This window comes from Leucothrix arctica (assembly GCF_003172895.1).
GTDB lineage: Bacteria > Pseudomonadota > Gammaproteobacteria > Thiotrichales > Thiotrichaceae > Leucothrix > Leucothrix arctica.
This window is the reverse complement of the sequence record NZ_QGKL01000042.1, coordinates 1-57,671: the sequence shown is the minus strand read 5'-3', so window position 1 is coordinate 57,671 and position 57,671 is coordinate 1. Positions and strand designations below refer to the sequence as shown.

The window sequence follows — 57,671 nt, the reverse complement described above, 5'->3', positions numbered from 1 at the left end:
AACAGCAAGCTCAAAGGTCAAACTAAATACCCAGCAGATTATGAACTAAACCCACATCTGAGCTTAGCCTATACGTCTATTCCAGTAGATATTAGGAGAGCTTTGGCAAAGACAATAGATAAATTTAACGAACCGATACTGTTTGATCGTGTGGGTGCATTAGAAACACCAGACACCGTCAATAGCTACGAAGACATTAAAAATAGCAAAAATATTGCTACTTTTAGTTTTGATTAATATGCCAAGAATAACAACGTGTAAGCTTCATTGCGAAGTTAGCTATTGAGAAATACCACTGACCACCCTAGTTGACGCTATTTCTAGTCTTACACTTCAGTTTTTTTAGCAATACGCTTACGCTTTACGAAAGCAATAAGGATAAGCATGAAAGGTGAGAAATAATAGTAAGCAACTTCAGTATCCAACCCATCGGATAGATAAATCAAACCAAGGCTGATGCCGTAAACAAAGAGACTTATGACAGAAAACCACGCTCAACTTGCTTTACCAACTAGCCAAACTCCAACAAAGTAAGGTAATAAGTAAAAGCACAAAATTCCAAAAAGAACGCTGTCAGGCGGAGCACCATGCGCATACGCAGGTTGACTAACTAATATTAAAAGTACGAAGCGCGTAAGATTGGACACAGGGGGAATTCCTTTTACACAATAATAGAGCCACAATGTCGTCAAACAACTATGACTACAAGGGTTAACGCATGGCTTACCAAAAAACAATCACCTACAACACAAGTGGCCGCGGCACGTACGATATCACTGATGATATCAATCAGCTAATCGCCAAAAGCGGCGTGGATATTGGGCTGTGCAATGTGTTTATCCAACATACCAGCGCCTCGCTAATCATCACTGAAAATGCAGATAGCGCGGTACGCCATGACTTAGAAACGGTACTTAAGAGACTCGCGCCAGATGGCGACCCTGAGTATCGGCATGACTACGAAGGAGACGATGATATGTCAGCCCATATTCGTTGCATGTTAACCAATGATAGCCTGACGATACCGATCAGTAACGGTTGTGCGGCTCTTGGGACTTGGCAAGGTATTTATCTTTATGAACATCGCACGAGTCGCTTTAGTCGAAGTATTGTTGTTACGGTTATGGGGTAAGTTTAGTCTTCTGTGGAGTAGATGAAATCTTCAGCCCACATTTTTGACAAGGTCCACTGCCTTATTTTCTTGGATGAAGCAGGTTATTTATGTTAAATCATTGGATTGATAATGAAAAAACCTTATTGTATATTCACTTAAAATGAAAAAAATTGTTATATTTTCATTTCACGTGTTTAAGAACGCCACTCCTTATTAAGGCTGCGACTATGTCAAAATCAACGTTTGAATGTATCTCACCCATAGACGACACCGTCGTTTACACAGGCCAATATAGTGCCACTACTGATGTGGATAAGGCCTTGAGCCTCGCACTGGATGGACAAAAACAGTGGCGGGCCCTTTCTCTTAGTGAGCGTATTGCAACACTAAAAATTGCCGTTGAGTACCTTCATGATAATCGTGAACCGCTTGGGCTTGAAATAACGCAACAAATGGGACGCCCTATTCGTTATACCGCGGGAGAACTTGCTGGTCTAAAAGAGCGCGCTGACATGATGTTTGAGCTTGCGCCTGAGGCCCTAAAAGATCATGTTCCGCCTTTAAAAGATGGCTTTGAAAGACGCATTAGCAGAGAACCTTTAGGTATCGTTGCAGTGCTTGCACCTTGGAACTACCCCTATTTAACGTCGGTAAACGCCATTATCCCAGCGCTAATTGCGGGTAACGCGGTTATTTTGAAACCAGCGTCACAGACGCCGATGACGGCATTGCGATATAGCGAAGCATTTGAAAAAGCAGGATTGCCTGAGGGCGTGTTTCAGCACTTATTCCTAACCCATGACACGACGGCAACACTTATAGGCGACCCACGCGTTGACTATGTTGCCTTTACGGGTTCTGTCGGTGGTGGACATGCTGTTAGCAAAGCGATAGCTCATAAATTTATTGGCGCAGGCCTAGAGCTTGGCGGTAAAGACCCTGCTTATGTACGCGCTGACACCGATACCGTTGAAGCAGCAGTCTCTCTAGCCGACGGTGCATTCTTTAACAGTGGCCAATCCTGCTGCGGTATTGAACGAATCTATGTCGATGAAAGCCAGTTCGATATTTTCGTCGATACGGTGATTACAGAAGCCAAAGTACTCACCCTCGGAAATCCAACGGACACTGATATTTCAATGGGGCCAATGGCTACTGCCAGAGGCGCTGATGGCGTTCGTACACAAATTAAAACCGCAATAAATGCTGGCGCGACAGCGCATCTTCCAGTGGATGAAAACTGGGGCAGCCCTTATTTAAAGCCGCAAGTCCTAACCAATGTCAGTCATGACATGGCGATCATGCATGACGAAACCTTCGGCCCTGTTGTCGGCATTATGGCTGTATCTGGAGACGATGAAGCCATTACGTTGATGAATGATAGCGAGTTTGGATTGACGGCTTCGATTTGGACGCAAGATACCGACGCTGCACGAACTATCGGTCAGCAGCTTGAAACAGGCACTGTCTTTATGAACCGCTGTGACTATCTTGACCCAGCACTGGCGTGGACGGGTGTTAAAAACTCTGGACGTGGTGCAACGCTTTCTTCTCTTGGTTTTGAGCACCTAACTCGACCAAAGTCTTACCATTTCAAACTACCAGTTTCTGGATAAGGAGATCATTATGAGTACGCTTACTTTCGATACAATCACGGTCAAACCTTTGACCGGTGCAATGGGCGCGATGATATCGGGCATCGATTTATCCGGTGACATTTCAGCTAAGCAAATAGACGAAATTAAAACGGCTTTATTTACCTATGGTGCTATTAGTTTTCGCGACCAAGAGCTGTCATTTGCCGCTCACCAAAAGTTTGCCCAAATGTTTGGAACACTAGAGATTCATCCCATCGTCAATAGCATGGAAGAGTATCCAGAGATCATCCGCATGCATAAACCAGCAGGTACGCAAGCAAGCTTTGGTGTCGGCTGGCATACGGATAATTCGTTCTTTGAAAAGCCAAGTCTAGGCTCAATCCTGTTTGCAGAAGTCATCCCTGAAGTTGGTGGCGATACCTTGTTTGCTAATCAGCAAATGGCTTATGAGCACTTATCAGACGGCATGAAGAAAACCCTTGAAGGTTTGACTGCCGTGCATTCAGCTAAAGATGCTTATACGTCACCAACGGCGCTAGAAAAGTATGATGGTGATGGCCCTATCACTTATAAAAAATCTGACATCATTGCTGCCAGTGTAGAGCACCCAGTTATTATCAAGCATCCTGTGACGGGTAAAAAAGCGCTCTATGTAAACCCTATGTTCACCAGTCACTTCAAAGGTTGGACTGTTGAGGAGAGTAGCCCACTGATTAAGTATCTATGTGAGCATGCTGTGCGTATCGACTTTCAATGCCGCCTCACATGGGAAAAAGGCACGGTCGCAATGTGGGATAACCGCATCGTGCAACATGCCGCCCTTAATGATTACGAAAAATATGAGCGCCTAATTTATCGAATTACAGTCAATGGAGACACACTTGGAGGTGCATTATGACGCGCCTACTTGTCATTGATGGATATGACACAGGTGGTAAAACGTTACTGAAAGGTGCCGGTGCAACTCAAGCTGGAGAGCTGTATAAAAAGATGCTGTCCGACTTTTTGCCCAGCGATCAAATTGATATTGCAGAAATATCGCTAGCGCAAGCAGTTGATATTGATCTCAGCCAATATGACGGTGTGTGCTGGACAGGGTCGAACTTGTTTTTCTCTGAGAAGGATGAGGTCGTCCAACGCCATATCGACTTATGTAAGCAATTATTTGACGCAGGCATTCCACAGTTTGGTAGTTGCTGGGCGGCACAATTGGCTGCAAATACGGCGGGCGGGGCTGTGACAGCCAATCCCAAAGGACGTGAGTTTGGCGTAGCCCGAAAGATTGGACTGACGGACGCTGGAAAAGCGCATCCGATGTATAAAGGAAAGCCGCCAATATTTGACGGTTTCACCTCGCACTCGGATCATATTACGACCATGCCCGAAACGGGAACACGGTTAGCGGGTAACTCATTTTCACCCGTGCAAGCGGTGGAAGTGAAATTTTCTAATGGCGAGTTTTGGGCTGTCCAATATCATCCTGAGTATGATTTTTCAGAGATTGCAGCGCTTACAGTCGTACGCCAAGACGGACTGATTTCACAAGGCACGTTCCGAGACTCGGCGGCAGTTGAGGACTTTGTGTCCGAGCTTCGCGCACTGAATGACGATGATAGTCGTGAGGATATTGCTTGGAAATTAGGTCTTGATACAGATCTGCGCAACCAATCTATAAAAACGCTCGAAGTCAGAAACTGGCTCTCACACTTTTTCAATATATGATGTGAATTTGTAAGCTGCTTCGCCGTTATTACCCGACTACACAGCCTGTTTTGCTTAACGCAAACAGGCTGTGATAAAAGCTTTCATCTATCTAAATATCGATCAGTAACGGTTATGGTCTAGAGGCTTGGTAGTGTAATTACAAATACTTCTCCCACCAAGCCCCATCACTGGCTTTATCAACCGTAAACACCTCACCCACAATAGGTGTTGTGAGCTTTACACCTTGTGCTTCCGCCTCAACAGTCACTCGCTTTAACGGCTCATACCAAGGGTGAAACGACAGATCAAACGTACTGTTATGAATCGGTAACATCGTCACGCCACGCAAATCAATATGCGCCTGCACTGACTCCTTCGGAAACATGTGAACGTCTGGCCAGTCTTCGTTATAAGCACCCGTTTCAATCATCGTTAAGTCAAATGGGCCGTACTTTTCACCAATCTTTTTAAAGCCGTCAAAGTACCCAGAGTCACCACTAAAATAAAGACTCTTACCAGCGGTTTGAATAACCCAAGAACCCCACAAAGTAGTATTGCCATCCCCTAGCCCACGTCCAGAGAAGTGTTGAGAGGGCGTAAACGCAAATAAGGTGTCGCCAACCTTTAGCTCCTGCCACCAGTTAAAACGTGTGACTTGGCTTTTATCAGCACCCCACTTTTGCAAGTCACCTTCAACACCCATAGGCACTAAAAACTGCTTGGTTTTACCTATCAGTTTTTTGATAGCTGCTTTGTCTAAGTGGTCATAGTGGTTATGCGAGATCAGCACCTTATCAATCGGTGGTAATTCGTCAATCGTGATTGGTGTTGGTTGAAAACGCTTAGGCCCTAAAAAGCTAAAAGGCGACGCACGATCTGCAAACACAGGGTCTATTAGCCAGTATTCACCGTTCGCTTTAATTAGTATCGACGAGTGTCCTAGTTTGACTAAGTGAAGTTCGTCATCACTTAATGCATCTAACTGAGCACGTGTTACTTGCTGAATAGGCAGGCCATTTTTAGGCTCTGGGTCTATTTTCTTTTCAGTGATATAACGCTTTAGCACGTACATCATTTCACCAAAGCTAGGTTTGCTTTTTGGTGTTGCGTTGTGAAATTTCCCATCACGATAGTTTTCGGATGCTTCCAGTGGCTGAACGATATTTGCTTCTATGTTTTTAGTCACAGCACAAGATCCTATTATGATGACAGCGCCTGTTATTAGCGCCCATTTGAGTAGTTTTTTTAATTTCATTGCGCGACTATACAACAGTCTTGATGCAGAGGTTCGCACCTTGTTTAGCAAGCTGTATCACAAACTCTCTCCCTATGACCAAGGACTCATCTGTCATTAAAAACGTTCTAACTTTAAAACTCATTGATTCTACTCTTTCATTAATAAAGGGCCACACTATAAACCTTGCTCCTAGGGGTAGAGTCAAGACAGAATTTTCAATAAATAAGCTTTAAAGTTTCCTATGTGAAGTGTATTCGCTATGTCTTCAGTGACCAATATTTAATTCATTCATCATTGTTTTATATAAAACCTAGCTGTAATGTGGATAGGCGAGCCAAAGCGTTTTTAACGCACACTTGATAGTAAAAATAACAAGGAGGTTAGACATGAAACGAGCAATAACATTATTGGCAACGGCAGTTAGTTGCGCACTGATCAGCAGTGTCGTCATTGCAAAAGAAGCACGCTATCCCGAGTTCGGCAACGGCCGTATTGAACAAAATCTAGTAAAAGCCAGCGAATACATGGTGTCCTCCGCAAACCCCTACGCCAGTGAAGCGGGTATGCGTATTATCGAAAAAGGCGGTAGCGCGATAGATGCGGCTATTGCAGTGCAATTGGTGCTTAACCTCGTCGAGCCTGAGTCTAGTGGTATCGGTGGCGGTGCGTTTTCACTGTATTGGGATAATGAAAAAAAGGCGTTATCAAGCTACGACGGTCGTGAAAAAGCGCCAATGTTAGCCGATGGCAAACTGTTCCAAGAGAACGGCAAAAACATGAGCTGGTGGGAAGCACTGGCCGGTGGTCGTGCAGTCGGTGTACCAGGCGTGATCGCGATGATGGAAAAAGTCCACAAGCAACACGGTGTTCTCCCTTGGGCGGATCTTTTTGAAGATGCTATCAAACTGTCTGAAGAAGGCTTTGAAGTCTCTCCTAAACTTGCAGCTTCTATCGCCAATAAAACAAATCCAGCACTCGGTCGCTATGGCGACACTTGGCGCTATTTCTTCCCAGACGGTAAGCCGCTACAAGCGGGCGTCATGAAGAAAAATCCTGAGTTTGCAATGACGTTACGACGCATCTCATTACTAGGCGCAAAGGGGTTTTATAAAGGCGACATAGCCTTATCCATCGTTGGTGCAGTACGCATTACCGCTGCGGACAACCCTGGTTTATTAACCACTAGTGACATGGCTAACTACCAAGCTATCGAGCGCCCTCCGGTGTGTGCACCCTACAAAGCATTTAAAGTGTGTGGCATGGGGCCACCAACGTCGGGTGGTATGACGGTTATCCAAATACTAAAGTTATTGGAAGACAAAGACCTCGCACAATATGAGCCGCTATCCGTCGAAGCCGCTCACCTATTCGCGCAAGCAGGTAAATTAGCTTACGCAGATCGTGCTAAGTACATGGCTGATGCAGACTTTGTAGATGTGCCTGTTGAAGGCCTGATTGATGGTGACTACCTAAAAGAGCGTGCCAAGCTGATCGGCGATAAAGACATGGGTAAAGCTACCGCGGGTACGCCGCCTAATGCTAATACCAACTGGCTAGAATCGACGTCACCTGAGCAACCTAGTACCACTCACTTTAGTATCGTTGATAAGCAAGGTAATGCTTTCTCAATGACCTCTAGTATCGAGATGGCGTTTGGCTCCACAGTAATGGTGCGTGGATTCTTACTTAATAACCAGTTAACTGACTTCTCGTTTAGCGAAGCAAGTGATGGCGAGTTAATTGCTAACCGCGTTCAACCGGGTAAACGCCCTCGTAGCTCTATGTCACCGTTTATGGTGTTTGATAAGGATGACAACTTGGTGATGGCGATTGGTTCGCCGGGTGGAAGTCGCATTATCAACTACGTGGCTAAAACAATGCTGGGTGTGATGGAGTGGGATATGGATATTCAACAAGCCATTAGCATGCCGCACTATGTGAACCGTAACGGTGGCACTGACCTTGAGCAAGGCACTAAAGCAGCTGAGCTTAAAGAAGGTTTGGAAGCGCTAGGTCACAAGGTGAGTGTTAGAGATCTTAACTCTGGTTTACACGGGATTACCATTGGTAAAGATGGCATGGAAGGTGGTGCTGACCCTCGTCGTGTTGGACGAGCACTGGGTAAGTAGACTAGCGAAATACCCCTAGCTTAACCACCCTACTTAACCGTTTCCAACTTGGTAAATCAGTTGGAAACGGTTAACAGTGGATATGCAGTTTACTGCCCTTCTGGACACCCTATTACTTTAGCAGGACGTGAATTGTAAACTACCTGATTACGCCCATTTCGTTTTGCCGTATATAGATTCTCATCAGCCTGTTTAAATAAGTCATCAAAGGTATCACCTACCTTGCTAGCAGCTACACCGATGCTAACCGTGGCCACTATTGATTTATCAGCGCCAAAGTTGCTCTCTTCCACTTTCGCCCTAATTTTTTCGGCTAAAATATATTCTGACCCTTGGCTTTGCATGCGCGCTAAAATGATGAACTCTTCACCTCCCCAACGCGCAAAAACATCTTCCGCACGAATAATGGTCGCAACCCTTTCAGCAAACTCTTTTAAAACTACGTCACCCATAAAATGACCATGTTCATCATTTATGTGTTTGAAGTGATCTAAGTCTAAAACCAGCAAGGCATAACAATGTAATTGGCAATATTTGTCATTGCTTATCAGTTCCATTTTTTTCGAAAAACCACTACGGTTAGCCACACCCGTCAGCGAATCGGTGCTAGACAATTCCTTATATTTCTCTGATTCTACTTCTAGGGCAGAGAGTCGATTGATGTTCTCTCGACTTCTATCTCGCTGCCTTAAGAGCCAGCTAATCGCCTCAAATGCTAAAATAAACAGCCAGCCAATAATAATTGAAATATATAAGGTTTCCGCACTTAGCCAGTCACCCGTAAAACGCATACTAACGAGTTTGTATTCATGCTCGCCAAAGACTTCTGGAACAGCTTGCTCAATACCTATAGACACCAAACCACTAAATTCAGGTGTCGATAATGAGCGAGGAATATCGTACTTATCCTTCCACCAATCTGCGACGGAAAACTCGTGCATGCTAATGGTTGTTTCAGAGGTTAACTCAGTAGTGAGTACATTGACGGAATGAAATTTTGCTGTCTCTATAACATTTTTCTCTGAGTACAAGGCGTTATAATTACGTAATGAAATGCGGATTTTTTTTGCAGCTCCTTTGTACTCAAGCTCTAGTTGCATCGCATTATACTTCTCAGCATCAATCGTCTCATAAGGAACCTGAGAGAAGCTTATTGATAAACCACAGATTGGGTATACTTCACTTTTTATAAGATGGCACTTCCAATGCCCGCTCTTTTCATCGATCCAAGAAGCTTCACTTTTTCCACCTGAACCGCTATCAGAATACAAGGTGTACAGCACGTTATTGGTAGGGTCGATATCTAGCGTTTTTTGAGGGAAATGCTTTTGGGCAAAAATAAGAATGATCGTTAGAATAAACGCGGTTATTCGAACAATATTATAATACTGGGGTTTCATATTCCGTTACTTCAATACAAATTCGATCTACGACTAAAATTAAACATCCTGTTTATCAGCACTTTGTCACCCCCAATCGACTTGAGACTTACTGATCTTCTTAGTTATGACTAACACATGCTAAGTCGCGGGATTATTACACAGCGTGGCCAATAGAAATATCAATTTCTCTACGTCAATACTCTATCTGTACACTCACTAGTCGGAGTGTCTCAAGTGTAGGCTCAACCACCACATAAAATAAAAATATACTTAAATAAAAACCTAGCGAAAAAATGAACTATTTGATTAGATAAAGGACAAAATAAACCTTAAATCAACTAACGCTATTAAAAGGATTTTATGAAACGATTTGCACTAGCTCTTCCTGCGCTACTCCTCGCCGATGCAGCATTGTCTTGCACACCAGTAAGGCCAATGGCTGCAACTATCGACACAGTAAAGACACTGAACTCAAGACAATCAAGCATTCTAACTTCACCAAATCAACACTTTTTTCTAAAGCTGGTACCAAGCAAATGGGCCTTAGAGAAAGGTAGGCTCGTTAAGAAAAGGGACTCATATGGCTTAGCATTTGAAGCAATGCCGTTTGGTCAAATAAAGCAGCTTTGGAGCTTTAAGCACTGGGAAGGTATAAAGGGGAAAAATAGAATGTACTTAGCTAACAGCGGTTTAAATTTGATTACATTTAACAACACCGTGAGAAGTAACCAAGATAAAAGCGCTGTTGTCACCTATTACAAAGGTAAGGTTGGAAAAGCATATTCCCCTATCGATTTGGGCGTAACTCAACCGATTCGCAAGAGCACTTGCGGTACTGGCTTATGGGCCAACTCTTTGCTCACCACTAACCTTAACATATACACAATCAATAATGTGCGCTGGGTAGTTAACACACAAAATATGACCATTAAACGGATATAGTTCCGCATTACAATCAGCACAAAGCATGTCATTCAGTAGTGCCAGTTATTGAAGGGTGGCAGAATTGCCACCCTGAATAATTAGTAACCCAATGAAACACAATGCATCAAGCCGTCTTCAACTTCTTATACTTAATACGCTCAGGGTTCAGCTCTTTGTTCCCATGACGGCGCTTATAGTCTTCTTCATAGTCACTATAGTTACCCTCAAACCACGTCGCTTGTGAGTCACCCTCAAATGCTAGAATATGAGTCGAAATTCTGTCTAAGAACCAGCGATCATGAGAGATAACAACGGCACAACCTGGGAAGTTCAATAGAGCTTCTTCCAGCGCTCGCAAGGTTTCCACATCCAGGTCATTGGTTGGCTCATCGAGCAGCATTAAGTTGCCGCCTGATTTAAGCAGTTTCGCCAAATGCACTCGGTTACGTTCACCACCCGACAAGTCGCCAACACGTTTCTGTTGAGAGTCACCCTTGAAGTTGAAACGTCCACAATACGCACGAGATGAAATCTGATAACCACCTACGGTAATAATCTCTTGGCCATCGGCAATTTCTTCCCAGACCGATCTATCATCAGCAAGCGAGTCACGTGATTGATCGACATAACCAATCTGCACACTTTCACCGACCGTAAACTCACCTTTATCAGGCGTTTCTTCACCCGTAATCATGCGGAACAGCGTGGTCTTACCCGCACCATTAGGCCCGATAATACCGACGATGCCACCTCTAGGTAGATTGAAGTTTAGGTCTTCATACAGCATTCGCTCACCAAAGGATTTACTAATGCCTTTAGCTTCAATAACCAAATCACCCAGACGTGGGCCGGGAGCAATGTAAATCTCATTGGTCTCTGAACGCGCCTGATAATCACTAGAAGATAGCTCCTCAAAACGCTGCATACGCGCTTTGCTTTTTTGCATTTGACGGGATGACTTGAGTAGCCTGAGAAGCTATCTGTATGGAAAGCTCGATATTAGATTCCGTTAGGTTGTTTTTCAACCTACAATGCGTGAGCCATGTCTTTTAAATACAGCAAGGAAAAATCCGTGTTAAAGGTATTTCTATCCCATAGTTCTGCTGACAAGCCACTTGTTGAAAAATTAGCCTTGCAACTGCGCAAAGAAGGTTTCGATCCATGGTTAGATAAATGGGATTTGATACCTGGTGAAAAGTGGCAAGAAGGTCTAGAGCAGGCTTTAAAGACCAGTGATGTTTGTCTGATTTTTATTGGTAATCATGGTGAGGGGCCATGGCATCAGGCCGAAATGCGAGTAGCGTTGGATCGGAGTATCACCCAGCAGGGTTTGCGGGTGATACCTGTGTTGTTGCCAGATGCACCAGAGGATGCAATAGCTAAACTTCCGCCTTTTTTGCAGGCTTATAATGGTGTTCGCTTTCATGGATCTGTAGAAGAAACTAATACTTATAGTCGCCTTGTAGCAGGCATTAGAAATGAAAAGCCGGGTTCGGGTGACAATACTGATAACCTGGAAAATCCTTATCGTGGTCTACAGTATTTTGATATTGAACATGCTCCGTTTTTCTTCGGGCGTGGTGAGGTCACCCAGTTATTACTCCGGCATATTCAGCCTGTGGATAAGCTAATATCACCGTGTGAAGAGTTTGAGCCAAGGTTTCTTGCCATTATTGGTGCTTCAGGGAGTGGGAAGTCTTCGTTAGCTCGTGCAGGTTTATTAGCCGCTTTGCAAAATAGTGCCTTGCCTGATAGCAATGATTGGCCTCAACTAGTTTTCAAACCCGGCGAAAAACCACTACAGAGTCTTGCGGTTGCAATTAATGCGCACCTAAGTCTAAAAAGTCGCTGGGATACACGCGAGCTAATAGAGAAATTTCACAAAGAGCCACTGCAGTTACATGACTTGGGTTTGGAATGGTTGCATGGTGATGACAGTCGTTATTTAGTGATATTGGCTGATCAGTTTGAGGAAGTATTTACCTTATGCCATGACGAGAAGGAGCGTCAATCCTTACTAAATAACTTGTTGTCAGCTGCGGCGGAATCGACTGGCCGGATCATTGTGGTACTGACATTGCGTGCTGATTTTTATGCAAACTGTAGTGCTTATCCTCAGCTGTCACGCTGTCTTGAGAGTCAGCAATACTTGCTTAATACGATGAATGAGGATGAGTTACGGGAGGCGATTGTGCTTCCTACACGGCGTATGGGTTGTGAGCTGGAAGCGGGTTTAATTCAGGTTATTTTGCAGGATGTGAAGCAACAGCCTAGTAGTTTACCTTTATTGCAGTATGCGTTGATGCAGTTATGGGAGCAGCGGAAGTCACGTACTTTACGGTTGGAGGATTATCAGCAGTTTGGTGGTTTGGTGGGTGCGTTGGAGCAGCGCGCAAATCAGATTTATGAGGGTTTTTCGCCTGAGTTTCAGAAGCAATGCCGATTAATTTTCCGGCGGTTGGTACAGCCGGGAGCAGGCACGGAGGACACTCGACGACGATCGAAGTTGGAAGAGTTTGAAGGGCAAGATGATTCTCAATGGGTTATTCAGACTTTAACAGATGCGCGGTTGCTGACTACGCAGCGAAAAGATGGGCTAGCGTTTGTTGAGGTTTCTCATGAGGCTTTGATTCGGGGATGGTCACAGCTGAGAGAATGGATTGATGAAGATAGGGAGCAGCTGCGGTTACAGCATCAGGTTAGTAGTGCGACTCAAGATTGGGTCAAGCATGGGGAGAAGAACTCTTGGTTATTTACAGGGTCGCGATTGGCTGTTGCGGAGGAGTGGTTAAGTAGTGGTATTTGTGCGGCTAATGATTTGGAGCAGCGGTTTATCGCGGCTAGTCTTGACTTAAGAGACACTGAAAAGCGAGAGGAGTTGAGGAAGCAGAAACAGTTGAAGTGGTTGGCAGTGACTATGGCCGTTTTTGCTGTAGTAATGTTTGCGGCTACATTTTTTGCTGTTCAATCTGAAAGAAAGGCCCAGCAAGCAAAAGCCGAAGTTGAAAAGAGTATAAAAATCGCGAATTTTAATTTATCAAAAGCTTTAGAAGAAAAAGCACTGTCAGCTTTGGCTAATAGTAAAAACATGAGTGATACAGATAGTTTGCGATCAGCAATACTTTATACACTAGGAGCTGAAAACCTTGAAATCCCCAAAAACAAAGTGGCTATTCGCCCTTCAGTTTTTAGTGAACTGAGCCTCATGAGTTCCGATAGCCTTGAACCACAAAGATTCACTACAGATTCTGCAAACCTGGGCGAGGCGGTGGACGCGTTGGCATACAGCCCCGATGGAAAAACACTAGCATCACCCGGTGAAGACGACTCTATAAATCTTTGGGACGCTCAAAATGGGGAGCATATCAAAGTATTAAAGGGGCATAGCTCTATCGTAACAGCTTTAATTTACAGCCCGAATGGAAAGACTTTGGCTTCCGGTTCTTGGGATGAAACGGTGCGCCTTTGGGATGCTAAAACAGGTGAGGTAATTAAAGTTCTGAAGGGGCATTCAGATTGGGTGATGACGTTGGCATATAGCCCCGATGGAAAGGTATTGGCCTCTGCTGGAAAAGATAAAACTGTGCGCCTTTGGGAGGTGGCCAGTGGCAAAGAAATCAAAATAATAAAGGGGCATACTGAGCGGATTAAAACTCTTGAATATCACCCTAATGGAGAGATGTTAGCTTCTGCCGGAGAAGATAAAGCGGTGCATCTTTGGGATGCAAGTAGCGGTGAATCATTGAAGATTTTAACTAATCACGGTTCTGAGATTCATGTACTAAAATATAGTCCAAATGGCAAGGTCTTGGCATCTGGTTCTCAGGACGGAGCCGTGCGTCTCTGGGATGCAACTAGTGGAAAAGAGATGAAGACTTTAATTGGCCATGTTTCTAACGTGTATGCGCTGACATATAGCCCTAACGGTAAAGTTCTGCTTTCTGCTGGGGAAGACAAGACTATGCGCTTTTGGGACGTAACCAATGGTGAGCTACTAAAAACATTACAGGTTAATGGGGCCTCATTAGCAACACTTGTGTACAGTCCTAATGGTAAAGTGTTCGCCTCTGGATCTTGGGACAATAAATTACGTCTTTGGGATGCTACGTCTCGGGAGGAGCTAAAAACGATTCAGGGGCATCAGGCTTCAGTTTTTGCAATGGCATATAACCCAAACGGTAAGGTCTTGGCTTCAGGGGGAGAGGATAAAACTGTACGTCTTTGGAGTACTACAACTGGTGAGGAGTTGAATGTTTTTAAAGGACACTCAAAAGAGGTGCTTGGGTTATCGTATAGTCCGAGCGGCAAAACCCTAGCTTCAGCATCAAAAGATAAAACAATTCGACTCTGGGATGTTGCAACTGGTGAGGTATTAAAAACACTGATTGGTCATAAATCTGGTGTGCATGCTGTGGCTTATAACCCGGACGGTAGTATGTTGGCTTCTGCTGGAGATAGCCTAGTGCGTCTTTGAGATGCCACAACTGGTCAGCTACTAAAAACTCTCAAAGGTCACTCTGGGCTGATAAGTGGGTTAGCTTATAGCCCGAATGGTAAAATATTAGCTTCAGCCGGTGAGGATAAAGCAATTCTTCTTTGGGATATTAAAACCGGAGAGAAACTGAAGACCCTCAGCGGGCACTCCAGCAGCATACAAGCATTAGCCTACAGTCCAGATGGTAAAGTTTTAGCAACAGGTTCAGTAAATAATACGATACGTCTATGGGATGCAGTGAGTGGTAAGAAATTAAAGGTATTGGAAGGTCATGATGTTAATGTGTTTGCGCTTGCCTTTAGTCCGGATGGCAAAATATTAGCTTCTGCTGGGGGAGCAACAGCTGGGGGAAGAAACACGGTTCGTCTTTGGAGCGTTGAAAATGGAAAGGAATTGAATACCTTGGAGGGTCATAAGAGTCAAGTGCAAGTCTTGAGGTTCAGTCCAGATGGTAAGGTGTTGGCGTCCGGCTCGATGGATCAAACAGTGCGTTTTTGGGATATAGCAACCAACAAAAAAGTTAAGACATTGCAAGGCTTTGGTATGAACTTATCTGCTTTGGCTTACAGTCCAGATGGAAAGATCTTAGCTTCGGGTACGGGCTCGTCAGACGTAATTCTTTGGAGCCTGGCTAGTGGTGAGAAATTAAAAACCTTGAAAGGAGCTGCTTATCCAAGCACTGCATTAGCTTATAGCCCTGATGGAAAAATTTTGGCCTCAGGTTCAATGGATAAAACTCTACACCTTTGGAATACAGAGAGTGGTAAGAAAATAAAGGTTTTGGAAGGTCATGATGGCAGAGTATCTACCTTGGCGTTTAGCCCGGATGGAAAGGTACTGGCATCAGGTTCAAGTGAGAGTATACGGCTCTGGGATGTTGTTACTGGTGATGAGATGAAAATGCTTAAAGTAGATAACTTTTATATTTCTCTGGCATACAGCCCGGATGGCAAAGTACTAGCTTTTTCTGGGGGAAGTCATTCAGTGCATCTATGGGATATTGAGAATGATCAGAAACTGAAGATTCTTGAAGGGCATAAAGGTTCAGTTTCTACTCTTGCATATAGTCCAGATGGCAAGGTACTGGCATCAGGTTCAAGTGAGAGTATACGGCTCTGGGATGCTATCAGTGGTGAGAAACTGAAGACACTGGAAGGATATAACGCTTCAAATGGGTTGGCATACAGCCCAGATGGTAAAGTATTGGCTTTTGCTGGAGGTGTAAATGTACGCTTTTTGGATGTCTTTGATGATAGAGAACTTAAGTTTTTAGGAGGACACTTAACGGGGATAGCTGCCCTAGCGTACAGCCCAAATGGTAGCATGCTGGCCTCAGTTTCAGAGGGGTTTAATAAAATACGCATTTGGGAGTTAAACTCAGCTGTTCATCGTTTATTATATGAATTTTCACCTGACGAGGTTGAGGCAGCTTTGAACTTCCTTTGGGAAATAAAGCTTGATGGTTTGGAAATAATAAAAGCTGAGACATTGAGGCCAGCGCTCTTCCCTCATCTCGGTCGTCATATTACATGGACAGATGAAACACGCAAATTTCGTCCACTACTGGAGATGCCTAGACTCAACGAAACGAAACTGGATCAACTAGTTCGGTGGTTAGAAGGGAGAAAAGCCTACCGAAAAACGCCTGCTGGTTTACCCGCACACTAAAAATTTCAACCTTTTGAAAAATCACTAGTATGCGTAAAACATTAATGAGCTATCTGCTCTGAGATATTAGCTGTCATTCCTTTGCCGCGCTGCCCTCCGTTTAACTTAGGCAATACGATCATAAGGTACGGGCTGTCTTAGCTAGCTTTCCTAGTATTAGCAACAGCATTGCTAACAAAGCAACTAGCATTATGGAGATGGTGGCTTTTGGCACAATGATTTGAGTAGCTGTGTGGCCAGTGCAGTTTTTAATAAGCATGATGGCCTGTTGGTGGTTCATTAATAATGGCTACTCTGCAACAACAGGTAGGCATGATATTCAATCCCACAAAAAGTAGATCGTCAGAAAGTAATGCAAATTATAGAATTGGTAATATAGCCGAAGCCGCTGAAAGAGCAGGTAGACCACTAACTTATGCTCAATAAGCAAATATAAGAAAGTAGTCATGTGCAGTATTTCTACTTATACGGGAGATATCAGGCCGTTTTTAGCTTTTTATATTTGATGCGTTCAGGGTTCAGCTCTTTATTACCATGACGGCGCTTATAGTCTTCTTCATAGTCACTATAGTTACCTTCAAACCACGTCGCTTGTGAGTCACCCTCAAACGCTAGAATATGGGTAGCAATTCTGTCCAAGAACCAGCGATCATGCGAGATAACCACCGCACAACCAGGGAAGTTCAACAATGCTTCTTCCAGTGCACGCAAGGTTTCCACATCAAGGTCATTGGTCGGTTCATCAAGCAGCATTAGGTTGCCGCCTGACTTGAGCAGTTTCGCCAAATGCACTCGGTTACGCTCACCACCCGACAAATCACCAACACGCTTTTGCTGCGAGTCACCCTTAAAGTTAAAGCGACCACAATACGCGCGAGACGAAATCTGATAACCACCTACGGTAATAATTTCTTGGCCATCAGCAATTTCTTCCCAGACCGATCGATCATCAGCAAGCGAGTCACGTGATTGATCGACATAACCGATCTCTACACTTTCACCAACAGTGAACTCACCTTTATCTGGCGTTTCTTCACCGGTAATCATGCGGAACAGCGTGGTCTTGCCCGCACCATTTGGCCCGATAATACCGACGATTCCACCTCTAGGGAGATTGAAGTTAAGGTCTTCATACAGCATTCGCTCACCAAACGATTTACTAATACCTTTGGCTTCAATCACCAAGTCTCCCAGACGTGGGCCGGGCGCAATGTATATCTCATTGGTTTCTGAACGCGCCTGATAATCGCTAGAAGATAGCTCTTCAAAACGCTGCATACGCGCTTTGCTTTTCGCCTGACGCCCCTTAGGGTTTGAGCGCACCCATTCCAATTCTTCCTTCATGGCTTTGAGGCGGCCTTGCTCGGATTTTTTTTCCAGCGTCAGGCGGTTTTCTTTCTGCTCTAGCCAAGAGGAGTAGTTACCTTCCCATGGAATACCTTGTCCGCGATCCAATTCCAGAATCCAGCCAGCCACATTATCCAAGAAGTAGCGATCATGGGTTACCGCAACCACAGTACCCGCGAAGTCCTGTAGGAAACGCTCCAGCCAAGCCACTGACTCTGCATCAAGGTGGTTAGTTGGCTCATCGAGAATCAACATATCAGGCGATGACAATAACAAACGGCACAGTGCCACACGGCGCTTCTCACCACCGGATAACGTCCTGACATCCGCATCCCAAGGCGGTAGACGCAACGCATCCGCTGCAACTTCAAGCGTATGCTCAAGGTTTTGCACGTCAGATGCTTGTAGGATATTTTCCAGACGGCCCTGCTCTGCTGCCAGCGCATCAAAATCTGCATCAGGTTCAGCATAAGCCTCGTAAACAGCATCCAGCTTTCCCTGTGCTTCCAGAATCACAGCTAAGCCTTCTTCAACATTACCACGCACATCTTTGTCGGGGTTTAGCTGTGGTTCCTGTGCCAGATAACCGATATTAATACCGGGTTGTGGACGGGCCTCACCTATTATGTCGGTATCTAGTCCAGCCATAATGCGCAGCAAGGTTGACTTACCCGCACCGTTATAACCAAGCACACCGATTTTGGCACCGGGGAAAAAGTTAAGGTAGATGTCTTTGAGGATGTGCTTACCGGGTGGGACAACTTTGCCCACCCCATTCATTGTGTAAATGTACTGAGCCATTTGCAGTGATTTCCTATTATCTGTATCAATAGGATTATGCCGTATCGCGGTTGTTGTTCCTAGGGTCACACAAAACTATGTGACCCGTTTGACTCTCCTTTAGCTCTTTGAATTGATTAAGCAGCCTAGTGGTTGTTTTATGTAAACGGGGGAAAGGCAGGTACTTATTTACATATTTCGCCACTTGAAATAGAAATTTTTTCATATCAAACTAGATATGGCGGGTTCTCTATGGTTATTTGTTATACTACTAATAACTACCACACAAGAGCTCTTTCATGTCCACAGACTCCCGTCATGTATTCCTCTCCCATGCCTCCCAAGATGATGGTTTCGTCAGACTGCTTCGTAAAAAATTAGAAGATCACAGGATTAATGTTTGGGCAGACTCACGCAATTTAAGAGGTGGAGATAAACTCAGCCCTGAGATAGAAACGGCAATTCGTACTGCCAGTAACTTTTTGGTTGTTATAAGTCCCAACACCATCAATTCCGACTGGGTTTTTGATGAGATCAAAATAGCTGAACAAGTAGAAAAAGAAAACCCAGACTACCGTGCAATACCTTTAATGCTTCCCGGCATTAAACCTGCGGCCCTAAAGCGCTATTTCAGTGAAGAGCCTGCGGGTGAAATAATAGAAACAGAGGTTGGCAAACTCGACGAGCAACTTCCTCATATTATGGCAGCATTGGGCCATCGCGCACCTGATCATGATTTGCCAAAAGCAGATGAAGTCGAAAACAAGCCCATGGCTGAATTACTACTAGAGCTATCAGAACCCTGTCTAACTACTGATAACAATGGAGCTGAAAAACTAAGCGCCCGTGCTGAACTGACGTATATCCCCCATGATATTAGCAAAGAGCGCGAGGTAAAAAGCCGCCCATTCCGTTTCACTGCGCCTATTGGAAAAAAAGAACAGGAAGAAATTAGCTGGTATCTTGAGCAGTATTTGCTCTGGCCAGTAGGCTCGTTTCGAAACCGGGCTGAGAAGACAGAGTCGCAATTAGCAGAGTGGGGACAGGCATTATTCACTACTGCGCTTGGGCAAGATGTTTGTCAACAGCCACTTACCGCATGGCAACAAGCACGCAATGAAGTTGAGCGACGTTTTTCGGTACAGGTAGACGCCAGTACTCTTGAGCATGGTCAGGAAGCAATACTCAAAGCCAATGAAGCCGCCAGTCGCTTACAAAGCCTGCCTTGGGAGCTATTGCATGATGACTCTTACCTTAGCGATGGTGCTAATCCCGTACGCATACGCCGTCGTTTGCCAAATTATAAACAGCAAGTGCCTAGCCTCACCGACCTCCCAATTCGAATCTTACTGTTGAGTCCACGTCCTGAAGAAAAAGGCATTGGGTATATCGACCACCGCGCTAGTGCCCTGCCTTTAGTTGAAGCGGTAGAGAAACTGGGTGATTTGGTGCAATTGAAAATATTGAGTCCACCAACCTTAGCTGCTTTGGAAAAGGAATTACAAAGCGCTCGCGACGCTAAAATGCCTTATCACGTTCTACATTTTGATGGGCATGGCATTTATGATAAACAACATGGTTTGGGAGCGCTGTGTTTTGAAAATCCGAACGATGCAAATAAGTTGGAAGGCCGCCAAAATGAGCTGGTTCATGCCGATAAGCTGGCGAAGCTTCTGAAAGACTTCAGCATTCCACTAGTGTTTCTGGAAGCCTGCCAAACAGCACAGTCAGAGGAAAACCCTAATGCTTCAGTAGCAGCAAGTCTCCTAGAAGAAGGTATTACTTCGGTAGTCGCTATGTCACATAGCGTCTTAGTGGAAACGGCCAAACGCTTTGTAACTAAATTTTACCAAGCATTGGCCAAGGGTCAGCGTGTTGGTGCAGCAATGTTGGCAGGACAAAAGGAATTAATGCGCAATACCTACCGCCTGCCGATTCAAGGCGCTGGTGATTTTCATCTACAAGATTGGTTTGTACCAATTCTGTATCAGGAGCAGCATGACCTACAGCTGTTTGCTTGGATTCCATCTGAAGCTGCACAGAAAATGCAAAAGCAGCAACGACAAACTCGCTTAGGTAGGTTACCAGAACCTCCTGAACATTCTTTCATAGGGCGTAGCCGTGATTTGCTCAAAGCCGAGCGCTTGCTAACACATCAGTCTTATGTGGTGATTCGCGGTCAAGGTGGCGCGGGTAAAACTACCGTGGCTGTGGAGCTAACGCGCTGGTTAGTTAAGAGTCGCCGTTTTAATCGTTGTGCTTTCGTTAGTGTTAAGGAGTACACCCATGACAGCGCCGTTGTGGAGATATTGCTTCAGCAGCTTGTGAATGCAAATTACAACCTAGCGGCGGAATATGGTGGTAACGTCGACCAAGCCTTGCAAGCAATTCAACGTACATTGGAAAACGAGCGCACCTTGATTGTCATCGACAATATGGAATCATTGTTGGCGGATACAACGAATAAGCAAGCTGTACTGGATATGTTGGCGAGGCTGCCAGAGGCTAAGTTATTATTTACTACCCGTGAAGCCCTGCCTGAACCATTTCACCACAAAGCTCGTGAAATCAAATTGGGTGAGTTGGGCTTGAACGACGCAAAGTCATTGGTTATGAAGGTAATGAATAACGAAGGGCTGAGTTTACGTCATGATGATGCTGGCAATACGCCTCAGGAAGTGAATGACCTGGTGCAGTCTGTTGGTTGTCATGCGCGGGCTTTGGTTTTACTGGCGCGCGAGCTGGCGCAACGTGGAGTAACCGCGACCACTGAAAATGTTCGCGAGATTATGCAGGATTTGGAACGACGTTATCCTGAACAAAGAGAGAACTCTTTGTTCGCTAGTGTAGAATTGTCATTGCGCCGACTGTCACCAAAGATACGTAAACAGATTTACGGATTATCAACCTTTAAAGGAGGTGGTGTAATTTGGGCAATTGGTGTTGTGTTAGAGCTGGATAGAAATGAAACAATTTCAATTTTAAGTAAGCTGGTTGAGGTTGGACTGGCTTCTTCCGCAGGTACTGACTACTACAAGTTTGACCCAAGTTTTTCCTTTTATTTAGATACTTCTATCGACAAAGAGCAGCGTTATGGATTCAAAAGGAAATGTCTGGCCGTAACAGAAAAATTATTTGATTTCATTTATGAAAATTTTTCAAAAGATACCAATCTTTCGTATAAATTGATCCACTTGGATTTACTAAACATACTTTCAATGTTTGACGAGCTCGCTAATGATTTCATATCAGGCACATGCGATGAAGATCTGTTTATTGACAAATTATTTCGCTTTGAACAGCTATTGATGAGCCTTAATTATCAGGAGGCTTTGGGTAAAGTTAAAGAATGGCAAAAACTCGTTAACACCTTAAATGATGGATCAGTTTCTTATAGTCGTGAAAGGTTTTTTGCAGACCAAGTAAAAATAGAACGACTTCAGCGGCAAGGGGCTTTGGATCTTTCACTTATCGAATCAAAAGCTTTACTCAATAAAATTGAAAGCAGTGATTTTGAGGCTACTGATAAAGATTTTTCTATAGCTCATGCGCTACTCGGAAGGAGCCTCCGACACTTGTCAAAACTCAAGGAGGGGGAGGCGAATATTGAAAAGGCTATTGACTATGCTGAAAAAGCAAAAGCAAAGGAATTAACCGCCTTGTTTTATACTGACCTTGGGGACTGCTTGAGAGACGGTAACAGTCTTCAGGATGCAGAGCTGGCATATAAGAAAAGTGCTTTCTTATGCAAAGAAGCAGGGAATTTTGGGGGTAATTTGATTGCTAATTTTCAACGCGGGTCTGCATTATTAGACATGAAAAAGCTAAATGAAGCGCTTGAAGTGTATGACCTCTGCTGGAACTTAGTTAATGATTTAGGTGAACATCAGCTGGCTGCACCAATATGGCATCAAATAGGGTCAGTGCATAGTGAGATTGGTAATCTTGATGCAGCAGAACAAGCCTATAGAAAGTCACTGTCAATCAATAATAAAAATCCAAATAAAAATGGTGAAGCAAAAACCCTGCATAGACTATGTAAGCTTTATAAACTTAGAAATAGCTTGAAGGAATCAGTAGATATCGGCTGGAAAGCAGCCGATATCTACAAAGAAATTGCCGATGTTTGGTATGAGGGAGGAATTCGTAATAGCATCGCTAATTCCCTGATCAAACTCGAACGATACGATGAAGCCAGAACCGATCTGGTACGTGCGATTGAATGTAAAAAACCGTATGTGCACGATGCTCAGATATGGAATACATGGTCTGCTTTGTATGATCTAGAGCAAACATGTGGAAAAACTGAGGCTGCCTTACTAGCCCGTAAAGAAGCAACGGATGCCTATTTGGCCTATCGACGAGATGGAGGTGAAAATAATTCAGTTGCGGGATGCTTGGTTTTGGAGATAGGCCGGTTGATACTCAATGGAAACATAACCGATGCTCAACAATTGATTGAAGATACACTAATCGATGACTCATGGGATGAACACAAAAATTTTCTACAAAAGCTGCAAGCGATAGTTGTAGGAAATCGAAACTTGGCCTTAGTAAAAGATGAGAGGTTCAATTATATTCTGGAGGTCGAACTAATATTGCTACTGGAATTTCTTGGCTAATACGGTATACTAAAAAATCTAATTAGAACCGAATTAAGACTTATGAGCGAACAAATTATTAGCCTCACCGAGTTCAAAGCCTCTGCCAGCAGGCTACTTGAAGACACCCGTTCAGGCGCAAATCTCGTCCTGACGCAAAACGGCTCAGCCAGCGCTGTCGTTCAAGACTACGCGACTTATCAGCGACAAAAGCAGGCTTTTCTAATGCTCAAGCTGCTGATTCAAGGTGAGTCAGATATCCAAAATAACAGAACTCAACCCCAAGAAACAGTATTCAGTGAGCTACGTGAGTCACTCAAAGCAAGAGCCAAACAGGAATGAGTCAACCGGTAGAATGGACGTCAACCGCCCGATATGACATTGAAGAAATTATCGAATACATTGCTCAGGATAATATCAATACTGCACTTGATGTGCTAGGTCGTATCGAAAATAGAGCAGCGAAGCTAGCCGATTTAACACTGAGAGGTAGGTTAATTCCAGAATTGTTAGACACTGGTATTTCACACTATCGAGAGCTGATTGAATCGCCGTGGCGTATTATCTATCGCCAGATTGACAAGACTGTGTATATTGTAGCAGTACTGGATTCCAGACGAGATTTAGAAGCCTTACTCCTTAATCGCTTTGGTCGTGGCACTTAAGTGCTTTCTAGAAATGGATTCATATAGAATTCAGACTGATATAGCCCCCGTATAATATTAATGGGTATTAACCGTTCAGTTAGCAAAGCTTTATTTATTTCGTGAAGTATTTACCTTCGTAGATGCCAGTCATTTGGTCAGTAAATTAACGAATTGGGGTTGTTAGCCTTGGTTTGGCAGGCTATGAAGCATTTACCAGAAAGCTGCATAAAATAACCAGTGTCAAAGATATTCATACGCATTTATCAGTCAGAAAAGTGGTTCCTAAGAAGCAGTTACCTTTATACCTTTAAATTCCAACTAACTTTATTAACGGTTGCATTCTGTTAACTAATTACGCTACCATCCACAAAAATTCGCCAAACACCTCGTTTTGGCACTTCAACTAACTTACTGCTAAGGAGAAAATACAATGATAAATACTCAAACATCCTTCGCAGGTGTTACCCGCTAAGAAACGCGTCACTTAGTTTAATCTCGTTAAACCAAGACAGCTTTAAGTTACTTAAACATATTCTGTTTGAGCCTGTTTCAATGCGCTAGTAGTCCCTGCCAATACGCATCGCGTTTTAAATTCCTTATTTTCTAAATATAGAAAAGGTATTGGTACTATGGGCACATCCGTCCAAAAAATTAAAGAAAACGTTAGCCTCATTGCGTCCAAAAACACTTGGATTGAAGGGTTAGCGATCGATCAACTGGTCAAAACAGCACAATTAACAGGTATGCACCGCGTTGCGGGAATGCCTGACTTGCACCCCGGTCGCGGTTATCCGATTGGTGCAGCATTTTTTACAACAAACAAGATCTACCCTGCACTGGTAGGAAATGATATTGGCTGCGGTATGTCGTTGTGGCAAACCTCAGCAAAAGTGTCGAAGGTCAATCTCGATAAATGGGTTAAGAGGTTTGTAAACGTTGAACAGCCGCTTGATGACAGCTGGTCTTCAATTATTGAAAGTCAAAAACTTGAAAAAGACATTACAACCGACCGATACGATCGTGCATTGGGCACTATTGGCGGCGGTAATCACTTTGCAGAATTTCAGGCGATTGATGAAGTCTATGACCAAACTGCGCTCGATGAGTTAGGGCTGAATAAAAAGCACCTACAACTGCTGGTTCACTCAGGCTCTAGAGGCTTGGGTCAGTCCATTTTGGTTGAGCATATTACAAAGCACAATCACGATGGCTTGCAGCTTGATAATGAAGACTTTCAAGATTACCTGCAAAAGCATGACGAAGCTGTACGTTGGGCTGAGTTAAACAGAGAGCTAATTGCGAGACGTTTTCTCGACACGATTCGCGCTAATGGAAACTGCACCTTAGACATTAATCACAACTTGGTTTCACCCAAAACGATTGATGACACCGAGGGTTGGTTGCACCGCAAAGGCGCAACACCTAGTGACGCAGGTTACGTGGTTATTCCCGGTTCACGCGGCGATTACAGTTACCTTGTGAAGCCACTAACAGGTGACGACTCGTCGGTAGCAAACATGTCGACTAGTCTTTATTCACTTGCACATGGCGCAGGTAGAAAGTGGAAACGCGGTGAGTGTCATGGTCGCTTAGGCCACAAGTATAAGCGTGAAGACTTATACCGAACGGCTTTAGGTAGTCGCGTGATCTGTGGCAATAAAGAGTTACTTTATGATGAAGCGCCCGAAGCCTATAAAAAGTGCGAAACGGTAATCAGCGATATGTTTGATGCGGGTTTAATTGAGGTCGTAGCAAAATTACGCCCTGTTTTAACCTTTAAAACCAATGGAGATTGCTCATCATGATTTTACTCCAATTATCCGCAGGACAAGGGCCTGTTGAATGCTGCCAAGCAGTTGGTTTGGCGTTGAAGACGATTGAAAAACAATGCCAAGAGTTAGCAATCACACTCGATATTGTGGAGGCAGTTAAGACGAAAGAGCGAGCTTGTTTTAAGTCGTTATTGATACAGCTAGATACGACTGATGACTCGGCTAAGCAACTAGCTGAGTCATGGCATGGCGCTATGTTATGGGTTTGTCAAAGTCAGCACCGACCAAAGCATAAACGTAAAAACTGGTTTTTCAGCGGTCAAATGTATGAGATCAATGAGGCTCAGCTTGATAAAAGCGTGACGTTTCAAACATGCAGAGCGTCTGGTGCCGGTGGCCAACACGTCAATAAAACAGACTCTGCGGTTCGAGCGACACATACTGCAACGGGAACTTCTGTGCGTGTAGAAAGTGAACGAAGCCAACATGCTAATAAGCGGTTGGCGAGAGCGTTATTGTTTCAAAAACTGGAAACTACGAAGTTAGAGACAATGACGCAGCAAGAGAAAGTGCGCTGGCAACAGCATTGGGAAGTTGAGCGAGGTAATCCTGTTAAGACATTTACAGGTGATAAATTTACGTTGAGAGAGTTACAGTGAAGTCTCAATCGTAAAAGTTCTCTAGCTAAGCTTGCGGTTGATCATAACCGCAAGCTTTAAGGGCTGGAGCAATAGAATAAGTGCAACACATATCTCATTAAAAAGAGTCAACTTGTGTTACCACAAAGGCTTTGCCTCTGGGCTCAATCCATACATTTCAGGGAAAAATAACATCGATAATACCACTGCAACTTGAATCAAAATGAAGGGTATCACGCCTTTATAGATATCAAAGGTACTGACGCCTTCGGGGGCAACACCTTTAAAATAAAAGAGCGCAAAACCAAATGGAGGCGTTAAAAATGATGTTTGTAAATTCATCGCCATCAATATCGCAAACCAAATCGGATTAATTTGTAACGTTTCGACAACAACATAAACCAGCGGTAAGACAATATAAGAAATTTCTATATAGTCTAAGAAGAAGCCAAGCAGCATCACTAACAGCATGGTAAATATGAGGAACCCCCATTTATCACCCGGAATGTTTAGCAGCAATTCAGCTATTTCTTCTTCGCCTCCTGTGTAAGAAAAACCCATTGCAAAGATCGAAGCGCCGATGATGACAGCAAATACCATCGCTGTAATTTTAATCGTTTCTTCAGCACTCTCCCAAAGCATTCTAAGCGAAAACTTCCTGTAAATGATCGCCAATAAAACAGCACCAATACAGCCTAATGCAGAAGACTCAGTGGCGGTAGCCACACCAAAAAAGATAGATCCTAGAACCACTAAAATTAATAGCAGTGGCGGAATAACAGCAGACAACGCATCCAAAATAGCTTTAGAGCGAGAAATATTACTATCTTCCATTGGGATCACAGGTGCAGCTTCTGGTTTAATCCAGCAATAAATCACTATGTAAGCAATATAACATCCAATTAACACCAAACCTGGCTTGATGGCGGCTCTGAAGAGGTCACCAACAGGTATGCTTAATACGTCTCCCAACACAATCAAAACAATGGATGGTGGTATTAATTGCCCAAGCGTTCCGGCGGCACAAATTGTTCCTGCTGATAATGACTTGTTATAACCATATCGCATCATAATCGGCATGGAGATAAGTCCCATCGCCACCACACTTGCCCCGACCACACCTGTTGAGGCCGCAAGCAATGCACCTACCAATATAGTTGATATTGCCAAGCCACCACGCAGCGAACCAAATAGACGGCCCATAGAGACGAGTAATTGTTCAGCTAATTTGGTTCGTTGTAAAATCAGTCCCATAAAAACAAATAAAGGAATCGCCATGAGCACGGTTCCGCCACCATTTTCACCCATATTTGCATAAATACGATAAGGAATTTGAGCGAGTTGACTAGGATCTGCAAATAAAACAACGAATAAAATGCCAATACCAGCAAAAGTGAAAGCAACAGGAAAACCAATTAACAATAGCACTAACGCCAACATAAAAATTGAAGCACCAATCATTTTTGTACCTTATAACTCTTTTAATATTAAAAATATCACCTAACATATTGTTATAAAATATAACGTTAAGTGTTTCAGTTGGTTTTACAGTGAGCTATTTAACTTGTTCACTGCGTGTTTCAATCAATAATCGAATGTTTTTGATGATAAAAGAAACCGTACTTAATCCTAAAAATAAAAAGGATAAAGGCACCATTCCTTTGATTACAAAGCGATTTAACAAACCACCAGGATCAGAACTTTTCTCTCCTATTCCTGTTGTCATAAATTGCTGTATTAAACCTGAAATTGAATCAGCGTGAGGTCCCCATTGGTAGGACTCTCTCATGAAAATGAAGCCGTAATAAACTACGATTGCGCAAATTGGAAGCAGTACAAACAATCCACCAATGCTGTTTATGATGGCTTGAGTGCGAGCAGATAGACGTTCAAATATTATATCGACCCTGACGTGTGACTCAGTCTTTAGCGCATAGGAGATGCTTAATAAAAATACTGTTGAATATAAATGCCAAGAAAACTCTTCTAAACCGACAGATGATTTGCCAAATGCATAACGACCTATGACGTTATATGAAATGACTATGACTAATATAATTAATAAAAAACTGGATAACGCACCTAACATATCCATTAATTTATTAATTTTTTTCTCTATCCCAAAGAACATGAAAATTATTCCTAAAAAAGCATTTAAAGTTGAAATGACAACACAAAAAAGGCGCTAAATTTTCTTAGCGCCCTTGTACTTCACATACTAGTTATCTAAATAAGCTTTATCTGAAATATTCGTCCATGCACGTGCTTTACGCATATATTCTCTTTGAGACTCAACAATTTCAGCCGTTAAGCCACCTTTTTCTTCTAAGTCACTGATAAGCTCTTTGTTCGCCTCTTTTAGTGCACTCATTACTTCCGGTGGGAAGGTTTTGATTTTTATACCTGGGTATTCTTTTTTGATCAAATCCCAATTTTCAGCATGAGCATTCGTCATTTTATTGGAAATATTAAATGCTGAATTTTTCATTGCTGACTTAACGATTTCTTGTAAATCAGCCGGTAGTTTATCGAAAGCCTTATCATTGACCATGTACTGAAGACCAGAACCAGGCTCATGCCAACCCGTATAGTAGAATGGCGCTATTTTGTGGAAGCCCATGCGTAAATCCATTGCAGGACCCACCCACTCTAAGGCATCAATAGTGTTACGCTCTAATGCGGTATATAGCTCACCTGGCGGGATGTTTACAACAGTTCCACCCACTTTAGACATCACTTCACCGGCAAAACCAGGAATGCGCATTTTTAAGCTTTTAATATCATCTAGACTGTTAATTTCTTTTTTAAACCAACCACCCATTTGGTTACCACCATTACCACCTGGATATTGCGTAATACCATATTCGCCATATACTTTTTTAGCCAATTCAGCACCACCGCCATAGTAATACCAAGCAAAGCGTTCAGAGGTGATCATGCCAAAAGGCATGGTCGTGAAAAACAAGGTATTTATATCTTTACCCTTCCAATAGTAGGACGCCGAGTGTCCCATTTCATATTGACCAGTTTTTACAAAATCAAAAACACCAAATGGCGCTTTATGTTTGTTAGCAGAATCAATCGAAATAATTAAACGTCCATTGGACATTTTTTTGACTTCTTCTGCAAACTCATGGCTACCTTCACTGTAAATAGGTAAGCCTGCTGGCCAAGTTTCTGCTAGACGCCATTTAATGGGTTTATCAGCAGCCATAATAGCTGTAGAGAAAGAACTTACGGCTAATACCGCAAGAAAAGATACAATCGTTTTTTTCACAGTTAATCTCCTAATTATTCAACTGAAACATGTCGGAATGACCATTCATTAATTGATTTTTTTAACACTCGTAAAACTAAAATAAACATCGCACGCTAAACACTCGCATAAACCAACCAAGTCACAATTTTGGGGAAGAATGTGATAATCGCAGTTGCCAATATCATCAGTAGAAAGAAGGGAAATACCATCTTAGATATTTCGAAGATGTTCTTTCCCGTCAGTCCCTGAATCACAAACAAGTTAAACCCTAGAGGTGGTGTGATCTGCGCCATCTCAACTACAAAAACTAGATAAATACCAAACCACAGTGGGTCTATCCCAACCGCTTTTACTGCAGGCAAGATGACGGCAGTAGTCAATACCACTATCGAAATACCATCTAAAAAGCAGCCCAAGATAATGAAGAAAACCGTTAACACCGCAATCAATGCGTAATTGCTTAAACCAAGGCTAGAGATCCAAGTAGCCAAGTCTGCTGGTAGACCTGAGAAGGTCATTGCACTGGTTAAGAATGCCGCGCCAATCAGGATAAATGCAATCATGCAAGACGTTTTGGTCGCACCATACAGGCTTTCTTGGAACGATTTTATGGTTAATGAGCCAGAAAACCCTGCAATAACTAAAGCACCAAACACACCTAACGCAGCAGCTTCTGTGGCTGTTGCAACCCCGGAGTAAATTGACCCAATCACCGCAACGATAAGCAGCACAACAGGTAACAGCAGCTTTAAGCGACTAAAACGGTCTCTCCAAGTGGCCACTTGAACGTCGTGAGGAATACCGTTTTTGTTTCGTAGTGACCAAATCATGATATAGGCTGAAAACAGCAGCATTAGCATAATTCCAGGGATTACCCCTGCGATAAACAGTCTGTTAATCGACACCTGTGCCGCTACGCCGTAAACAATCATGATGATCGATGGTGGGATCAGTAAACCCAGTGTTCCAGAACCTGCCAGCGTACCAATCGCAAGCGCTTCGTTATAACCACGCTTTTTAAGCTCGGGCAGAGAAATGCGTCCTATGGTTGCTGTCGTAGCTGCTGAAGAGCCACTCACTGCTGCAAAAATACCGCAGCCAACCACGTTCACATGTACTAATCGTCCCGGCAGGTTTTGTACCCAAGGTGATAAACCAGAGAACATGTCTTTGGCTAAGCTGGTCCTAAACAGGATTTCCCCCATCCAAATAAACAAAGGAAGTGCAGTCAATGTCCAGTTGGCGGTGCTTCCCCAAGCGATGGTCGCAAATACCGGCCCACTGCTGGTTGAAGTAAAAAAGGTGATAACAACCAAACCCACAGCGATTAGGCTAACACCCACCCAAACACCGAGACCTAATAATGTAAATAGCACCACTGCAATGGTAATGGCTTGTACTAAATTTTCCATTATTTGACCTCCTCTGTAACGTCTTCATCAGGGAATGTCTCACCGCCCTTAAGCAAGGTGATTAGGTGTTCGATCAAAGCTATAGTCATTAATAAAATACCTACAAACATTGCGCACTGAGGTATCCAAAGCGGTACCGCGACGATTCCCTGTGACACGTCATGATAAATGTAGGACTCGAACACATATTCACCGACAAACCAGGTTCCCCACGCCAGTATTCCAATGGCAACCAGAGTAGAGATCACATCTAAAACACGGGTAACGTTAGGGCCAAATGCCTTGAATAAAATGGTGACACGGATGTGTCCATTGGCATTAAAGGTTGCTGGTAACGCTAAAAACACGGAGCCAGCCATCGACCATGCCGCAAAGTCATCCGCTGACGGGATTTGTGACCCCACTAGACGAGAGACGATTTGAGCAAGGATTAGTAGCCCTATTCCTGCTAAAAACATAGCCGAAAGAACAGCTGATATGCGATACAGTGTCTGCGTGAATTTCATAAAAACCTGTCATAGAAAAAGAGGCACATGGACGTGCCCCTTTGTTTGCTTAAGAGGGTTATTTCATGCCTTTAATGATGGCGGTAGCGTCATCACCCGCACTCTCTTTCCACTCTTCTAACATTGTCGCGCCAACTGTTTTAAAGTCGCTGGCTAGCTTCTCTGGTGTTCCAGAAACAGTCATACCATTCTCTTTCAACGTATCCGTCGCATCGGTAGTGGCTTTAATCGCCATTTCCCAACCTCGTGTTTGAGCAACTTTAGCGGCTTCAGTCAGCGCTTTTTGCGACTTTTCAGATAACTTTGCAAAGGCTCTTTTATTGACGATAACGAAGTTCTTTGGGATGAACGCTTTAACGTCGTAGTAGTTCTTAACAAAATCCCAAGACTGGCTATCAACACCTGTCGTTGGTGAGGTGATCATTCCTGAAATAACACCCGTTGAGAACGCTTGAGAAATTTCACTGGATGAAATGGTCGCTGGTACAGCACCGAGTAGCTCAGCAAGACGCGCTGTCGATGCATTGTAAGCACGAAACTTTACACCCTTAAAATCAGCACCACTGGTAATTTCATCTTTCATATAAATACCCTGTGGTGGCCATGGCACAGAGTACAACGACATCAAACCACTCTTATCTAGCTTTGCATCATAAAGTGGCTTTGAGGCATCCCAGAGCTTCTCTGCATCATCAAAAGTAGTCGCTAGTAATGGCACAGCATCCGCAGAGTAAGCAGCATCTTCGTTACCCAGTGCTGATATCAATACATCACCAATAGGTACCAAACCTTTTTGAACACCACGCTTCAATTCTGGACGCTTTAGTAAGGCCCCACTTGAAGTTACTTTTATGGTGAGTTCACCTTCAGATAGTCGTGCAACATCTTCTGCAAACTTTACTGCATTCTGCGTATGGTAGTTGCCGTCTGGTTCATTCAGTGACATGTTCCATTCTTCGGCAAGTGCTACAGTTGTAAGTCCAGTTAGCGCTAGCGTTAAAAGAGTCTGTTTAAACATAGGTAATCTCCAAAGGTGTTTTAGTATTGATTAAGAAAGGTCTTCTGAGCGTAACTCCCACATAAAATCGAAAATAGCAGCACGCTCCTCAGCAAGGCTGAGTTGTTGCAATATTGACTTGGCTGCAAGCTCAGCTGAGTCTTGACTAGTTGTATCGATAACCAGTGATGCTTCAAGCTTGCGTGTTGATGGGTCTTCAGAGGGTAATGGCGTTGATAGTGCTTCATCTGGTTTCAGATAATGAACAGCCAATACACCTTGAATTTGGGTAATGTCATCGATGACAGCGTTAACCGCTTTATAGTTAAAATCCGCTGTGTCCAACGTTATAAGAGCTATAGCCGCCCCATTTCCAAAGCCAACTTCATGGGTAACATGCATGACGCGCCGATTGGTATTGGTCATGCGTTCGAAGTTGGTATTTGACCAATTTGTTTGGTTTTGAAAAGCGTTTTGATAGCTTTGAGTTGAGAAGGTTTTTATGTTTTCGGTGCGGTATAAAGCGAGATATCGTCGTGCAGTAGCGGATGTAGATCGGTATCGTCGGGCCCATTGGAAGCCTTCTATAGCGACTCGCTCCGCCATATGCTCACGGTCATACCACTCATTAAAGTCATCTTCATAAGTGGAATCAACATCTGTCCAAACAAATAGCTCTGCGGCATTGGAAGGATTGATTTTCATTTATAACTACTCCTAGTTGATGACCCTTATTAGTAAAGGTTTCTAGGAGCATTTTGGCAAACGGTATAACTTGATCAGTATTGATCAGAATTTCTGTTTTAAGCTATTATTGGTAGTGACTTGACGCTTCTTTCGCCAGCAAAATAATATCTTCAATGGCGCTATTGGTTGAGTAACGATACCAGCATGCGACCAACTTTAAAGGTCTTGGTACATCTGGGGTATTTATGACGACAATACGCTCATCAATCGGCTCAGATTCCAGTGCTTTCGCGGGTACTGTCGCTACACCTAAGCCTTGCGCCACCAACACATTAATAGCAGAAATGGAGGTAATACAGTGGATTTGTGGCGGCTTAATATCTCTCTCAGCAAACTGAGTCAACATCGATAAATGAGGCTGTGAACCTCGCGCAAAAGTGATAATTTGCTGCTGACCAATCTCAGATAATCTGACTTCTTTTTCTGCAATTTGATTATCAATCCTACAAGCCCAAATCATCTGAAGATCAGATAACGGTGTGTTATTAACCCCTTCGTCAAGCACGGAGTCTGTTTGTAAAATCAAGTCGAGAGCGCCTTTGGCAAACAAGTTTTGCAAGGAAGGGGAGGGTTCTATGGTTAGCTCAAACTCAAGTTTCGGGTACTTTTGAGTGATCTTGGCAAGAAAACTGCCCAGCCAAGTATGTACCACTGACTCTATCGCCCCAATTCTAAGCCGTCCTACTAACTCAACACGACCTGCCATATTGCTTTTTAGTGTTCTCTCGGCTGCTAAAACACGATCAGCATCTTCAAGTAACATTAAACCCTTATCACTAATATTAATTTCGTTTCGGGTTCTATCGAACAACTTACAATCCAGCTCGGCTTCAAGGGTTGAGATTCTGCTTGAAATTGTCGCTTGCGATACATTCAGCTTCTCCGCCGCCGCTCTAAAACCTTTTAAGCGCGCCACCCAAACAAATGCTTCTAAAAACCTGATATTCATCACTTGCTTCCTATTGAGAAAAGGCTATTGCGATAGTAAAAATAGTCTCACATAAATATACCAATCACTGTTGCCGATAGCTAACCATCATAGTCATTAAAAGCAAAAACATCCAAGCCAATAAAAGCCACGTAAAACAACTATCTACCTTAAGCATTTAAAAGGTTCAACCGATGAAATTCACACCCGATTTGAAAAAGACGTTACTCATAGGTACCCTCGCACTGACGGCAGCATTTGCCGTGTTGCAAGTAGGTGCAAAAGATCAATTACCCACTTACCAAGGACTAAGCAGCCACCTCACCACGGTGCTTAGCGCTAATTCGCCAGATGTCATCAACCAATCAATCGAGACACTATCGAATAACTGGCAACGACAAAATATCCCACCAGTACTGGAAGCGCTCACATACGTTCAAAGCCCTGTCGCAAGGCAGCAGCTAATCTCTCTACTAGAAGCAAAAACGGGTCAGCGTTTTGGCCGTAATACCAACAGCTGGTACAAGTGGCTTTGGAACCAGCCAGAAGCCATTCAACCTGACTACGCCAACTTTAAAGCTGATCTATATAAAAATATGGATCCTAAGTTTGATCGCTACTTCCGCTACCGTCAAAGCTCAGCAAGGGTTCGTTTAGACGAAATTAGATGGGGCGGCGTTGAGCAAGATGGCATACCACCACTGCGATACCCAGCGATGATTTCAGCCAATCAAGCTAGCTACCTAGATGACAGTAACGTGGTGTTTGGTGTTGAAGTAAATGGTGACGCACGTGCTTACCCGAAGCGTATCTTGGCATGGCACGAGATGTTTGTAGATACCATCGGCGGTGTTGAAGTTGCAGGGGTTTATTGTACGCTTTGCGGTACGGTTATTCCTTACAAAACAACGTTTAAAGGCAAGAAATACAACCTCGGCACTAGTGGGTTTTTGTACCGCTCAAATAAGCTAATGTACGACAAAGCTACCCAGTCACTATGGAATACCATCAAAGGTGAACCGGTACTTGGGCCACTTGTTGACCAAGGTATCGCATTGGAGCACTTGCGCGTGGTAACGACCACTTGGGGCGAATGGAAACGCAGACATCCTAGTACCACCGTGCTGTCACCAAACACAGGACATAATCGAAACTATGGTGAAGGCGTTGCCTACAGTCAGTACTTCGCAACTAACGAATTGATGTTTAATACGCCTTTTTCAGATACGCGCCTGAAAAACAAACAGGAAGTATTGGCGCTCCGTTTCTCTGCTGCGCCTAACCAACAGCTGGCAATTGATACCGCGTTTCTGAACAAAAATCCGTTGTACAAAAATAAAATTGGTCTGCAAGAGCTGTTGGTTCTGACTGATAGATCGGGCGCTAACCGAGTTTACGATCCTAAAGACGTCAACTTTGTGAACTATGACCGTGATAGCACGCTAATAGACAGCACTGGGCAAAAGTGGCGCTTGTCAGAGAGTGATTTAACTGCTGAAATAGACGGCAGACGTTTAGCCGCTTTACCGTACCATCGTGCGTTTTGGTTTGGCTGGCATGCCACTTACCCTGAGACTCGGTTAATCAAATAAACTATGCCCATCAATGCGCTGATCATCGTCGGAATGACGACCTTACTTTGGGGTTTCACCGGAGTCTTTATTCGACTGTTACCTGATTATCCGCCATTGACTGTTACGGCAGGCAGAATCATTGCAGCAATGCTATTTCTCCTGCCGATCTTGGTATTCACTAGCAAAAACAGACGGGCATTTAAAAACACGATCAAACGCCCTATTGCCTACTTATTGGCGCTGCACTTTGTAGTTTACTACCTGCTAAGCACCATTGCTTTCCAAATAGCACCGATTGCAGAAGTGGCGCTATTAGTCGGTACTTCGCCGGTATTTGTGTTTGTTTTTCGGATTTTGAAAAACGATATTCCGAATCGTCGTGAAGTCCTCGGAGCCTCCTCGGCCATTATTGGTATCGTTATTATTATGGGGCCTAATATTTCATTTAATGGCGATATGTCATGGCAGCGTCTAACGGGGGATGTTTTAGGTATTTTGGCTGCTATAACCGCTGCGTCTTACGCCACTATTTACCGTGGTCTCAATGAGAGAAACACGGCTCCTGATACGTTAAGCGTGTCACTACTCACCTTTATATTGGGCAGTATAATTGTGCCCGTATTAGTCTCGCTTATTTCAACACCTTCACACGTAGAAGCAATCGACGGTTTTGCACTACTCATGTTGGTCTGCCTTGGCGTTATTTGCACCGCACTCACCACTTACGGCTTTGCCATTGCATCAAAAGAGTTACCCTCGGTAGTCACCGCAACTGTCATGCTAGCGACTCCCTGCTTTGCAGGTTTGTTTGCCTACCTGATTGTCGATGAAACCTTGTCGCCGTTATTTATCCCGGGTGGTTTGTTAGTACTTGGCGGGATTGCATTGATCGTAACTACTTCAAAACTGAAGCAGCCAACGACCAAAGCAGTTACCTAAACAGCTAATTACTTAAACTTGCTTTCTAAAACCATAAATCCATCGCACTAGCAAACCTGCAATCAAGCCCCAAAAAGCAGAACCGATACCCCCAAGTACAATGCCTGAAGCCGTGACTAAAAATGTAATTAGCGCGGCTTCTCGTTCGCTATCTACAGAAAGTGCGGTCACAAGTCCGTTAGCAATCGTGCCAAATAACGCGATACCCGCAATCGCCAATACTAGCTCTTGTGGAATTGAAGAAAAGAACACCACCACCGCAGCACCTAACAAACCAACAATGATGTAAAACACGCCTGCCATAAACGATGCTAGGTAACGTTTCTTAGGATCAGTATCGGTATCTTCACCCATGCAAATGGCAGCGGTAATCGCCGCAAGATTAAACGCAAAACCACCAAATGGCGCAAGCACTAAGGATGCTACACCCGTCCAACTAATTGCTGAAGATAACGGGGCCTTGTAGTTATGCGCCTTAAGAATGGCAATACCCGGTAGGTTTTGCGAAGTCATGGTAACGATAAATAACGGTATACCAACACTCAGCAACGCCAACCAGTTAAAGGTAGGAAATACAAACTCTGGCCTAGCCAAAGTCAGTGTTAATGCGTCAAAACGAATACTGCCTTGCAAGCCTGCGTAAACCAACCCAACGATCAATACCAACATAATGGCAAAGCGTGGCAAGAAACGCTTTCCCAGCAAGTAGGTCACGAACATCAGCGATACCATGACTAGTTCAGTCTCCATTGAGACAAACACATCTACCCCAAAGCGAAACAACACACCTGCGAGCATAGCTGCGGCTATCGGTACGGGAATAATGTCGGTGAGTCTCTGGAACCAGCCGGTGACACCACTCAAGATAGTTAGCAAGGCTGAGAATATGAAAATACCAATCGCATCTGACATCGGTAAACCGACTAAACCTGTGGCTAACAAAGCCGCACCGGGTGTTGACCATGCGGTCAAAAGCGGCATGCGATAGTATAGTGATAAGCCAATACTGGTTGCGCCCATGCCGATACAGAGCGCCAACATCCATGAAGTCACTTGTGATGGTGTTGCACCCGCTGCACTTGCCGCCTGAAAGATGATGGCAACGGAGCTGGTAAAACCCACTAAAACAGCGATAAACCCTGAGATGAAATGCCGTAACGCTAGACCCTGTAACATAGTAAATGCAGCCGATTATGATGAAAGATGCGCAATCATAACGTCAAATTTACACACGACACAATCAATTGATTTAAACTACAAATACCAGTATTTTTACTGAATTATTATCACAACAATTAGGACTATCTACTGGGTCTAAATAGAAAAACAGGTTTCCCCCTGAAAACATCTAGATATTATTTACAATAGCAGGCCGCTCTGTCTTCGCTAGCTAGCAACGAATGGCGTATCAGCAGTTTAACTGGAGCAATAGCTTGGTGAAAAATACCGTTTAGAAACGGTTTCCATATCACAACGGTATGAAGCATTTTCCCTCATGCGATCCGGGTATCATGGCTAACGGTAAAAAGTATTGGTCAAAACTGTAATTATTCGCAATCTTATGCAATAAACATGAGTCACAACAACACAGAGAAATTTTATGACAGCGATACGCCTTGGGATGACAAATAACCGTGCGGTACTAATTGTGGAGGGGCGAGCTATCGACATCGAAACACGTTCTGACAATCAATTTTCCACAGACCCAATGAAACTTTATGAGCACTGGGATAACTTTGGTGAGTGGGCCCGTCAGCAAACACTAAACGGTGATGAGCCAACACTAACCAACGCGGACCTTCAATGCCCTGTTCCACATCCTCGCGCAGTTTACGGCATCGGTTTGAACTACAAAGATCACGCTGAAGAAGCAGGTTTAGAAATGCCTAAGCAACCGATGGTGTTTACTAAATTCCCAAGCTGCATTGCAGGGCCAACAGCTGAGATACCACTAACTTCTAACCGTGTTGATTGGGAAGCAGAATTGGTAGTTGTGATTGGACGTGGTGGAAGTGATATCGCAGAGAGTGATGCAATGTCTCATGTCGCAGGCTATAGCGTTGGGCAGGATATTTCTGATCGTAGACAACAATTTGCAGACCGCCCTCCTCAATTTAACCTTGGAAAGTCAGCGACTAATTATGGCCCTATCGGCCCCGTTGTTGTGACCACTGATGCCTTTGATGACCCTGACGCTCTGCCACTCTCTTGCGAAATAGATGGTGAAGAAGTTCAATCTAGTACAACCGCTAATTTGATTTTCTCTGTCACGGAGTTAGTTTCTTTTCTATCAAAATGGACTGAGCTTATGCCTGGCGATGTCATCTTTACAGGTACACCGGCTGGGGTTGGTTCCGTGCGTGATCCGCGCCGTTATTTGATCGAGGGAGAAGTGATTACTACAACAATTCCTGGTATTGGGACGCTAACTAATAAGTGCGTGGCAAAATAACTAACTGCGCACCCGTTTCACTTTAGTTGTGAAGCGGGTATCGCAACGTTGTTGCAAAGAACTAATATTTAACAGTCGACTGTAGGTTTGAACGCTTTCCGCCACCTGATCAGCAAGCTCACGCCTTGGTGCAAGAACTAGAATACCCTACTCCTCAACAGTTTTGATAGCTCATCACACAGACCCAACTCAGCAAATGTCATAGCAAAGCGTTCCTTGGTTTAATTTCTTGGGTTGATGCATTTGGCATTTCATTTCTTTCGTTTAAATTAGTCACTGACAGGCAAGGTAGTATTGCTGGTATTGAAGCACTTTGTCATGCTAAGTCAAAGAGTTTAATTGCCTTGTGGTTTAAAAAGAGTCGCTCACTATCGGAGTCGGCCATTTGATAGCGCAATTAACACATCACCTTCAAATATCTCATTTTCAAACTTGAGAAAAATCTGGACGAATGCTCCCACTACGATAACAATGCCCTTCCCATCAAGGCAGAGTGACTGCCCCTCCACCAATAAGGAAATCTCCCTTGGACAATACCCGCGGTAGTCTCTACATGATTATGGCAATGGCTGCCTTCACTATGGAAGACATGTTCATTCGCCTAGCCACTGCCACCATTCCGCTAGGAGAGATTTTATTACTTTTTGGAATTGGTGGCACCGCAACATTCCTCGTGCTTACTCTGCGCCGTGGCGAAGTCATTTTTCACAAAGCTATCCTGTCAAAGCCCATCCTCATCAGAATGTTCTGTGAACTAATCGGGCGGATGTGCTTTATCTCAGCGTTGGTTATCATCCCTTTCTCAACCGCTTCCGCTATCTTACAAGCAACCCCATTGGTCGTTGTTGGCGGCGCTGCGCTAATGTTTGGAGAGAAAGTTGGCTGGCGTCGTTGGAGCGCCATTCTATTTGGATTTATCGGCGTACTTATGGTAATTCAACCGGGTATGGATAGCTTCGACCCTCTGTCATTACTGGCAGTGGTTGGCATGTTAGGACTTGCAGGAAGAGATTTAGCAACCCGCGCCGCATCATCTGAACTGTCCAGTATGCAATTAAGCACCTACGGGTTCTTTGTGCTAATTCCAGTAGGAATTATATTACTAATGTATAGCGGCGGTGCAAGTGTAACCGATGCTAAAACGTCACTGTATATACTGGCGACCATAGCTTGTGGCTGTATCGCCTATTACTCACTCACTCTGGCCATGCGCACAGGCGAAGTGTCTATAGTCACGCCGTTTCGATATTCACGAATGGTATTTTCACTAGCCGTTGCCATGGTCATGTTTGGCGAAAGGCCGGATTGGGTAACACTCACGGGAATAATGATTATTATCAGTGGAGGGATTTATACACTGTTGCGAAGTCGCCAGACTTAATAGTCTACTTACTTTTTATCAGACTTATTTATTGCTACGCTGCTGCAAAATAGCACCACCACAACATTGATTGCCTCCACTTTTTTAAATCAGAGGTAATCAGTGTCGGGCTACATTTATCACAACCTGAAGTAACTTCTAAGACTTTAGTCTCAATAATTCGTCAATCGCCCTACTCACCGAAAGTACTCTATCATCTTGATCAAGTGGCGCTGAAATTAGCACTCCAATAGGCAGTTCATCAGCATCATCACCGATTGAAAGACTAACTCCAGGCATACCTAGGTAATTACCCAACATGGTATTACGAAGTGCTTTCAAATTAGTACTGGCAAACAGCTCATCCGATGCCTCTAACTCGGCTATATCTGGAGCAGTAATAGGCGTTGTTGGAAATAGTAAAAACGCGTCTCCCAGCATCTCAACCGTCTCTTTCTGAAGTCGCTCACGTGCCCACTGGAGCCTAATATAATCAGTGGTACTCATCTGTTTAGCCGTAAGCATACGATTACGAACACGTTGATCCATATCCTCAGCTTGAGCGCTCAACAGTAGTTGCTCGTGGTTAGCATAGGCCTCTGCAACCGTCAGTGTTCCATGGTTTTTAAATAGCTGGTTTACTTCATCAAACAATGGAAAGTGCTGTACTTTTATGGTTGCGCCAGCTGCTTTCAGATTCTCTAATAACTGATTAAACGCATTTTTTATATCACTGCTAATATCATCAAAAACAATATTTTCTGGCACTAAGAACGTTGCGTTTTTAAGATCTGTAATTGGTACAGAAGTAGAGACTTTGCCACGCATGAAAGCATCAATTTGAATCAAGTCATCTACCGTATTAGCAAATGAACCGAGTGAATCAAGGCTGCTAGATAACGGAAATACGCCTTTATTTGAGTATCGCTTTTGCGACGATTTAAAACCCGCAATACCACAAAAGCTCGCTGGCACTCTGACAGACCCAGCAGTATCAGTACCGATAGCTAAAGGGGTAAAACCTTGCGCCACCGCTACCGCAGAACCCGCTGAAGAACCACCGGGTGCTTTTGGGCTAGCCGAGCTATTTGGGTTAACAGGAGTACCATAGTGAGGGTTTAAACCAAGACCCGAGTAGGCAAACTCAGATAGATTTGTCTTTCCTAAACAAACCAAGCCTAAAGCACTACAGTTACTAACCACTTCTGCATCCTGTTTTGCAGGCGCGGCATCTTTATAAACTTTAGAGCCAGCTGTCGTGGGTAGTCCTTCAAGATCAAACAGATCTTTCCAAACAATAGGTACACCGTCCCAGTCACTCAGAAGCTGACCATTTTTGCGTCTTTCATCACTGGCTATCGCCTCATCCATTGCACGTTTTTCTGTGACATTGATAAAGATAGATTGATCAGAACAGTTTCGTATCGCTTCAAGTGCCTCAGTGACTAACGCTTCAGAGGTGAATTCATTAGTACTAAGCCCAGTGGCAATCTCTGCCGCTGTTTTATTAATGATTAAAGGGTTCATAAAAGCACCAATACGATTGAAGGAAAGACAATTAATAGGATTAGAATAAAAATATAAGCGGCAATAAACGGTAAAGTACTTTTAGAAATTTCTTCTATCTTGGTACCAGAAAGTCGGGCTGCGATGAATAAATTAAGCCCTACCGGTGGTGTAAAGTTACCAACAGCCAAAGCAATTACGGTAAACACACCAAAGAATACTGGATCAATGCTACTAGCAGACACTAACGTTCCCAATGTTGGAACTAACAGTACCAATGCGCCGACGTTATCTAAAAATGTGCCTGCAACTAGCAGTAGCAACATCACTAAAAACATAATCAGCATTGGCTCTTGGGTTAGCCCCATAATGCCACCAGCAATAGCTTGAGGAACCTGTTCAGCGGTTATGATGAAGGAGAATGCATTAGCCGTTCCCATAAGGTACATAACCACTGCCGAGCTTATAGCCGTGCGAACAAAAATAGGCCCCAAACTACTGAATGACATGTTTCGGTAAACAAACAAGCCAATGATCAAGCCATAAAGACAAGCAACCGCTGCTGACTCGGTCGGTGTAAAAATACCACCATAAATACCGCCTAAAATAATCATTGGCATCAGTAGCGCGAGTCCACTCTCAGTCACAACTTTACGAATATCCTTACGATCTAAAACAGGCTCTCGTTCCAGCTTATTTCTTCGAGCATAAATATAATTTACCAGCCCTAATGAAAGCGCAATCAAAAAGCCCGGTATGATGCCGGCTATGAACAAATCACCAATCGAGACTTCTGCAATGGTTCCGTAAACGACCATAGTCAAACTCGGTGGAATAATAAGTCCTAACGCACCAGAAGAAGCTACAACGGCTCCAGCAAATGGTGCTGGGTATCCACGCTTAACCATGGATGGAATGAGAATCGAGCCAATAGCCGATGTGGTCGCAGGCGCTGAGCCTGAGATAGCGCCAAAGAAGGCAGAAGCTCCTGTAGACATCTGAGCAAGACCGCCCGGATAACGTCCTAGTAGTAGTCCTGATAACTTTACTAGGCGATCAGAAATTTGTGCAGCAGCCATGATATTTCCCGCCAATAAAAACAGCGGAATCGCTAAAAAGGGAAAACTATTGAGGCCATTAAAAAGCTTCTGAGGCATTATAATTAAAGGAATAGAGCTACCGAAATAAAGCGCAGCGATCGACGCTAAACCCAATGCAAAAGCAATAGGCGTTCCGATGAGTAATAAGACAAGTAAAGTCCCAAACAGTATCTCAGTCATTGTTAGCACCTACCCAGAGTTGCTTGATCGCGTGTTCCGTCATAAATATCAGAGCCAACACTGAACAAATCGGCATGGCCATTGAGATATACCCAACCGGCAAGCCTGATGCAGTCGATACTTGCTTCATCGCACGAAGAGATAAGTCGTATCCTTTAAATACAATAATGACCAAAAACAGTGTCACCGAGAGATAAACGATGATTGAGAAAATAAGTTTTAACCGTTTTGGTAAGCCATTTAGGATGAAGTCCATGGCAATGTGGTCACCATGGCGAAACGCAACGGCTGCGGCTAAGAACACACACCAAATCATCGCGTAAATCGATAATTCACTAGCGGCCGCAAGAGAGAAATTGAATAAAAAACGACTAGCAACCTGCGCGATCATCAGCGCTAACACCGACGCTAGACATAAACCAGCTAGACCTTTAATTAGCAGCTCCAGACTATCGAGGACTTTCGTCATACAGGCTTCTCCGAATAAGACTCCCGCCATTAACGGGAGTCGTGTTACGACTCTTTACTTAGACAATGTTGATTGAATTTCCTCAATAATGCTCGCGTCTAAGGTTCCTTTAAACTTTTCAATCACTGGCGCAGTAGCCGCTTTAAATGGGGCTGTATCAACATCGTTGATCTTATTGCCCAGCTTAGCAAGCTCTTCCCACTGTCCTTTTTCCAGGTCATTCACCATTTTTAGGTGAACGCCTGCCATTTCAGTCGCTGTATCTAATAGTATTTTTCTATCAGCTTCAGGGATTGACTCTAACTTTGCCTGATTCATAATCAATGGTGAACCAAGGTAAATATGAGCTGTTTTAGTTGTGTATGCCTGAACTTCATAGAACTTTTTGGTTAATATATGAGCTGGTGGGTTCTCCTGAGCATCCGCCGTTCCTAATTGCAGTGCAGAGTAAAGCTCGCCAAACGATATAACGACTGGGTTTGCGCCCATTGCCTTAAAGGTTTCAACAAACACATTACCTTCTGGCACACGAATCTTAACGCCCTTGAGGTCTTCTGGTTTAGTAATCGGTTGCTTGTTATTGGTAATGTTACGCAATCCACCCATCCACCAACCAATGACTAGAGCACCACTACCTTCCATTTTTGCTTCTAACTTGTCACCAACTGGACCTTCAAGTACCTCATGGACATCATCAAGCGACGAGAACAAGAAAGGTAAGTTTAAGATTCCCATATCTGGAATCCAGTTAGACAGCACCGTGTCTGATACTAGGAAAATGTCCTGTGTTCCTAACATCGTTCCTTCAACAGCTTCTAGTTGTTTTCCTAGCTGATCAGCTGGAAATACTTTGATGTTGATTCGACCATCGGTGCGTTCTTTAACAGCTTCAGCAAACTGAAGTGAAATAGTTTGATAGTGATGATTGGGAGCGCCAGTGTGGCCCAGATTGAGATCAATAGTTTCAGCGGAGACTGAAGTGCTTAATGCCACTGCCAGTGCAATTGAAGTTAAAACGTTAGACACTTTCATACAGATTACCTCTAGATTTATTTAGATGCTTTCAAAGTAGCTCGTGTGGTTGCAAATCGCCCTGCTGCTAAGTGCCTCTTAAATTTATATTTGTAGAGGCTTTAGGAGTATGGCTTTCAACTCTTGTTGACTAGAGTATCTCACTCGAAATTCATATTCCGGAAGCGCTATCTTGAGATGGTAGCGTTGCCATATCGGCAACGTGCTGCTAGGGTATTCATTGAAACGTCATATTTTAACTACTTGGAATCCTATGAATTTAAATGCACTGCGGTACTTTTTAGAAGTCGCTAAATGCAAATCAATTCGCCGCGCTTCAGAGCGCTTACACGTCGCTGCTTCTGCCATTAGTAGGCAAATTTCATCGCTTGAACATCAGCTAAATTGTACTTTACTAGAGAGGCGTTCAGATGGTGTGACGCTTACCGAAGCAGGTAAACGATTGCAGGCTCATGGCTTAAAAATTGATGCACAGCTACAGTTAGTCCAGTCTGATATCGATGAGCTTCGCTCTTTACAGCGGGGCGCTATTAGAATTGCGACCGTAGAAGGTATTACAGAACACTACCTGCCTAAGGTAATGACTAAATTCCTTAAAAAATACCCTGATGTTTCTTTCGATGTATCAGTGCTAAGTCGTGATGAAACAGTCGATGCTTTAGATCGATATGAATGTGATATTGGCTTTCTATATGACTATCAGCATCATCATGCGGTCGATATTCTGGCAAATTATAACCAGCCTTTACACGCTTTTGTTCCAGCAGAGCACCCGCTAGCGCAAGGTAAAAAAGTGAGTTTAGCGCAATTACTTGTCTATGATCATGTCATGCCAAGTACAGACTTTGGGATTAATCAACTAGTCACAAGAGTGGCAAAGCAGTGCAAAGTTGAGGTATCACCAAAAATTGTTAGTAACCGGCTGCACTTTTTATCCGCTTATGCAGTGCTGAATAATGCGGTGGTATTTATGCCCGTGCAGGCCGTTTATTCAGGGGTTGAATACGGCAAGCTTATCCCTGTTAATCTGGACTGCAAACCGTTCATGAGTCGTCATTTGTCGATGGCGACTCGTAGGCAGCGAGTACTTTCCTCTGCGGCATCTTTATTTGCAGAACATGCACAAGAGCAGTTTTCATATTGGGAAGGCTTGGATAAAAGAATCCTTGAGTCTGCACAAGCAAAGTGGCTTGATTCTGAACTCAAGGAAAACTGACTCTTAAAGATATTTAAACTTTTATTTGGACAGTCATTTCAGCTTCAACCGGAGCATTCACCCCTAGCTCATGTTGCGTCAATGCCGCACGTGCATGCTTACCAGAAGCCTCACCAAATAACTCCACATAGAGATCCGATGCACCGTTTAACACCAAGTGTGGCTCTGTAAAACCCGGTGCGCAATTGACATAACCGATCATTTTAACAATACGTTCTATGCGATCCAAATCACCTAATACTGCTTTCATCAATGCTAAATGGTTGATCGCCATATAACGTGCTGATTGATAGCCTTCTTCGATAGTAACGTCTGTACCAACTTTACCGGCGATTGGCATAGTGTCGTTGTCATTTTCATCGGGTACAGTTCCTAGCGTGCCTGATAAATACAGAATCTCTCCAACCACAACACCCGGTAAATAGTTACCAATTGGTTTAGGGGGTCTTGGCAAAATGATTCCCATATCAGCTAGGCGTTGCTCTATTACTCCAGTAGTCTCAGACATCACGGTTTTCCTTGTTCATTGATTGTCTGTTCAGACTAGCTAAGTCAATAAACCTAAGGAAGCACCGTTTAAGCAAGGATGAGTTGCCGATTCAGCAACAATAGAAAACGGTGAACCGCGCACTCAACCATACCTAACGATGTAACGACTCGGCTTATGGTTCATCGCCAAGATTAGGTTAAGCACGATAGCGCCAATGATTGAATAGAAAATAATCCAAGGTGAAACGAAAAACGAAGAGAAGACTAAAATCACGCAATCTATGGCGAGCTGTGTCTTACCTACTGATAGTCCAAACCTATCTTGAATGTATAGACACAAAATATTAAACCCACCAAGACTAGATCTGTGTCTAAACAAAATCAGCATTCCAAGACCAATTAACAGCCCCCCTAACACAGCATTGTAGAGGTCGTTGACGGTGCTGATCTGCATAAACTTCCCGATGTGATCCGTAAAGATGGACACTAGCGCACCTGACACCACACTTCTAATCGCAAACTGTTTACCGAAACGCTTCCACGCCATTAGGTAAAAAGGACAATTGATGAGGAAGAACAAAGTACCAAAACTGAGCGATGTAACCTGAGTAATGATAAGCGTCAGCCCCGCAACACCGCCAGTAAGCAGTGACGCTGACTGCAAAAAAAAGAGACCCTGTGCGGTAAGAAAAGTACCGATCAGAATAGCAATCCAGTCTTCTTGCGTAGTGTGGTGTTCCATAAGCCTATGCTCTTCACGCTAAATAGTAACCGGTAATGTTCTCACACCAAGCCATCATCTGCGGCTCAGTTTGTTTCGATTAGGGTTATTTTTTCTTACCTTCACGTTTACTTCACGACAGACATGCAACGCTTCGGGCAATACATCTATTTTATTAAGACTTATTGGGAGCTACAGATATGAAAAGCTTACGCTACAAAATTAAGTCAGCTTTGGTTGTTGGACTCATATCCATCCTTTACACAGGTGCATCTATGGCTGCCATCGAAGGGCCCGCTTTTACTCTGATTGAGAAGTCAGGTGCATTCGAATTACGCGAATACGAACCAAAAATCATCGCTGAAGTAGAAGTGTCCGGCACGATGAAACAGGCTTCAAACAAAGGCTTTAAAATGATTGCTGGCTATATCTTTGGCGGCAATACATCACAACAAGGCGCTGCTGAAAAAATCAGTATGACCGCCCCAGTAACGATGAAGACAGGTGTCTCAGAGAAAATCAGCATGACTGCGCCCGTGACAATGCAGCAAAGCGATAGCCAATGGCGGATGAACTTCGTGATGCCTAGCAAGTACACCATGGAAACATTGCCTACGCCTAATAACGCGGCGGTGACACTTAGGGAAATACCTAAGCAAAAGTATGCTGTTATTCGGTTTTCTGGGTTGGCTCGCGCACCGAAAGTTGCTTACATGACAACAACGCTTGAGAACTGGCTCAAGACTAAGAACATTACGCCTACAGGAAAGCCGGAGTTGTCACGTTATGATCCACCTTGGACGCTACCGCTATTCCGTCGTAATGAGGTTATGATCGCTTATTAGAGGCTTCTCAAAAGGTTTTCTCTATTTACTCTCGGCTACCTCACCTACTCACTAGTTGAGGTAGTTCACTTGCTGAGTTGGCGAGTTTTCAATCTCGTCAATATTGAGGTGCCCTTCTAGATTTGAAAGAGCATGATGCAATGAGCTAGTACAACGAGTACTGTCACCCTTAATCTTAGATCTAGATAATAGTCGGGTCTTTTCATCTGCTTCATGACAAACGCCTCCAGCACATAAAGTGCGACAAACCCCAGCGCTGATACTATCAACCCCAACGATGGGACAGCTAATAAGTACCCAAACCATGCTGCAAGTGTGATGCCATTAGTCGCCAAGGCAACTCCTTTGACAACAGCACTCTCATTAACAACTTGTCCCCATAAAGTCCCTGCCATAAAACTTAGGATTACAAAGCCGTAAGTCATAAACCAGGTAAGAGAATCAATATCAAACAAACGAATATTAGCTAGCTCAAGTAGATTGGCCAGAAAAAATGGCGCTGCACCTAGATATGTTAGTAATGGGATTAAAATAGAATTTTTCATAGCAAACCTTTCTTACTTCTCTGTTATTGGCATACGTGGTGATTACCGGCGTTTGATGAGGCACTAAATACTACCTCGTAGTATGACGCATTAAATGTGCGACCTTTAAAAACCATTTATTTGTTAAGTTACCAAAAAACTGTTCAGCCTGCTAACAACTATAAAACGCCTACCAGTAAGTTAAACTTTTTTAATGTGGTAATTAATAGTTTTTTCATAAATATACCTTTACAGAATTATGGCCTCTGGTTTCTATTTGTTTTTTTAAACAATAATAGCCTCAACAAGCAATAACGTTGATTTGCTTGTACGTAACTTAGGCTTTTTTATTATTGAGGAACATAAAATGAAAGTAGGAATTATTACAGGGATTTTAAGTGCAGCAATGTTAGTAGGTGTTGGTAGCGTGCAGGCAGGTAGCCACAGCGCTGGTGAAGAAAAAGCCGGTATGCACGCAGAAATGAAAGCTGACATCATCGATACAGCAGTTGCAGCCGGTAGTTTTAAAACATTAGCAACAGCACTAGAAGCTGCTGATCTTATCGACGCTCTGAAGGCTGAAGGCCCTTTCACTGTCTTTGCGCCAACTGATGAAGCGTTTGCAAAAATCCCCGAAGAAACACTTAACGCTATCCTTGCTGATAAAGAAAGGTTAACAGCTATTCTTACCTATCACGTCATCTCTGGTAGCGTACCCGCGAAAGATGTCGCAGGCTTAAAAAGTGCTAAGACATTATCGGGTGCTGAAGTAATGATTGATACGTCTGACGGTGTTAAGATTAATGATGCAACAGTGATAAAAGCTGACATTATGACAAGCAACGGCATCATTCATGTAATTGATACAGTGCTGTTACCACCTGCGGAGTAATTAGAATATTTAAATAAATATTAATCAGTTTTTTTAGTTAGTAGTTAATAAAAGGGCGAGAGATATTATTTTTTTCGCCCTTTCTATTTAAAATAAATAATTAAATACCTACTTGTTTAGATATCTAGAAATGAATGATTATAAACTTTTTTTTGAATAAAACAGGCTTGTCTAACTGCCACTGTTTGATGCTTTGAATAGGTGTCAAATGTCCAAGATTTCTTTGAATAACGTGATGATTGTACGTGGTTAAGTAACGTTTTAGTGTTGTTTCCACTTCCTCGGCAGAAGCAAAATAAGTTAATTTAATCACATCTGATATTCGACCGTTAAAGCGTTCCACCATCCCATTTTTTTGTGGGTGTTTTGGTAGAATTAAACGGTGTTCTATCGCCAATGAGTCGCACATTTTATCAAATAAGTGTTCCCCTGTGGGCTCACGCTCGCCAGTGGTACAGAATCAGTCAGTAAACTCTTTACCATTATCCATGAGTATTTTTGTAATCTTAATAGGATATTTAGCGACCAATATCTCGATGAATTTGGCGGCTGTCTTCGCTGTTTTATCCGTGATCACTTCCATATAAACCCAACGTGTCGCACGGTCAATACCTACTAATACATCACGTTTTTGCATATCTTCGGGCATATTAGGGGTGGTACGAGCATTACGATGAACATTCATGCTTGCTTTCCAGGGTTTAAAAGATCTTTCATCACTTGAAGAGCATGGTATAGCTTATCAAATTTTGAGAGCCCATAACTAACTGGATCTAAAAAATTAAGTAAATACCATGTCACAAACTCTGCATCGACCTAAGCTCACCCAAACCAACAATCAATTAAGTCGTTCAACTAAAAAGTCTACCGCCGCTTTCACTTTAGGTACCAAGTAACGCTGTTTTTGATACAGCAAATAAACCGCCAGATCAGAATACTGAGTGACCGTTAGCTCATGTTCAAACTTAAGCTCCTGCAACTGCCCTGACTCAAGGTACGACGCTAACGCCCATCGTGTTGACATCAAAATACCTTCGCCGTTACACGCTTTTCTCGCAAGCCAAGACCCATTATTTGAAATCGCTACTGCTGGCCCAGTTACGTCATGCCACTGGCCGTTTACATGGCATAACCAAGGCATAGGCCCTGTCGGTGCTTTAAAATAAAGGCCGCCATGTTCTTTTAGCGCCATCACATTACTTGGTAGGCCATGCTTCTCAATGTAACTAGGCGAAGCAACTGGAATAAACCCATTATCCATGAGCCTGATTGCCAGTACGCGCTCATTGGGCGCGTAGCCACCGCGAATAGCAATATCAACATCGTCACGTCCAAGCGTTGATAGCTCATCACTTAAACTCACATCTAAAACGATCTCAGGATATAAGATGCTGAACTCATCTAGTAAAGGTAGCAATATCCTCTCACCAAAACCCACCATCGAACTGATGCTCAAACGCCCCATTGGCGTTGTTTGATAACTACGAACAGTCTCATTACTCTGCGCTAGTTGGTTCAGTATTTTCTGAACATCATTATAGTAAATTTGCCCTACTTCAGTCAGTTTAACGACTCGGGTCGAGCGCTTTAACAAAGTCGCCCCCAGACTCTTTTCTAAATCAGCAACGCGTCTCGACAATGATGATGGCGGCACATTAAAGGTACTCGCCGCTTTGGTGAAACTGCCCGTTTCGACAACTTTACTGAAATACCGCATCGCACGTAGTTGATCCAAGTCAATTCTCCATTAAAAAAAACCTGTAGTATTCTTGCTTCATTGTTGTCATTAAAGCAATAGTGATTAGCATTTGCCGCCATATATAACCTAATTAAAAAGGGTAATAATGACCTCAAGTTAAACGTTGCAGCCTTGCTCTTGCTGCAACAGATGAGATACAGCGCCAACCCTTCACACTAATGATGGACACTGACTAATGATTACTCTGCACGGTTTTGCGGCTAGCAACTATTACAACCTAGTGAAACATGTACTTCTCTACAAAGAACTGCCGTTTCAAGAAAACCTACTCTACGGTGGTAGTGAAGAGTTACTCGCAATCAGCCCAGCGGGAAAAGTTCCTGTTATCACAACGAATGAAGGACTCAATCTTTCAGAGTCGAGTGTCATTTGTGACTATCTCGAAGAGACTTACCCTGACATTGCGCTATACCCCGAAAACAGTAGCGAGCGCGCTGTTGTTCGACAAATTATGAAAGTAGCCGAGCTGTATTTTGAGCTACCGAGTAGACGACTTATCCCTTATGCATTCTCAGGTACTGAAATACCTGAATCGATTAAAGATGAAGTACGCCAAGCATTAGACGTTGGAGTTATCGCTATAAGCCGCTTATGTCAGTTTTCACCTTGGGTTGCGGGTGACAAATTCACAATGGCCGACATCTACGTTTATTACGTAAACATCGTTGCCAGCTTCGGTGCGAGCCAGCTTGACTGGGATGTACCTGCAGAGATCCACGGCATGAAAACGTGGAATGACTCAATGAGTCAGTTAGCCATTACCCAAAATATAGAAGCAGATCGTCAGGCAAACATGCCTGAGTTCATGCAAAAAGTAACCGCTCAGATACAAGCAGACAATGCTAAATAGCATCGAACGATAAAAACAATAGAACTAAATCAATCAAATGATTGGTTATAGAATTTAATGATTTAAAAGAGAATATTAAAATGACACATACAAACATTCAGCTGACTTCAATAATCAGCGACGACAACAAATTAACACTAGCGCTACAAAACATTGAAGTGCCACAACCCGGTGCTGATGAAGTTATTATTCGCATTGAAGCAGCGCCATTAAACCCGTCTGATTTAGGTGTTATGTTCAGCGCTGCTGATATGACAACAGCCACACAATCAGGCACCGACCAAAGCCCAGTGATTACAGCTGATGTTCCTGTGCAGTTTATGGAAGGCCTTAAAACGCGTGTTGGTGTTGTAACGCCAGTTGGAAACGAAGGCGCTGGAACAGTGATCGCGGCTGGCTCATCATCTGAGGCACAAACACTAATAGGTAAGACTGTTGCTGTGATTGGTGGAGGCACTTATCGTCAATACCTATGTGCAAACGTACAAAGCTGCTTACCAATGAAAGACGGAACAACCGCGAAAGAAGCGGCTTCTTCGTTCGTGAACCCGCTGACGGCGTTGGCAATGGTTGCAACCATGCGTGCTGAAGGTCACAAAGCCATTATTCATGCCGCAGCTGCCTCTAACCTTGGTCAGATGCTAAACCGCATTTGTATTGCTGATGGTGTTGATCTAATCAACATCGTTCGTAAAGAAGAGCAAGAAACATTGCTACGGGATATGGGCGCAAAATACGTTGTTAACTCAAGCAGTAACTCGTTCATTGATGACTTAACGGCTGCGATTATTGAAACCGGTGCAACGATTGCGTTTGACCCAATTGGCGGCGGCGAGCTAACCAGTGACATTTTGAACTGCATGGAAGTTGCAGCGGCACGTGACATGAAAGAACACAGCGTTTATGGCTCTGATACGTTCAAACAAGTTTACATATATGGCGCACTAAACCGTGGCCCTATTACGCTAAACCGTAACTTCGGTTTTGCTTGGGCTGTCACTGGGTTCTTATTATTCAATGTGCTAAGCAAGCTAGGTAATGAGACTGTTGTTGCGATGCGTAAACGTGTTGCCGATGAGATCACTACAACGTTTGCAAGTAACTACACACATGAAGTGTCGTTGACTGAGACACTGAAACTACAATCAATCGCGGGCTATGCTAAGCAAGCGACTGGTGAAAAGTACTTGATTACACCTCAGAAGTAATGACTTTGTAGATGATTGAATAAAGCAGATACTGATTGTTGGTATCTGCTTTATTGCTTTGGGTATTTAACTTCACGCAAAGTGATCAGAGAGGCAGTTATATAAAAAAGTTAAATAACAACCGTCCCTACTTCTAGAACTATCCTCACAACAAAAATTAACAATCCTAGACTTCATGTTATTAACGATTTGATTCAATAATCAATAGGTAGGCACTTCTGCACCTTCCTAAAAAGTAAGAATCAAAGGTAATAATGTTATTTACTATGCTAGCTATAGCGGGCGGTACTGCTACGGTAAAATATTACGTTAGTAAAAAGAAAGCTAAGAAAACACGCCGCTCCCTAAGCAGGTCCATTGAAAAGCTTAACGACAAACTGCAGCTAGATGTTCTAGTACCACAGCGCCAATCAGATCATGATGAAGTACAAACCCATGTTGCTTTGTGGAAGCGAGATAAACCCCTTGTTCCAGAAAAACAGTCTGCTCACTCGTTCAAAAAAGAAGGCAAGTTATTCAACCGTTACCTAAGGAAGTATGGTGCACCTTATTGGCGTCCAGCACTACTTAGTGGAGCCGGCCTTGTCAGCTTTGGGTTATATGAAATCGGCTTTACGCGTGCCCTTAAAAACATAATCAATAGTAGCGCTTCTGGAAAAGGGCTGCTGTTAGCTAAACCTATATTAGCCAAGCTTTTATTAGTATTCCCAGCAGTCGCATTATTAGTTCTGATGGGAGAACGTATCTCTGCAGCCATCACGAGCAAAGTTGTTAAAGATCTTAACAGCGACATGTATCAACACCTGCAGAAACTACCTGTCAGCTATTACAAAGACACAAAATTAGGTGACATCCTCACTCGATTTTCGTCAGATATGATCTATGTGCGTCTAGGTATCACGCAAATTATTCCAACAGTCGCAGATCTTTTAATTGTAGTACTTAACATTATTATGCTCTTCATGTTATCCGTGCCGATGGCATTGGTAACCATGACATCTTTACCAGTACTAATTTACATACTGCGTGATTTTTCTCCATCACTTTCAAAAGCTAATTACGCACTGAAAGATGAGGAAGCAATGGTTATGCAAGCGGTTCAAGAAAGTACTCAAGCACAAGCAATGATCAAGAGTTTCAGCATTCAACCTTCGATGCAAAGTGGCTTTGTTAATCAACTCGAGCGTTTGCAGAAAGTATCCACAAATGCATTATTTAATCGTACTGCATTTGAACGGACTGTTATCAGTTCTTTATTTTTCACTCAGTTGCTTTCTATTTCTACTGGACTAATTCTACTCGGCGCCGGCACGCTCTCTATCGGTGGCCTTGTTTCATTCATTATGATGCAGGGTATTTTTGTCAGTTACATGCGTAAGCTGTTTAGAAACCGTATTGATGAGGTACTTACATCATTAATAGGCATTCGCCGTGTAGACACACTATTCCAAAGTCAAAGCGATATTATCGATATTCCCGGTGCGATTGTGTTACCCACATTTAGGGAAGGCGTATGTTTTGAAAATGTTTCCTTTGGCTACACGGATGACAATTTACAATTACGTAATACGAGTTTTTCCATACAGCCCGGTAGCTTTGTCGCCTTTGTCGGCCCAAGTGGTGCAGGAAAAAGTACTATTCTAAACCTGTTATTACGCTTTTATGATGTTTCAGCGGGAAGAGTCACCGTCGATGGACATGATATCCGTCACCTCACCATAAGCTCATTGCGCCAAAAAATTGGCATCGTGTTGCAAGACACCTTCGTGTTCAATGCCAGTATTGCTGACAATATTCGTGTTGCCAAACCAAATGCTACCGATGATGAAATTATGCAGGCCGCACAAGCTGCTGAACTGCATGAGTTCATCACTGATCTTCCACAAGGCTATGAAACCAATGCTGGTGAAGCGGGTAAACGCCTTTCTGGTGGTCAGAAGCAACGTGTTGCCATTGCACGTGCGATTCTTTGTGATCCTGCCATCCTAATTTTAGATGAAGCGACTAGCAGTCTAGATGCTGAAACAGCTGCCGCAATTGACGCAACCGTCCACAAGCTTCGCCATAAATGCACAGTGATCTCAATTTCACATAATCTTCGCGCTATCGCTAAAGCTGACAATATTTTTGTTTTGGATAAAGGCAGTGTGATGGAACAAGGTAGCCATGACGAGCTCATGTTGCTAAATGGACTTTACGTCCAGTTATGGAATGCGCAAACCAGTACTGCTCATGAAACGCCGTTACTTGAAGCCCCCTTAAGCTGAAAAAGTATAAGTTGCCGTTCAACACACCGTATTTGAAGTATCACCAAAAGAAGGAAAGTGAAGCCCATGAAAATAGTAATTATTAATAGCGTCGGATTTTGGTCCATGGGTTGGACAACCGATGTAGAAAGCCAGCAAGATGTTCTCCACTCATTGCAACGCGCACATATTGATCTCGAAGTGCACGATGTGGATTGCCTTAAAATGCTTTCTGATGTGCTATCCAAGCTAAACCCAAGCGATTGCCTTGTCTGGCCAAATGCCTATCAAGTTTATGCTAATAAAGGCGCTACAGAGGCTCTCTGGCTTGCTGACGTAATTGAAGAGCGTGGGTTTTCAATTATTGGCAACAATGCAAAAGTCCTAAAAAGTGTGCTTTCAAAAGACCAATGCCAAAGCTTGCTAGCAGATAAAAATACAGCTGTACCACGGTTTGCCGCCATTCATGAAGAGAATCTTCAGCAACTCCCTGAAATACTCAAACAACGTCAACTAACGTTCCCGCTCTTTACAAAACCTAGTGACCTTTCGACCAGTAAAGGCATCACACAGGACTGTATAACAAACGATTTAGAGGAGCTTTATAAACAAACCAAGCAATTAGGCGATACCTACGGTTACCCCGTGATGGTTGAAGATTACCTACCTGGTAGAGACATTACCGTTGCTATCTTTATGACACCAGAAAAGCCAATAATTTTGCCGACTTACTACGACATTGATATCTATGACAACCCTGGAGCAGTCCTAGATTATAGTATTCGCCAAAGAGATTGGGATGATGGTAAATGGCTTACTGTTGTGAATGACCCAGAAGTACTTAAAGCAATCGAAGCAGAGGTGTTACCGATTTGTGATGCTTTGGGTATTTGCGAATTTACTCGTGTCGATTGTCGTTTTGATCAGCATGGGTCTCTTAAAGTCTTTGATGTTAATGGCTTACCGGGCTTGGAACTGCCATTCAGTACCACTGTATGGCAGATGATTGTAAAAATGCATGACAAACCACAAATCGAAGCCTTTGACACACTCGTTGCATTAATTATCTACTGCAGTTGCCGCCGTTACCATATTCCCGTACCTACGCGTATCCGACAACTCGCGGAACAGTACATCGCTTTAGATAGTACCGTAACCTCGTTACCAGCAAATGATGCTATAGATATTACTGTTGCTCATTTAGATCCAGAAACATCAAGTTACGCAGTAGCTGCTCACTAAACATTTTTCGTTGATCTAGCACCCGGAAACCAGAACGCTTTAGGCTCTTTATGCTTGGTGTGTTTTCTGGGTGCACCGTTGAGAATAAATAACGCAGCCCTTGCTCGCGAGCCAAAGTGATGCGGCCTTGATTAAGTAGCTTTGCAATACCTTGTCCACGCCAACTAGGGTCTACCATGTTGTGTAGCATCAAAGCACACTCACTCTCGGGGTACTCAACTTTCTCCAAATAAGCCGGCCAAGGGCTCATACGTCTTAGTGCGGCATACCCTATAACGTCCTCATCATTGAGCGCGAGTATGTTATAGCACTCCCCTGCCAAACATTGACGATAAAAGTCTTTGGTTTTTGGATAAAGATAAGGAGCAGCATCCTTTTCCCGCACTCTCTGGTCAAGCGCAGTAAGCACATCGGTATAACGAATATCTAGTTCGGGCTGGTCAAGCAAATGAATATTAATCATCAAAGCTACCTTGGCTAATTTATAAGACTACCTGATTAGCGACAAGAACGTCGGCTAAACAAATTATCTATATTTTTCCTTACGTTTCTGGAGAGGCTAGTTTCTTGATAACCTTTTTATTGCGCCTTTTTTCGGTAAATAATGGTGATACAGCGTAACCTAAACTAAGACCGACACCTGTCATGTAACCGACAATGGCAATTGACACACTAATATTAAAGACAAACACACCAGCAATAATCCCTACTGTTGGTATGACACCGGATAACAACGTTTTACGATGGGTTTTCTGAAGTTGTTTGGCTAGATCTAGAACATCAATTAAGTTGATAAGCTTGTCATTCATTAAAACGATTTTTGCAGTATCTGTGGCGATCATTTCACCATTGCTTAAGGATACTGAAATCTCTGCTTGTTTGAGAGAAATGGTGTCTGTTGTGGTCAACTAAAACTGGCCACCTCTTTAGAGGTTAATCCAAATTTTTCTTCTGCCATTATTGGCGATAGCCCGCCATTGTTAGCATGTGGGCGGTAACGATTATAATACTGATTAATGTATTGAGTAATCGCCTGAGCACCTTCGTTAAATGAAACGTAACCTGATTTTGGCATCCACTCGGTTTTAAAGCTTCTAAAGAACCGTTCTACGGGTGAATTATCCCAACAGTTTCCTCGTCGGCTAAGGCTTTGCCTCATGCCAAAATGCCACAGGCATTGAC

At 43.4% G+C, this 57,671-nt stretch carries 50 protein-coding genes and 2 pseudogenes (1 of these 52 running past the window's edge); 26 read left to right on the top strand and 26 right to left on the bottom strand.

Annotated elements, in window-relative coordinates; translation table 11 throughout:
- From DKT75_RS17375 to DKT75_RS17355, 5 genes are all read left to right on the top strand, one after another.
- Positions 1–237 carry the final stretch of a 2'-5' RNA ligase family protein gene (locus DKT75_RS17375; protein ID WP_109825156.1) on the top strand. It extends 285 nt beyond the left edge of the window, so only the last 237 of its 522 coding nucleotides appear in the window; the start codon falls outside the window, past its left edge; its stop codon occupies positions 235–237.
- A 481-nt stretch (positions 238–718) separates the two neighbouring features.
- The gene (locus DKT75_RS17370; protein ID WP_109825154.1) at positions 719–1,132 is read left to right on the top strand and encodes a secondary thiamine-phosphate synthase enzyme YjbQ; all 414 of its coding nucleotides are present in this window, start codon (positions 719–721) and stop codon (positions 1,130–1,132) included.
- Between the two features lie 209 nt (positions 1,133–1,341).
- Positions 1,342–2,730 carry an aldehyde dehydrogenase family protein gene (locus DKT75_RS17365; protein ID WP_109825152.1) on the top strand — a complete coding sequence of 463 codons (1,389 nt, stop codon included), beginning with the start codon at positions 1,342–1,344 and terminating at the stop codon, positions 2,728–2,730.
- A 10-nt stretch (positions 2,731–2,740) separates the two neighbouring features.
- Entirely contained in the window at positions 2,741–3,610 is an 870-nt protein-coding gene (locus DKT75_RS17360) for a TauD/TfdA dioxygenase family protein (RefSeq protein ID WP_109825150.1), read from the top strand.
- Positions 3,607–4,434, top strand: coding sequence for a type 1 glutamine amidotransferase (locus tag DKT75_RS17355; protein WP_109825148.1), 828 nt, complete (start codon positions 3,607–3,609; stop codon positions 4,432–4,434). The genes DKT75_RS17360 and DKT75_RS17355 overlap by 4 nt, the downstream gene beginning before the upstream one ends.
- A gap of 139 nt (positions 4,435–4,573) precedes the next feature.
- On the opposite strand, the gene DKT75_RS17350 is transcribed toward DKT75_RS17355, so the two are convergent.
- Positions 4,574–5,602 (bottom strand): MBL fold metallo-hydrolase, encoded by a 1,029-nt coding sequence (locus tag DKT75_RS17350; RefSeq protein WP_211665477.1) that lies wholly within the window; start codon positions 5,600–5,602, stop codon positions 4,574–4,576.
- A gap of 437 nt (positions 5,603–6,039) precedes the next feature.
- On the opposite strand from DKT75_RS17350, the gene ggt reads away from it, so the two are divergent.
- Positions 6,040–7,782 carry a gamma-glutamyltransferase gene (gene ggt, locus DKT75_RS17345; RefSeq protein WP_109825144.1) on the top strand — a complete coding sequence of 581 codons (1,743 nt, stop codon included), beginning with the start codon at positions 6,040–6,042 and terminating at the stop codon, positions 7,780–7,782.
- A gap of 89 nt (positions 7,783–7,871) precedes the next feature.
- Here ggt and DKT75_RS17340 read toward each other — a convergent pair whose 3' ends face one another.
- Entirely contained in the window at positions 7,872–9,182 is a 1,311-nt protein-coding gene (locus tag DKT75_RS17340) for a GGDEF domain-containing protein (protein WP_109825142.1), read from the bottom strand.
- 342 nt (positions 9,183–9,524) lie between these two features.
- Between DKT75_RS17340 and DKT75_RS17335 the strand changes: the two genes are divergently transcribed.
- Complete coding sequence (locus tag DKT75_RS17335; RefSeq protein ID WP_109825140.1) at positions 9,525–10,106, top strand: hypothetical protein; 582 nt, start codon at positions 9,525–9,527, stop codon at positions 10,104–10,106.
- A 106-nt stretch (positions 10,107–10,212) separates the two neighbouring features.
- Here DKT75_RS17335 and DKT75_RS17330 read toward each other — a convergent pair.
- A pseudogene (locus DKT75_RS17330) lies at positions 10,213–11,028 on the bottom strand (ATP-binding cassette domain-containing protein); the annotation flags it as partial.
- A 132-nt stretch (positions 11,029–11,160) separates the two neighbouring features.
- Here DKT75_RS17330 and DKT75_RS17325 point away from each other — a divergent pair.
- The 3 genes and pseudogenes from DKT75_RS17325 (at position 11,161) to DKT75_RS17315 (ending at position 16,251) form a co-directional block, all read left to right on the top strand.
- Complete coding sequence (locus DKT75_RS17325; protein ID WP_158278906.1) at positions 11,161–14,562, top strand: nSTAND1 domain-containing NTPase; 3,402 nt, start codon at positions 11,161–11,163, stop codon at positions 14,560–14,562.
- Positions 14,563–14,586: 24 nt separating this feature from the next.
- Positions 14,587–15,072, top strand: a pseudogene (locus DKT75_RS22545) (WD40 repeat domain-containing protein); the annotation flags it as partial.
- The gene (locus DKT75_RS17315; RefSeq protein WP_425451409.1) at positions 15,058–16,251 is read left to right on the top strand and encodes a WD40 repeat domain-containing protein; all 1,194 of its coding nucleotides are present in this window, start codon (positions 15,058–15,060) and stop codon (positions 16,249–16,251) included. The pseudogene DKT75_RS22545 and the gene DKT75_RS17315, both read left to right, overlap by 15 nt.
- A 477-nt stretch (positions 16,252–16,728) precedes the next feature.
- Here the strand turns inward: DKT75_RS17315 and ettA are convergent, their stop codons facing one another.
- Complete coding sequence (gene ettA / locus DKT75_RS17310; RefSeq protein WP_109825133.1) at positions 16,729–18,399, bottom strand: energy-dependent translational throttle protein EttA; 1,671 nt, start codon at positions 18,397–18,399, stop codon at positions 16,729–16,731.
- Between the two features lie 278 nt (positions 18,400–18,677).
- On the opposite strand from ettA, the gene DKT75_RS17305 reads away from it, so the two are divergent.
- From DKT75_RS17305 to prfH, 5 genes are all read left to right on the top strand, one after another.
- Positions 18,678–23,000, top strand: coding sequence for a CHAT domain-containing protein (locus tag DKT75_RS17305; protein WP_109825131.1), 4,323 nt, complete (start codon positions 18,678–18,680; stop codon positions 22,998–23,000).
- 42 nt (positions 23,001–23,042) lie between these two features.
- Entirely contained in the window at positions 23,043–23,321 is a 279-nt protein-coding gene (locus DKT75_RS17300; protein ID WP_109825129.1) for a type II toxin-antitoxin system Phd/YefM family antitoxin, read from the top strand.
- Positions 23,318–23,644 (top strand): type II toxin-antitoxin system RelE/ParE family toxin, encoded by a 327-nt coding sequence (locus DKT75_RS17295; RefSeq protein WP_109825127.1) that lies wholly within the window; start codon positions 23,318–23,320, stop codon positions 23,642–23,644. The genes DKT75_RS17300 and DKT75_RS17295 overlap by 4 nt, the downstream gene beginning before the upstream one ends.
- A gap of 611 nt (positions 23,645–24,255) precedes the next feature.
- Entirely contained in the window at positions 24,256–25,431 is a 1,176-nt protein-coding gene (locus DKT75_RS17285; RefSeq protein WP_109825125.1) for an RNA ligase RtcB family protein, read from the top strand.
- On the top strand, positions 25,428–26,057 hold the full coding sequence (gene prfH, locus DKT75_RS17280; protein WP_109825123.1) for a peptide chain release factor H: 630 nt from the start codon (positions 25,428–25,430) through the stop codon (positions 26,055–26,057). Before DKT75_RS17285 ends, prfH begins: the two co-directional genes overlap by 4 nt.
- A 117-nt stretch (positions 26,058–26,174) precedes the next feature.
- On the opposite strand, the gene DKT75_RS17275 is transcribed toward prfH, so the two are convergent.
- The 8 genes from DKT75_RS17275 to DKT75_RS17240 all read right to left on the bottom strand — a co-directional run bounded on the left by DKT75_RS17275 (position 26,175) and on the right by DKT75_RS17240 (position 33,906).
- Entirely contained in the window at positions 26,175–27,497 is a 1,323-nt protein-coding gene (locus DKT75_RS17275) for a TRAP transporter large permease (protein ID WP_109825121.1), read from the bottom strand.
- A gap of 94 nt (positions 27,498–27,591) precedes the next feature.
- Positions 27,592–28,167, bottom strand: a complete 576-nt coding sequence (locus DKT75_RS17270) for a TRAP transporter small permease subunit (protein WP_109825119.1) — start codon at positions 28,165–28,167, stop codon at positions 27,592–27,594.
- An 87-nt stretch (positions 28,168–28,254) separates the two neighbouring features.
- Positions 28,255–29,313, bottom strand: a complete 1,059-nt coding sequence (locus tag DKT75_RS17265; RefSeq protein ID WP_211665476.1) for a TRAP transporter substrate-binding protein — start codon at positions 29,311–29,313, stop codon at positions 28,255–28,257.
- A 95-nt stretch (positions 29,314–29,408) separates the two neighbouring features.
- Positions 29,409–30,707, bottom strand: coding sequence for a TRAP transporter large permease (locus DKT75_RS17260; protein ID WP_109825117.1), 1,299 nt, complete (start codon positions 30,705–30,707; stop codon positions 29,409–29,411).
- Positions 30,707–31,213, bottom strand: a complete 507-nt coding sequence (locus DKT75_RS17255) for a TRAP transporter small permease (protein ID WP_109825115.1) — start codon at positions 31,211–31,213, stop codon at positions 30,707–30,709. Before DKT75_RS17255 ends, DKT75_RS17260 begins: the two co-directional genes overlap by 1 nt.
- Before the next feature lie 58 nt (positions 31,214–31,271).
- Positions 31,272–32,231, bottom strand: coding sequence for a TRAP transporter substrate-binding protein (locus DKT75_RS17250; protein WP_109825113.1), 960 nt, complete (start codon positions 32,229–32,231; stop codon positions 31,272–31,274).
- A 30-nt stretch (positions 32,232–32,261) separates the two neighbouring features.
- Positions 32,262–32,915 carry a DUF4286 family protein gene (locus tag DKT75_RS17245; RefSeq protein ID WP_109825109.1) on the bottom strand — a complete coding sequence of 218 codons (654 nt, stop codon included), beginning with the start codon at positions 32,913–32,915 and terminating at the stop codon, positions 32,262–32,264.
- A gap of 106 nt (positions 32,916–33,021) precedes the next feature.
- The gene (locus DKT75_RS17240; protein ID WP_109825107.1) at positions 33,022–33,906 is read right to left on the bottom strand and encodes a LysR family transcriptional regulator; all 885 of its coding nucleotides are present in this window, start codon (positions 33,904–33,906) and stop codon (positions 33,022–33,024) included.
- A 173-nt stretch (positions 33,907–34,079) separates the two neighbouring features.
- Between DKT75_RS17240 and DKT75_RS17235 the strand changes: the two genes are divergently transcribed.
- Complete coding sequence (locus DKT75_RS17235) at positions 34,080–35,477, top strand: DUF3179 domain-containing protein (RefSeq protein WP_109825105.1); 1,398 nt, start codon at positions 34,080–34,082, stop codon at positions 35,475–35,477.
- A gap of 3 nt (positions 35,478–35,480) precedes the next feature.
- The gene (locus DKT75_RS17230) at positions 35,481–36,398 is read left to right on the top strand and encodes a DMT family transporter (RefSeq protein ID WP_109825103.1); all 918 of its coding nucleotides are present in this window, start codon (positions 35,481–35,483) and stop codon (positions 36,396–36,398) included.
- 12 nt (positions 36,399–36,410) lie between these two features.
- Here the strand turns inward: DKT75_RS17230 and DKT75_RS17225 are convergent, their stop codons facing one another.
- On the bottom strand, positions 36,411–37,574 hold the full coding sequence (locus tag DKT75_RS17225; RefSeq protein ID WP_109825101.1) for a benzoate/H(+) symporter BenE family transporter: 1,164 nt from the start codon (positions 37,572–37,574) through the stop codon (positions 36,411–36,413).
- A gap of 424 nt (positions 37,575–37,998) precedes the next feature.
- Here DKT75_RS17225 and DKT75_RS17220 point away from each other — a divergent pair, with 424 nt between their 5' ends.
- Entirely contained in the window at positions 37,999–38,850 is an 852-nt protein-coding gene (locus DKT75_RS17220; RefSeq protein WP_211665475.1) for a fumarylacetoacetate hydrolase family protein, read from the top strand.
- Between the two features lie 526 nt (positions 38,851–39,376).
- The gene (locus DKT75_RS17215) at positions 39,377–40,231 is read left to right on the top strand and encodes a DMT family transporter (RefSeq protein WP_211665474.1); all 855 of its coding nucleotides are present in this window, start codon (positions 39,377–39,379) and stop codon (positions 40,229–40,231) included.
- A gap of 138 nt (positions 40,232–40,369) precedes the next feature.
- Here DKT75_RS17215 and DKT75_RS17210 read toward each other — a convergent pair whose 3' ends face one another.
- The 4 genes from DKT75_RS17210 to DKT75_RS17195 are packed head-to-tail and all read right to left on the bottom strand — an operon-like array spanning position 40,370 to position 44,497.
- On the bottom strand, positions 40,370–41,737 hold the full coding sequence (locus DKT75_RS17210) for an amidase (protein WP_109825097.1): 1,368 nt from the start codon (positions 41,735–41,737) through the stop codon (positions 40,370–40,372).
- Positions 41,734–42,996: a TRAP transporter large permease gene (locus DKT75_RS17205; protein WP_109825096.1), complete on the bottom strand. Its 1,263-nt coding sequence runs from the start codon at positions 42,994–42,996 to the stop codon at positions 41,734–41,736. Before DKT75_RS17205 ends, DKT75_RS17210 begins: the two co-directional genes overlap by 4 nt.
- Positions 42,989–43,465: a TRAP transporter small permease gene (locus DKT75_RS17200; protein ID WP_158278905.1), complete on the bottom strand. Its 477-nt coding sequence runs from the start codon at positions 43,463–43,465 to the stop codon at positions 42,989–42,991. The genes DKT75_RS17205 and DKT75_RS17200 overlap by 8 nt, the downstream gene beginning before the upstream one ends.
- A 54-nt stretch (positions 43,466–43,519) precedes the next feature.
- Entirely contained in the window at positions 43,520–44,497 is a 978-nt protein-coding gene (locus DKT75_RS17195) for a TRAP transporter substrate-binding protein (protein WP_109825092.1), read from the bottom strand.
- 253 nt (positions 44,498–44,750) lie between these two features.
- Here DKT75_RS17195 and DKT75_RS17190 point away from each other — a divergent pair, with 253 nt between their 5' ends.
- Positions 44,751–45,713: a LysR family transcriptional regulator gene (locus DKT75_RS17190; protein WP_109825090.1), complete on the top strand. Its 963-nt coding sequence runs from the start codon at positions 44,751–44,753 to the stop codon at positions 45,711–45,713.
- A 13-nt stretch (positions 45,714–45,726) separates the two neighbouring features.
- Here DKT75_RS17190 and DKT75_RS17185 read toward each other — a convergent pair whose 3' ends face one another.
- The gene (locus DKT75_RS17185; protein ID WP_109825088.1) at positions 45,727–46,221 is read right to left on the bottom strand and encodes a RidA family protein; all 495 of its coding nucleotides are present in this window, start codon (positions 46,219–46,221) and stop codon (positions 45,727–45,729) included.
- A 123-nt stretch (positions 46,222–46,344) separates the two neighbouring features.
- Positions 46,345–46,944, bottom strand: a complete 600-nt coding sequence (locus DKT75_RS17180) for a YitT family protein (protein ID WP_109825086.1) — start codon at positions 46,942–46,944, stop codon at positions 46,345–46,347.
- Positions 46,945–47,123: 179 nt separating this feature from the next.
- Here DKT75_RS17180 and DKT75_RS17175 point away from each other — a divergent pair, with 179 nt between their 5' ends.
- On the top strand, positions 47,124–47,768 hold the full coding sequence (locus DKT75_RS17175) for an SOUL family heme-binding protein (protein WP_109825084.1): 645 nt from the start codon (positions 47,124–47,126) through the stop codon (positions 47,766–47,768).
- A 116-nt stretch (positions 47,769–47,884) separates the two neighbouring features.
- Here DKT75_RS17175 and DKT75_RS17170 read toward each other — a convergent pair whose 3' ends face one another.
- Positions 47,885–48,313 (bottom strand): DUF3429 domain-containing protein, encoded by a 429-nt coding sequence (locus tag DKT75_RS17170; protein WP_109825082.1) that lies wholly within the window; start codon positions 48,311–48,313, stop codon positions 47,885–47,887.
- Positions 48,314–48,659: 346 nt separating this feature from the next.
- On the opposite strand from DKT75_RS17170, the gene DKT75_RS17165 reads away from it, so the two are divergent.
- Positions 48,660–49,184 (top strand): fasciclin domain-containing protein, encoded by a 525-nt coding sequence (locus tag DKT75_RS17165; protein WP_109825080.1) that lies wholly within the window; start codon positions 48,660–48,662, stop codon positions 49,182–49,184.
- Between the two features lie 124 nt (positions 49,185–49,308).
- Here DKT75_RS17165 and DKT75_RS22540 read toward each other — a convergent pair whose 3' ends face one another.
- From DKT75_RS22540 to DKT75_RS17150, 3 genes are all read right to left on the bottom strand, one after another.
- A complete protein-coding gene (locus DKT75_RS22540; RefSeq protein WP_109825078.1) occupies positions 49,309–49,593 on the bottom strand; it encodes an integrase core domain-containing protein in 285 nt (94 codons plus the stop codon).
- Between the two features lie 51 nt (positions 49,594–49,644).
- Positions 49,645–49,869 (bottom strand): DDE-type integrase/transposase/recombinase, encoded by a 225-nt coding sequence (locus DKT75_RS17155; protein WP_109825076.1) that lies wholly within the window; start codon positions 49,867–49,869, stop codon positions 49,645–49,647.
- Positions 49,870–50,022: 153 nt separating this feature from the next.
- Positions 50,023–50,919 carry a LysR family transcriptional regulator gene (locus tag DKT75_RS17150; protein ID WP_109825074.1) on the bottom strand — a complete coding sequence of 299 codons (897 nt, stop codon included), beginning with the start codon at positions 50,917–50,919 and terminating at the stop codon, positions 50,023–50,025.
- Positions 50,920–51,118: 199 nt separating this feature from the next.
- On the opposite strand from DKT75_RS17150, the gene DKT75_RS17145 reads away from it, so the two are divergent.
- The 4 genes from DKT75_RS17145 to DKT75_RS17130 all read left to right on the top strand — a co-directional run bounded on the left by DKT75_RS17145 (position 51,119) and on the right by DKT75_RS17130 (position 56,489).
- Complete coding sequence (locus tag DKT75_RS17145) at positions 51,119–51,793, top strand: glutathione S-transferase family protein (protein WP_109825072.1); 675 nt, start codon at positions 51,119–51,121, stop codon at positions 51,791–51,793.
- An 80-nt stretch (positions 51,794–51,873) separates the two neighbouring features.
- The gene (locus DKT75_RS17140; RefSeq protein ID WP_109825070.1) at positions 51,874–53,001 is read left to right on the top strand and encodes a zinc-binding dehydrogenase; all 1,128 of its coding nucleotides are present in this window, start codon (positions 51,874–51,876) and stop codon (positions 52,999–53,001) included.
- Positions 53,002–53,267: 266 nt separating this feature from the next.
- Positions 53,268–55,268, top strand: a complete 2,001-nt coding sequence (locus DKT75_RS17135) for an ABC transporter ATP-binding protein (protein ID WP_158278903.1) — start codon at positions 53,268–53,270, stop codon at positions 55,266–55,268.
- A 66-nt stretch (positions 55,269–55,334) separates the two neighbouring features.
- Positions 55,335–56,489: a D-alanine--D-alanine ligase family protein gene (locus DKT75_RS17130; protein WP_109825066.1), complete on the top strand. Its 1,155-nt coding sequence runs from the start codon at positions 55,335–55,337 to the stop codon at positions 56,487–56,489.
- Here DKT75_RS17130 and DKT75_RS17125 read toward each other — a convergent pair.
- The 3 genes from DKT75_RS17125 to DKT75_RS17115 form a co-directional block, all read right to left on the bottom strand.
- On the bottom strand, positions 56,434–56,952 hold the full coding sequence (locus DKT75_RS17125) for a GNAT family N-acetyltransferase (protein WP_109825064.1): 519 nt from the start codon (positions 56,950–56,952) through the stop codon (positions 56,434–56,436). The genes DKT75_RS17130 and DKT75_RS17125 overlap by 56 nt on opposite strands.
- A gap of 79 nt (positions 56,953–57,031) precedes the next feature.
- Positions 57,032–57,397 carry a hypothetical protein gene (locus DKT75_RS17120; RefSeq protein WP_109825062.1) on the bottom strand — a complete coding sequence of 122 codons (366 nt, stop codon included), beginning with the start codon at positions 57,395–57,397 and terminating at the stop codon, positions 57,032–57,034.
- The coding region (locus DKT75_RS17115) for an integrase core domain-containing protein (RefSeq protein WP_146201400.1) at positions 57,394–57,671 on the bottom strand (278 nt) is incomplete at its 5' end. The genes DKT75_RS17120 and DKT75_RS17115, both read right to left, overlap by 4 nt.

Excerpts from the sequence above, each read along its gene's own strand:
- DKT75_RS17225 (WP_109825101.1), bottom strand. The coding sequence starts at position 37,574 with ATGTTACAGGGTCTAGCGTTACGGCATTTCATCTCAGGGTTTATCGCT.
- DKT75_RS17250 (WP_109825113.1), bottom strand. The coding sequence starts at position 32,231 with ATGTTTAAACAGACTCTTTTAACGCTAGCGCTAACTGGACTTACAACT.
- DKT75_RS17155 (WP_109825076.1), bottom strand. The coding sequence starts at position 49,869 with ATGAATGTTCATCGTAATGCTCGTACCACCCCTAATATGCCCGAAGAT.
- DKT75_RS17180 (WP_109825086.1), bottom strand. The coding sequence starts at position 46,944 with ATGGAACACCACACTACGCAAGAAGACTGGATTGCTATTCTGATCGGT.
- DKT75_RS17175 (WP_109825084.1), top strand. The coding sequence starts at position 47,124 with ATGAAAAGCTTACGCTACAAAATTAAGTCAGCTTTGGTTGTTGGACTC.
- DKT75_RS17305 (WP_109825131.1), top strand. The coding sequence starts at position 18,678 with ATGTCCACAGACTCCCGTCATGTATTCCTCTCCCATGCCTCCCAAGAT.
- DKT75_RS17165 (WP_109825080.1), top strand. The coding sequence starts at position 48,660 with ATGAAAGTAGGAATTATTACAGGGATTTTAAGTGCAGCAATGTTAGTA.
- ggt (WP_109825144.1), top strand. The coding sequence starts at position 6,040 with ATGAAACGAGCAATAACATTATTGGCAACGGCAGTTAGTTGCGCACTG.
- DKT75_RS17315 (WP_425451409.1), top strand. The coding sequence starts at position 15,058 with ATGGATCAAACAGTGCGTTTTTGGGATATAGCAACCAACAAAAAAGTT.
- DKT75_RS17255 (WP_109825115.1), bottom strand. The coding sequence starts at position 31,213 with ATGAAATTCACGCAGACACTGTATCGCATATCAGCTGTTCTTTCGGCT.
- DKT75_RS17190 (WP_109825090.1), top strand. The coding sequence starts at position 44,751 with ATGAATTTAAATGCACTGCGGTACTTTTTAGAAGTCGCTAAATGCAAA.
- DKT75_RS17285 (WP_109825125.1), top strand. The coding sequence starts at position 24,256 with ATGGGCACATCCGTCCAAAAAATTAAAGAAAACGTTAGCCTCATTGCG.
- DKT75_RS17360 (WP_109825150.1), top strand. The coding sequence starts at position 2,741 with ATGAGTACGCTTACTTTCGATACAATCACGGTCAAACCTTTGACCGGT.
- DKT75_RS17235 (WP_109825105.1), top strand. The coding sequence starts at position 34,080 with ATGAAATTCACACCCGATTTGAAAAAGACGTTACTCATAGGTACCCTC.
- DKT75_RS17220 (WP_211665475.1), top strand. The coding sequence starts at position 37,999 with ATGACAGCGATACGCCTTGGGATGACAAATAACCGTGCGGTACTAATT.
- DKT75_RS17170 (WP_109825082.1), bottom strand. The coding sequence starts at position 48,313 with ATGAAAAATTCTATTTTAATCCCATTACTAACATATCTAGGTGCAGCG.
- DKT75_RS17185 (WP_109825088.1), bottom strand. The coding sequence starts at position 46,221 with ATGTCTGAGACTACTGGAGTAATAGAGCAACGCCTAGCTGATATGGGA.
- DKT75_RS17295 (WP_109825127.1), top strand. The coding sequence starts at position 23,318 with ATGAGTCAACCGGTAGAATGGACGTCAACCGCCCGATATGACATTGAA.
- DKT75_RS17240 (WP_109825107.1), bottom strand. The coding sequence starts at position 33,906 with ATGAATATCAGGTTTTTAGAAGCATTTGTTTGGGTGGCGCGCTTAAAA.
- DKT75_RS17300 (WP_109825129.1), top strand. The coding sequence starts at position 23,043 with ATGAGCGAACAAATTATTAGCCTCACCGAGTTCAAAGCCTCTGCCAGC.
- DKT75_RS17335 (WP_109825140.1), top strand. The coding sequence starts at position 9,525 with ATGAAACGATTTGCACTAGCTCTTCCTGCGCTACTCCTCGCCGATGCA.
- DKT75_RS17230 (WP_109825103.1), top strand. The coding sequence starts at position 35,481 with ATGCCCATCAATGCGCTGATCATCGTCGGAATGACGACCTTACTTTGG.
- DKT75_RS17135 (WP_158278903.1), top strand. The coding sequence starts at position 53,268 with ATGCTAGCTATAGCGGGCGGTACTGCTACGGTAAAATATTACGTTAGT.
- ettA (WP_109825133.1), bottom strand. The coding sequence starts at position 18,399 with ATGGCTCAGTACATTTACACAATGAATGGGGTGGGCAAAGTTGTCCCA.
- DKT75_RS17260 (WP_109825117.1), bottom strand. The coding sequence starts at position 30,707 with ATGGAAAATTTAGTACAAGCCATTACCATTGCAGTGGTGCTATTTACA.
- DKT75_RS17195 (WP_109825092.1), bottom strand. The coding sequence starts at position 44,497 with ATGAAAGTGTCTAACGTTTTAACTTCAATTGCACTGGCAGTGGCATTA.
- DKT75_RS17340 (WP_109825142.1), bottom strand. The coding sequence starts at position 9,182 with ATGAAACCCCAGTATTATAATATTGTTCGAATAACCGCGTTTATTCTA.
- DKT75_RS17365 (WP_109825152.1), top strand. The coding sequence starts at position 1,342 with ATGTCAAAATCAACGTTTGAATGTATCTCACCCATAGACGACACCGTC.
- DKT75_RS17275 (WP_109825121.1), bottom strand. The coding sequence starts at position 27,497 with ATGATTGGTGCTTCAATTTTTATGTTGGCGTTAGTGCTATTGTTAATT.
- DKT75_RS17130 (WP_109825066.1), top strand. The coding sequence starts at position 55,335 with ATGAAAATAGTAATTATTAATAGCGTCGGATTTTGGTCCATGGGTTGG.
- DKT75_RS17140 (WP_109825070.1), top strand. The coding sequence starts at position 51,874 with ATGACACATACAAACATTCAGCTGACTTCAATAATCAGCGACGACAAC.
- DKT75_RS17125 (WP_109825064.1), bottom strand. The coding sequence starts at position 56,952 with ATGATTAATATTCATTTGCTTGACCAGCCCGAACTAGATATTCGTTAT.
- DKT75_RS22540 (WP_109825078.1), bottom strand. The coding sequence starts at position 49,593 with ATGTGCGACTCATTGGCGATAGAACACCGTTTAATTCTACCAAAACAC.
- DKT75_RS17270 (WP_109825119.1), bottom strand. The coding sequence starts at position 28,167 with ATGTTCTTTGGGATAGAGAAAAAAATTAATAAATTAATGGATATGTTA.
- DKT75_RS17205 (WP_109825096.1), bottom strand. The coding sequence starts at position 42,996 with ATGACTGAGATACTGTTTGGGACTTTACTTGTCTTATTACTCATCGGA.
- DKT75_RS17245 (WP_109825109.1), bottom strand. The coding sequence starts at position 32,915 with ATGAAAATCAATCCTTCCAATGCCGCAGAGCTATTTGTTTGGACAGAT.
- DKT75_RS17145 (WP_109825072.1), top strand. The coding sequence starts at position 51,119 with ATGATTACTCTGCACGGTTTTGCGGCTAGCAACTATTACAACCTAGTG.
- prfH (WP_109825123.1), top strand. The coding sequence starts at position 25,428 with ATGATTTTACTCCAATTATCCGCAGGACAAGGGCCTGTTGAATGCTGC.
- DKT75_RS17370 (WP_109825154.1), top strand. The coding sequence starts at position 719 with ATGGCTTACCAAAAAACAATCACCTACAACACAAGTGGCCGCGGCACG.
- DKT75_RS17210 (WP_109825097.1), bottom strand. The coding sequence starts at position 41,737 with ATGAACCCTTTAATCATTAATAAAACAGCGGCAGAGATTGCCACTGGG.
- DKT75_RS17200 (WP_158278905.1), bottom strand. The coding sequence starts at position 43,465 with ATGACGAAAGTCCTCGATAGTCTGGAGCTGCTAATTAAAGGTCTAGCT.
- DKT75_RS17355 (WP_109825148.1), top strand. The coding sequence starts at position 3,607 with ATGACGCGCCTACTTGTCATTGATGGATATGACACAGGTGGTAAAACG.